The following is a 53,267-nucleotide window of genomic DNA, read 5'->3' on the forward strand; positions in this document are numbered from 1 at the left end:
CGCCGTATCTTGCCTAACATTTCCATGGTGATCACCTTTTTGCTCCTGCCTAAAAATAAGGCAGAGCTAGTAAAACACCTGGCTCAGTTTTGAGTCGGCACAACCTCTATAAGTGGCTCAGTTTTCGGTCGGCGCCAACACCCAGGGCCAATGAGACGGTGCATGACTTTGCACGGCACTATGGAACCTCGTTCCTGCCAGCGCGTCCCTACCACCCCCAAGACAAAGGCAAGGTCGAATCAGCCGTACAGGTGGTGGAACGCTGGATATTGATGCGACTGCGCCACCAGCGGTTTGCCACGGTCGATGATGTCAACCAGGCCATTGCACCGCTGCTGGAGCAACTCAATGCCCGTGCGTTTCAGAAGCTGCCGGGAAGTCGCGCCAGTGCATTTGCACAGCTCGATGCCCCAGCACTGCAGCCCTTGCCGGCACAAACCTGGGAGCTTGCCGTTTACAAGACCGTGCGGGTTCACATTGACCAGCACATCGAGTTTGAGGGCCACCGTTACAGCGTCCCGCAGTCGTTGGTTGGGCAAGTGCTGGAGGCGCGCGTGACGGCACGCACGGTGGAGTTGCTGCACCGGGGGCAGCGTGTGGCGTCCCACCTGCGCTGTGCGCACAAGGGAGGATTCACCACCGTCCCCGAACACCTGTCTGCAGCCCATCGCGCCCACATGGAGTGGACACCAGAGCGGCTGATTCATTGGGGCAACAGCATTGGCGTGGCCACCGGCGCGTTGGTGACACGCCTGCTGGAAACACGCAAACACCCCGAGCACGGGTACCGGGCCTGTCTGGGCTTGCTGGCATTGGCCAAACGCTTTACCAGGCCACGGCTGGAAGCGGCTTGTGCGGTGGCGCTGGAATTGGGCACCACCAACAGCTCGCATGTGCGCGACATCCTGGTCAATGGGCGTGATCAGGTGCAGCCCATCACCACGCCCGAGTGGACCAGTCCGCAGCATGCGCATGTGCGTGGCCCTGGCTACTACCAATGACAACAGCAACAAACAACGCAACAACGGGAACACCCATGATGATGAACACGACGATTGAACAACTGCGCGGTCTGCGCCTGGCCGGGATGGCCTCGGGATTGGAAGAGCAACTCACCCAGGCTGGCTTGACGGCCATCAGCTTTGAGGAGCGCATTGCGCTGCTGGTGGACCGTGAAGTTCACTGGCGCAATGACAAGCGCCAAACCCGACTACTCAAGGATGCCCGGCTGAAGTACAGCCAGGCCAGCATTGAGGATTTGGACACCCGCGCCGGGCGCGGTGTAGATCGCAAGGCGGTGATGAGTCTGGCTTTGGGTGACTGGATTGATAGTGGTCACAGTGTGTTGATCACTGGCCCCACCGGGGCGGGCAAGTCCTGGCTGGGGTGTGCACTGGCACAGTACGCCTGTCGCCGGGGGCACTCTGCGTATTACCAACGGGTCCCCCGACTGGCTGAGGAGTTACGCATTCGCCACGGCAACGGGACGTTTGGCAAGTGGCTGATTCAGTTGGCCAGGACCGATGTGTTGCTGCTTGACGATTGGGGCATGGCCGGCATTGATGCCCAGACCCGAGCTGACTTGCTGGAAATCATTGATGACCGCGCCGCCAACAAGGCCACCATCATCACCAGCCAGCTGCCGATTGAGCATTGGCATGCCTGGGTGGGCGACGCCACGATCTCGGACGCCATTCTGGACCGGGTGATGCAAAAGAATCACCGTTTCACCCTGACGGGCGAGTCTCTGCGTCAGAAGCCCAAATCAAGCAAGAAGGAGGTCAATCCAGACCCATCGTGACCGACACCCCTACAATTTAGATGCGCAATACCGCACGCTGCGCCACCGGTCACGATCGACCGGAATCAGCGGTCACGATCGCCGGAATACGCACTCGGACGTCAGATATTTGGCCATAGAGTCGGCGACATGAGCACTCGGATAGCTGGCACAAAAGTGACGCCGATCAACTCTTTGTATTGAGTCATATCAGAAAATGTACTTTAGATAATTTCATTACGCGCGCACCACGATTGGTTGATCGCCAAATGCAGCAAAACGGGAGTCCTTATACAGAGGGTGAAAGCCATTCTTGATCATATAGGCAAGGCCATCCCCGCGCTTTGTGCCATCTTGATTCTGATCAGTTAAGTGACCGTGCGAACGGTACACCACGGTGTGAATGTGAGCCCTCGATGGACTTTGAAGAAAGTCTGAGGTCATGATCTGCAAGCCGGTCGCGTTACCTCTCCACGAGCTATCTGATTGCGCGAGATCGCCCAGTTGATCTGCCGTGAGATCGTGCAGTTGCACAGCAAGAAACGCGGGACGGGTCTTGCTGAACTGCCCCTTCGCTGCTTCACGCAACTGATGGCGCATGCCCTTGAGCACATCATCGGGTTTCTCGCTTTCGAGCAGCAGAACTACCGCACGCCGCTTGGGCGAGAACATGCTAATTAAGGTGGAGTTTGAACGGCCCGTACGCTCCCAAACGAACTGGTCAATCTCTTTACGAGAAAGCTGCTCAGGAGCTTTGTTGAATGGGCTACTATCGATGGGAAAATCCGAAACCTGAACGTCGCAGTACTCGGTCTGAGTGAAGACGTTGCCACTCAACAAACCCGTCCTGACCGCTTCTTCGATCCCCCTGTGCTGTCCGGGAGATGGCGTCAGACGATCCGGTAGCGAGACTGTCACGATCAACCCGACTGAGGCAGTGTTGTAAGTCTGTGTTAGCGCACCTTCCAGTGCCTTGCATAGTGTCGCACTCCGACGTCGATGGATTTTACGACCAAGATCAGCCGAGAACATCTTGCATTCGACTTCAATCTCAACATCACCCTTCCGGGCGATATAGTCAAATCCTCCACCGCACTCCATATCACGGAACTCCACGTCAAAGCCACGACTCATGAGGTGAATGGCAGTCGTAATTTCATGCTGGATCGACAACAGCCCTTTATCCTCCTTCAAGCCATCCAGCAAGGCGCCGCGAAGTCTTCGCTTACCGTCTTCGCTTAAGCGTTCATGGCTGCGCACCGTACCTGCTGCAAACCCGACCAATTCGTATTGAGCAATATTCTCGATCCGGAATGGTCGTTGCAGCATCAATGACGGGTCACGAAGAATGTCGTTCATCGTCCACTCGATCAAGCACCGCTCGCGCAGCCAATCCTCCATAAAGTGGTTCTCGTTGAGCTCCCGATGAAGCCATTCGAATCGACGCTTCCAGGGTTCGATGCCTGTGATTTTCACCAAACCGCTCAAGAGTCCGGCAACTTCCGTATCGTGAACATCGATCGAGAATCTCATAGCCACCCCACTTAACGGTTGCTTAAAAAAGCCAGGAAAAAGGCAAGCCCATTGCTCGCCTGCACGATGTACAACGACACGAATCCGTTAGCAGGATACGAGCAGCATTGTGTGCAGTAACCGTCAGCGGTGCATCGCAGTGACCGCAACTGAGATGCGATTGAAGGAGACCTGTCAGAAGCTCTTGTATGCCCCGTACCTCGTCGACATCACCAATCAGACTAAGGCCATGGATCGTGCGAAACTGAAAAGCGGACTTCGCTCCTTCGTCCATTGGTTTGATGCGCTGGAATAGACCCAATACGACGTGCGCGAGGTACAAGAGCAATGGCGGCAAGAGCTCGTAGACACCGTCGTACACGTCATTGTCAGCATGGCTCTTAAAGACGAAGTTGAAATTTTGAGGAGCAGTGCGAACTTCGATCCGTTGTGCTGTGACCAGATGAACGGCATGCTGCATTACCCCGTACAGTCCTTGCGCGTTTTTGGCTTCAAAGATCGAATCAACAATGAAATTTGCATCGAAAATCGAAGACAGCGCAGTCTGGCGAAGCGCATCAGCAATGATCGCTACCCGTCGATTGCCAAGTTGCTTCTGGGTGAGAAGTGCAGGATCTCCTTCCATAAAGTTGTTGAAAAACGAATCCTCGTCTCCAAGCATCCACGAAAGATAGAGAAGATTGTCCATCAGCGGTTTTCGGAGCAAATTGAAGGCGACAATGGATTTGCGCTTCTCCATGCACTGTAGAGCCTCGTAGACGTGATGCATGCAATCTGAAACTAACGCCATCGTGATGGTATTCAGGATGACTCGACGAGCTTCATCATGGCGACCGATCGCTCGCAGCGCTTCAATGGAATCTATCTTCGCGACTTTTTTGAAGAGCTTTGCTTCTTCCTTGCTTGCAAAGTTCAAAGAGACAACATGTGCCTCGGCTTTTTCGTACTCTACAAGCAGCCGTACTGACTCGTCATGCAAAAAATAGCAGTATTCATGAGCCAGTCTGTGCTCCGTAGGTATCCATTTCAAGCGGTGTCTGGGAATCAAGCCGCATGAACTCATCTAACATCCTCGCCTGATGTGCAGTTTTCATGCTCAGTGTCGGTCCGCTGGAGAAGTATTGAGCATAGGCCGCATTCTGATAGCGTGTGCCGACGCTGCCGAACTGGTGTGCCGCTGTGGGCGGCGCAATGTGCGGCACGACGGCGCGTTCCGGTGAAGCCGGAAGAAGCAGAAATCGGGCGTGACTTTACCTCCACCTGCCTGGCGCCCAGAAAACTCAATGCAGATGATCGTCGCCAGCACATATTTTCCCTTTTATAACAACATGTTACCTAAAATTCGCAACACAGGTAAAATATGGCAATTCCGCCCCAAAAAATGCCATGAACATCGTTGACCGCATCAAACGCTCCATCGCCAACCGCGACGATGGTGTGTTCCTGCGCGTTGAATTCGAGCGCTTCGGCAGTCCGGCTCAAGTAGGCCGCGCGCTGACCCAACTCACGAGTGAAGGCGCCTTGATCCGACTCGGCGTGGGTGTTTACGCCAAAGCCAAACCCAGCGTGCTCACAGGCAAGCCCATTCCCGCCCGCCCGCTGGAAGTTCTGGCTCCCGAAGTTCTGAAGAAGCTCGGTATCGCAGTGATGCCAAGCCGCTTGACCCAAGACTACAACGCGGGCCGCAGCACCCAGCTGCCCTCTGGCATCGTGCTGAATACCGGCAAGCGCCGTATCGCCCGCAAACTGAGCTTCAACGGTAAAGCGGTCCAGTACGAACACGCATGAAGGTACTGAGTTCCGAGCGACAAGAACTGATCGACGCGCTCGTTGCGGAAACCGCCATGGGCGGCATCACTGCAGGTTTGCTGGAAAAAGACGAACACCTGACTGATGCACTGCGTGCCCTGTTCGCGCTGCAGTTGGATGGCATGAGCCTGGTGTTCTGCGGTGGTACCAGCCTCTCGAAAGCTCACGGCCTGATCGAGCGCATGTCCGAAGATGCCGATCTCAAGATCGTTCTCTTATTGAGTTCAGAACCGCTCTCCAGGACCCAGATCAGAAAACGGCTGTCAACCCTTAAAACCACCGTATCCGAAACTCTGACCAGCATCGGCCTGGTCGAGGACAAGAGCATGGCACGAGCGCTCAACGAGAACCGCTACTTCTGTAGCGAATGGTCCTACGCCCGGCAGTACGATTCCATCGCCAGCCTGCGCCCCCACCTGCAGATCGAGCTAACCGCACGCAGTCCGGTTCTGGACACCGTAACCTGCCAGATCGGAAGCCTTGCTGACCACTTGGCCGAACGCAAAGACAAAACCTTCGCGGTGCCCACCGTTGCCGTCGCTGAAACCATCGCGGAAAAAGTCTTATCTTTCCTGCGCCGGTACGCCCAGCACCGGGCCGGTCTCCTGCAACAGGATTGGGACTCAGCTTTGGTACGGCACATCTATGACGTCCATTGTGTCTACCGCCACCAGGCGGACATCGTCGCAATTGCCGCCGAAGCGTTCCCTAAACTGGTCGCCGGCGACCAGAATGAATTTGGTAGCCAGTTCCCTGATTTCGCGGCAGCCGCGCTTCCGGTGCTGTCAGGCGCACTCAGGCAGGCCAGTGCCGACACGACTATCCAGGTCGAGTACACCAGGAACCTGATTCCCCTCATTTACGGCAATGAGGCACCAGAATTTACAGAAGCCTTTGATAGTTTTAATGCTGTGGCAATGTCGCTACTTGCGACGCTTCAAAACCAACATGCGGATGGGCGATAGCCGCCCAACCCTCACCGCCGTGAAAGCCGCACAGAAGGCGCCGGATTTCACGTTTGATCTGCAACCGCCTTGGTAAGGCCTGCCGGGCGGGCTAATGAAAGACGCGCTCAGGGCCTTTGTCCGCAGCCAATGTCTGCTTTCAGGCGGATCTCTCGCTGAACCGCTACGCAGCAGGGGACTAAACCGCAAGCGCGGTAGTCCCCAGGCTTGAAACTGTCTAGAAGTCGTGTCTATTCGCACCTGTCTGCGTGTCGAATTTTGTGACGCCCTGATGATTTTTCTCTATGCGGCCAGTGCTTTGTCAGGCTCCCAGGTGATAACTTTCGGGATTGCCAGGGTGTCACCGTTTGCAGTGCGCCCGAGTTCGATGGTGACCAGGCTATCGCCTTCGAACGCAGGGCTCAGCTCTAGGCTCAAGTAATCGAACAGAGGTTTTTCATGAACCGCGATGATGACCTGCCGGTCATGTTGCTTGGCCACCGTGCGCAGCAGCGCTGCGAATTGCGAAATGTGCACCTCGTCCATGCTCTGCACGGGATCGTCGATGATGAGCCAAGGGAGCTGTAACTTCGCAGAGAGGTGAAGAGCCAAGAACAACGTCAGAGCGGCCGTATTCAGATTACCGGCGCTCAGCATCGCCCTTGGATTCCCACCCTTACCACCGTCTCGGTGAAGGGTTTCCAACACCGCCTCGACCGCGCCCTTGGAAGATTCGGGCAACGCAAAGGCCGGGACGAAAGGCTCGTCCGGCGCGAGGCGCACAAACAAGTCCTTCCAAGCGGCATTGAGCGAGTGGTTGAACACCCGCCTCACGATATCGTTGCGTTCGACCTGCGCAATCCTTGTCAGCTCCTTGGCCTGCTCAATGGCGCGGTCACCAGCGACCTTGCGCTGCGTCAGCCCCGTCATCTCGGTGCTCAACTCGGTCCTGCGTTCAGTGATGTCTTCAATTGCGCGCCGCCTCAGTTGATATTCGCGCATCATGGCTTCGGCGTGTTGGCGCGCCGCTTCCTTCGCACCAAGCTCGGATTCCGTTTTAATCACGTGTGCGTGGAGCCGCTCCAAAGCGCCGCTTAGAGACTCGTTAACGCCGATAGGCTCTACAGCGAGCTGCGCGGCGACGCGATCGGCGATGCTGCGCAGAGACACCGCGCGCTGATCGTTGGCTCGCAGCGCTGCCAGGCCTTGTGCGGAGTTGGTCGCGTCTTCGAACAAGGTCTCGCCCCGAACCGCTTCGGAGGCCAGCTTGTCCAAGACACTTAACTGGTCTGTTAGCTTGACCACCCTGGACTCAAGTTCATGCCGCGACTCGGCCGCCAGCAGTCGAGCCAGCGCCGAAGACTGTTCTAGCTCGCGGGCTGCGATCGCTGCAACCGTGTCGGATCGCTCTTTCGACAGAGCTGCCAGCTTACCTGCGGCTTCGGTGAGCGAGGACACATTGGCGGCAAGATGTCCCACGAGAGGCGTGTCGGAAACCTCTGCAAAGTTGCGATTGCAGACCGGACAATCGTTGGAGTGGACGTGCGGCAAGAGAGCCGACAGCGCCTGTGCCAGCTGCCCCGCTTGCAGCGAATGTTGCGCGATCTGTTCATCGAGCCGCTTCAAACGCTCTTGAAGGCCCCTTTGATCCACTTCCGCGTCGGCAGCGCCCTTTCTCACAGCGGCATTCTGTGCCAGGGCTTGTTCGCAGCGACGAACTTCGGCGTCCACCGCGTTCCTTGCCGTGATGCGTGCGTACTCGGGTCGGTTGGCCAGTGGCGAAGGCAAGTCCGAAAAATAGATAGCCAGTACCTCAAACGCGTCGGAGAGCTGTTTTCCTGTTTTATGCAACCATGCTTGCAGCGCCTCGTCTGCGTCTGTGGCGGCCGACTCGGCAGTCTCCCTCAGCTCTTGGGTGGTCGGGGAGCCTTCGGAACTGCGCCATTGCCCGAGCAATGCCACGATTTCGTGCCGAGACTGCGCCCACCGCTGAAGGTCAGCGTCATAGGACAGCTGAGCTAGGAACTGGGGCCAATCGGTGATCGGCAGCGCAGCTTGGTCCGGCCAATGCAGCTTGAAGAGTTCCTCAGCCCTGCTGAGCAGGCCTGTTGCCTGTTCATCTGTGGCGGAGACGTCCCGCGCCAGCTTGTCCAATTCGGCTTGCACGTTCGGAAGGCGTTCACGGACCTCCCAGTACAGGTTTGCGCCGCCCCTGAGCCGACGCACGTCGCCAGCATCATGCAACCCGTCGATGAGCGCGTCGAGCGCGTCGAGTCCGAGCAGCTCCTTAACAAAACGTGTCAGAGGTGAGGTGCCAGCCGCGACGTCCTTAGGCTGGTATATCTCCAGCAAGCGGCTCAGGGTCGACTGGGCCAGGTAGCAACGCTCCGAATAGTGCCGGGCCAACTGCGGGGTCAGTGCAGGATTCCCCTTGGGGCCGACGCCGTTGATCCGAAACTCGCCAGCCGCCGCTGCGCTGCCCATGCCGCGGGTGGACACCGAGACGTATGCCTCGTCGGCTCCTTTGTGCACCAGGTGCCGGCGAAGATTGGCATCCATGCGGTCCAACGACGAGATCTGGCCGGTTAGCGCCAGTTCCATGCTGGACAGCAAGCTGGTCTTGCCTGCACCATTCTTACCGTGGATCAGCACGATCGGTGCATCCATTGGGATCGTGACATTGCCCCGTATGCTGCGGAAATCGCGTACCGTCAGTGAGCTAATTCGAGTGTTCATACGTCTTGATCCTCCAGTCCACGGGATGCTTCGTCGATCAACTGGTGCAGGTTTCGCTGCACAGTCTTCTCGCCTTGCGCTGCCACGTCGACGAGGTGGCGAAGGGGCTCGTCGAGCTTTCCGGCAAGGTTGCGCACCCGCGTCAGCGGATCGATTGCCGCGCCATCGACTTGGGGCAGCGTCAGTGGCAAGAGCACGGCGAGCCAGTTGTGAACAACTATGTCGGCCCCTGTGCCAGTCACACTACCGATCGGTAGGACTCTGCAAACCTTGCCCAGATATTCCAGTGTCGAGGGCTTCGGCCGCGGCCCCGCGAGTACGAGAGTGAGCGAGCGCCTAGACCGGCTGACGTCAAGGGCACGCGCCACACCACTCATCTTGCGGGTGAGGAGCGCTTCGTCCTCGCTGGCAGTGTCAGCCACGAGGATCAGCTCGGTCGAGCTCTTCTGGTGGACAAAGGCCGCCGGAAAGTCGAGCTTCAGGCCGCCGAGGAGTAGTGATTGGGGTAGTCGCAGATACCCGGCGCCCTCCAGTGCGGATGTAACGCGGCCCACGGGTGTCGAGTCGGTCATATAGCCAGCTCCTGTCTGAAATTCGTGTACAGCTGATCAAAGGTAGTGCATCCGTTCAGAAGAGGCCCAATGCTGACCTCGCGTGTCAACGGAGCGCCGGTCCTGCCAAATGAGCCGAGGGGTGACCTTGGCATCGGCAGAGCGAGCTCTTTTGCCTGGATCAAGATCGGTGCCTCGGACTCGTCGAGTTCCCCGCACGCCACCAATAGCGCTGCGTTGAACGCATTCGCAGTGACGTACACCTTGGTTTTGGCCGTTCCCGGCAGGTTACTTATGACAGCAAGTACGCCGGAGCCAGTTGTGACTGGCTCGGCCTCCACCGTCCAATCACCACGCGCAACGCCCGCGCCAAGTAACCCCAGCGTGATCGCAGCCTCGCGCAACCCTGAGGTATCCAGGTCGGGGTTTCCCGCCATGCCCGGAATCGCGTCTTGCGAGATGGGCATGTATTTCAAGTTGGGCTGTGTGACCTGGCCTGCTCGTAGTAACTGGGAAGATCTCGCACACGTTTGGAGCAGCCCACCGACAAAGGCAACAGACGTCTGCGCCGCAGTGCCCAGGTCGTTGCGCAACCTGGTGACGCCGTCGACCAGCGGTTGGCGCTCTGCCGCAGGAAAAGGCCCCGGCATCATGCTGATTAATGCGGCCAGCTTTCTTGCGAGGACATCCAGCAGTAAGGCCGTGAGCAGCGGTTTGGCATAGGCCTGGATCCGTGCGGCTTCGCAGACCGCTTGGAAGTTCGCGGGGTTGACCTGGGCGCCATACACATTCTCCAAAAGGGACTGCTGGTCCAGCCCGAGTTCGTCCTCGGAAAACACGAATCCGGGCGGTGCGGCTGCGAGGTTCCATGGACTTTGTTCGGCGGCCGTTTGGAAGACGTGCTGAATGTTCCCATCTTGGGCCGACAAGCCGAGCATGAACGTGGGTTTCTGAGTAATCAACGCGAGTAACGCGGTTACCAACGGCTGGTTGCCGGCTTTGCCGCACCAGCCATTCACCTGAGCATGACGGGCGACCAGCCATTCGCGATATTCCGCTTCGTTGGCCGCGGCCTTCACGGCGCAACCATGGAATTTGATGAGACGGGTACGGCCTCGCGGTAGCTGTACGTCATTCGGCCTGGCTACGACTGTCGGGGCGAGTGCGGCGTTGCCGTCGGTCAAACTGGCGACGGCACGCTCCACCAGAGGATCCCAGTTCGCTGACACCATTTCCGTAGCTACGCCTTCCAGGCTGAGGGCGGCGAGGCACAGATGTTCGACATCCGGCCGTAGGGCACCGCCGCCATATGTTTCGCACACATTGACAGCGTCCCAGAGCAGGTAGTCGAACGGTTCGGTCCCCACACGGATCGCTAGGAGTCGCGCATAGTTGGTGACCAGCGTGCCGACGATCGCATCACGCTTTTCCTGAGGCCACATATCAAAAGCGACGTTCAAGTCTAGCGCCGCACACTGCGCGGCGTTGAGGCCGGCAAGCCTGAGCACTTCGTTCATCGCGCGATTGAACTTGCAGGCTGGATCGGCCGGATCAATGTGCACACGAATGAACTCGATGACCTTGGCAATGACGCCCCAGAGGCCGGGAACTACGCCCAGCGAAATGCCTGAACCCAGCCAGAAGGCGTACCGGCCCTCCGCCATGCCCTGGGCAAAGGCCTGGAATGAGTTGTCGAGCAAGTCCAGCGTAGTGCGGACCGAAATTGCCGCCGCAGGTGGTGGTGACATGTCCTCTCCCTGTTCTAGTTTTTCGCCCCCAATGATAGTGGGCCTGGGCGTGTGCGCTTAATTCAAGTCTGCACAACGTGAAGTGGGATGCCATGCAGGCCGGTTGGACCGACGTATTACCGATTACTCCACTTATCTGCTGGCCTACTTCATTTCCGGGGCATGCTCAACTTCGGCGCATCTAAGCAGGTCTTTCGACGCTTGACTTTCTGACAGACCTAACATCCCATTGGCGTATGGCCGTCTACGCCGACTTCCCCGCAGCACTTAACGGTCTGTTTGCTGCCAAAGAGGTTTTTGCAGCCAGAGCCATTGCGCACGCTGCTTGATGGATTGTTACGAGATTGCCGCCTAGAAACCATAGCCCAGATATGTGTTGAGATTCCAGAGAAGCTGTAGTGCCCCAGCCCAGTACGCACTCGCGTCCTGGGCTGGCTTACGCTACAACTTCATCATGCTCAACCAATAACTCGGCGGTTGCCATCCCTTCCGGCATGGAGCACACACACGCCAGCAGATGCCGCTCCAAATTGGTCAACGCCTCCAACAACTGATCCTGAGTCGGTGGCGCATAGGAAAGCGTCATGGAACTGTTCATTGAATGCTTCATGAGATGCGAAATCGTGAAGGCATGCACATTCAACAACGTCATTGCAGTGGTGAACGTGCGCCGCAGATCATGCATGGCCCAATGCTCACCGCACTCTGCTCTAACCAGCTTGATGTGGTACTGCGGCGGGCACACCACGTGCCCCTTAGCCGAGTCTGCGTAGCCGAACACGAAGTCGTTAATTTTCTCCTTGAGCCGACGCTGCAGAATAACGCGAGCCAGTGGAGCTATCGGAAAGGTGTAGTCCTGCCCATTCTTGGTGTTGCGAAACACCATGCTGTCCTTCTTCAGGTCCACGTCCGACCAGCGTAGCGTCGCCGACTCGATAGAACGGCTACCCGTGATGAGTGAAAACAGGATGTAGTCACCCACCACCGACGGCTCCAGCGCTTCGCAGGCCTGCCACCACGTCACGAAGTACGGCTTGTTCGTGTCGAGGAAGCCGCTGCGGCGATTGATCCGGCTCCAACGCCGGGCAGTCTTGAGAATGCCAACAGGGTTGACGAATCCGGATCGCGACAGTTGGTACTTGCTGATGGCATAGTTGTAAGCTGCCTGCAGGTACTTGAAGTGCTGGTTGGAAGTGCGCGTGATCGGTTGAGGATTTTTCGAAAGCCTGCGCTTGGGCACCATGCGAGAAACGATATCGAAACGAGCAAGCACATCGTCCTGGGTGATTTCCCGATAAGGTCGGTTGAGCCAGCTTGGAAGCTTCACCTTGAGCAGTTCAATCTTTTCAGCCGAGCGGCCATTCGGCTTGGTCTTGAATGCCTCCCCCTCCAGTGTCCCGAAATACCGCTTGGCCGATTCAATGCTCTTGGTGGTATTGGGACGGTGCTCGACTTCCTTGGTGTATTCATCGAACAGTTCTTCCAGGCTAGCGTTGCTGGCGCCTCGGTTCCGTTCCGTGTAGGGGTCCTTGCCGTCGAGAAGTTGAGCCTTCACCCGCAAGGCGCCCTTGCGAGCCTGATCCACGGTCATCGGCCCATACTCACCGATCTTGCGTTTCAGCACTTTCCGGCCAACACGCATCTGCAAGTAGAAGACCTTCTTGGACAAAGAGACGCGCAGACCAAACCCGGTCAACTCATCATCCATGTAGAAGGTCTGGGACTCGCCCGGCATCGGTGCGATGGATTTGACGAAGGACTGCGTCAGCTTAGGCATCTTGGGTTCTCCTAGGCTACACATAGCCAACTCTAGGCTACACATAGGCTACAAACGAGTGACAAAGGGATCGCAGCCCTTCCAAGTCCAGCACACCACAGCGTACTGAAAAGTCTTTTAAAATCAAAGACTTACGCCAATAATAGAGAAATTCATGAGCACTCGCAAGGGCTTGCGAAATGTCACTTTAAGATTTTATGAGTCCTCTGCTCTAACCAACTGAGCTAACGGCCCAACCGAACTACGGATTGTAAAGGCCTACTTGTGGTGGCTCAGGGCGTTGCTGACCAATTTCGACGTAATGTCCACAATCTGGATCATCCGGTCGTAGGGCATGCGCGTCGGGCCGATAACGCCCAGGGTACCGACCACCTGGCCATCCACCTCGTAAGGGGCGCTGACGATGGACAGGTCTTCGAATGGCACTACCTGGCTTTCACCGCCGATGAAAATACGCACACCCTCGGCCTGGCCTGCCACATCAAGCAAACGCATGAGTTGCGCCTTTTGCTCAAACAGCTCAAAAGCACGCCGCAGGTGACCCATGTCATTGGAAAAGTCGGTGACCGCCAGCAGGTTTCGCTCGCCTGAAATCACCACTTCGTCCTGGGTCTCCGAGATGGCGTCGGAGCTGACGGCCACTGCCGCTTGCATCAGGCTGGCGATTTCCGAACGGAGCGATTCAACTTCGTTTTTCAGCCGTTCACGAACCTGCTCAATAGCGAGCCCGACGTAGTTGCTGTTCAGATAATTGGCTGCCTCAACCAACTGCGCCTGGGAGTAGTCAACCTCTGTGAAAATCACGCGGTTTTGCACGTCACCTTCGGGCGTGACAATGATGACCAGCAGGCGCCGCTCGGACAGTCGCAAGAACTCAATATGGCGAAAAACGGAGGAGCGACGCGGCGCAATCACGACGCCCACAAACTGGGACAGACTGGACAGCAGGTTGGCCGCGTTGGAGATTACTTTTTGCGGTTGATCCGGCGCCAGGCTGTGCGCCGCAAACTGCCCTTGCCGCACCGTCAGCATGGTGTCGACAAACAGACGGTAGCCGCGCGCGGTCGGGATCCGTCCGGCCGAGGTGTGCGGGCTGGCAATCAGGCCGAGCTCTTCCAGATCGGACATGACGTTGCGGATGGTGGCGGGAGACAAATCCAGTCCTGACGCTTTAGAGAGCGTGCGCGAACCCACCGGCTGCCCATCGGCGATATAGCGCTCAACCAGCGCTTTCAATAACAACTTGGCACGGTCATCCAGCATGAAGGCATTTTAGTGATGTAATTTGCGAATGAAATCAATATTCCGGCATGTTGCACTGATAGGCAAATACCAGACGGTGGCGTCGGGTGCCTCGGGGGCCTTCTCCCGCAACGCGCTGGAAGACATCGCCCATTTTTTGCATGCCCAGGGTTGCGAGGTGGTCTTTGAGCACGACACGGCACACAACATGGGGATTTCCGGCTATCCGGTGCTTAATGTTCCGGCGATTGGAGCGCAATGCGACCTTTGCCTGGTGGTCGGTGGCGATGGCACCATGCTGGGCATTGGCCGCCAGCTGGCGCATTTTGGGGTGCCGCTGATTGGCATCAACCAGGGACGGCTGGGTTTCATTACTGACATCCCGTTTGACAGTTTCACATCCACCCTGGCCCCCATGCTGCGGGGTGACTATGAAGAGGACCATCGCAGCCTGATGCATGCCCGTGTCATGCGGGATGGTCACTGTGTATTTGACGCGCTGGCCATGAACGATGTGGTGGTCAATCGCGGCGCCACCTCGGGCATGGTCGAGTTGCGGGTCGAGGTGGATGGGCATTTTGTGGCGAACCAGCGTGCCGATGGCCTGATCATTGCCACGCCCACCGGCTCTACCGCTTATGCGCTGTCAGCCGGGGGGCCCTTGTTGCACCCGTCCATCCCGGGCTGGGTCCTCGTTCCTATTGCGCCGCATACCTTGTCAAATAGGCCGATTGTCCTCTCCAATGCTGCAGAGATTGCTATTGAAATAGTAGCAGGCCGGGACGCCAGCGCGAATTTCGACATGCAATCGCTGGCTTCGCTGCTGCACGGTGACCGCATAGTGGTAACGCGCTCGAAACACCATGTGCGCTTTTTGCATCCCAAAGGCTGGTCTTACTTTGACACACTGCGCCAGAAACTGCACTGGAATGAAGGAGTGGCCTGACCGTGAGCTTGAAACGTATTGTCCTGCGCGATTTCGTCATCGTGAGCGAGCTTGATCTCGATCTGGCCGGTGGATTCACTGTTCTCACCGGTGAGACGGGGGCCGGCAAGTCGATTCTGATCGATGCGCTGCAACTGGTCACTGGGGGTCGGGCTGATGTCGGTGTGATCCGTGAAGGCACCCAGCGAGCCGAAGTCGGCGCCGAGTTCGACACTACGACTGCTTTGGCAGCATGGCTTGAAACTGCCGGATTTGACCCCGGCGACAGCCTTCTGCTGCGACGCACAGTCGACACCCTGGGCAAGAGTCGCGCCTGGATCAACGGCAGCCCCGCCACGGCCACCCAATTGCGCGAGATTGGCGAGCAACTGCTGGATATACACGGCCAGCACGCCTGGCAAAGTCTGACGCGACCGGACGCTGTCCGGGGCCTGCTGGACGCCTACGGCCACGTCTCGTCCGCGGCACTGGTGATGTTGTGGCAGCGCTGGCGCCAGGCTCAAAACGACCTGAGCCAAGCCCATGCGGCGCAAGAGTCACTGCAACGTGAGCGTGAACGCCTGGCATGGCAGATTGGTGAAGTTGAAAAGCTGGCGCCACTGGCCAACGAGTGGACCGAACTCAACACGGAGCATGGCCGTCTGTCCAACGCGCAAGCCCTTATGGATGCCGCGCAGGGCGCCGCGCAGGCTTTGGATGACGATGATGGCGGCGCGCTGCGTGCGCTTCACAGCGCCTGCCAGACGCTACAACAACAGGAGCACCTTGAGCCCTATTTCAGAGAGCTGACCGAGGTTTTGTCTTCAAGTCTGGCGCAGGTGGAAGACACCGTTCATTCTCTTCGCGCCTACCTGCGCAAGACCGAGCTTGACCCGCAACGCCTGGGTGAACTCGACGAGCGCATGGCCTTGTGGCTGTCACTGGCCAGACGCTACAAACGAGCCCCGGCAGAGTTACCCGATTTGCTGGCCTCCTGGAAACAGGAACTCGACAAACTGAACGCTGCCGCTGATTTGGCAGGGCTGGAAGCGGCCCAGACGGCCGCGTTCGACGCTTACATGCGTGAGGCCAAGCTGTTGTCAAAGGCCCGCGTCAAAGCCGCCCCGCAACTGGCGAAAGCCATTACACAAGCCATGCAGGGTCTGGGCATGCAAGGCGGCCAGTTCGAAGTAACGCTGCAGAAGTCTGCCCAACCCATGCAGAGCGGCCTGGAAGAGGTCGCCTTTCTGGTGGCGGGGCATGCCGGCAGCTCACCCAGACCGGTCAACAAGGTGGCATCCGGCGGAGAACTGTCTCGCATCGCGCTGGCCATCGCGGTGACAACCAGCCAGCTCGGCACCGCGCAGACGCTGATTTTTGACGAGGTCGACGCTGGCGTGGGGGGTGCGGTGGCCGAGACCGTAGGTCGCCTCATGAAGCAGTTGGGTGTTGACCGGCAGGTTCTCGCCGTCACGCACCTGCCGCAAGTAGCCGCCTGTGCCGACCATCATTTGGTGGTGGCGAAGCAATTGAAGGGGAGTTCGACCGTGAGCTCAGTCGTTGCAGTTCAGGGTGAGCAACGGGTGGCAGAAGTGGCACGCATGCTCGGTGGTGAGCGCCTCTCCGGCACCACGCTGGCCCACGCCAAGGAAATGCTGCAAGCGCGGGAATGAATTGATGAAAACGAAAACCCTCGATCTGCAGATCGTTCTGATTACAGGCATGTCGGGCTCCGGCAAGTCGGTGGTTCTGCGTGCACTGGAAGACGCCGGCTTCTTCTGTGTGGACAACCTGCCCCCCGAACTGCTTCAGCCCTTTGTGGCGCTGGAGAAAGCGCACAAGGCCAGCCGGGTGGCCATCGCGATGGATGTTCGCACCGCGACATCGCTCCCCCTGTTGCCGGAGCAGCTCTCGGCCTTGCGAAAGCAGGGCGTCATGATCAGGTCCCTGTTCCTTGATGCCTCGACCGAGACGCTGGTGCGACGGTATTCCGAGACGCGGCGCAAGCACCCACTGTCGCAATCCGACGCCGACCACTCGGTACAGGACCTGCGGCGTGCGCTGGTGGATGCCATCGAACTGGAACGCGTGTTGCTGGCGGACCTGCGCGAACAGGCCCATGTCATCGACACCAGCATCATGCGACCTTCGCAGTTGCAGAGCTACGTCAAATCACTGATTTCAACGCCCGGCGAGCAGATGACGCTGGTATTCGAATCGTTTGCCTTCAAACGCGGCGTTCCGGGCGACGCCGACTATGTGTTCGATGTGCGCATGCTGCCCAACCCGCACTATGAGCCGGAGCTGCGCAATCTGACGGGTCAGGACGAACCCGTCGCGGCCTTCCTTAACCAGCAGCCGGATGTTGCTCAGATGCTGGGGCACATCGAGGAGTTTCTGAATCGCTGGCTGGATGCGCTGGCGCGGGATCACAGAAGCTACGTGACGGTCGCCATTGGCTGCACCGGCGGACAACACCGCTCGGTCTACCTGGTGGAAGAGCTCGCCAAGCTTTTTGGAAACAAGTGGGTCACATTGAAGCGGCACCGGGAACTGGAGACCATTTGACCGGCATCATGATGACGATGGCGCCGCACCCGCCAACCCTGTCAGCCCTGGACCAACAACTTCCTGATAGGTGCCGGCAAGCCCAGGCGGGGCCATTCATCCGCAGCAATCCACATCCCCGCTGACGGAGTCATCGCAGAGGTCGGCAATTGCACCTGGACCGGATGCAAAAACAGGTCTTTGTGGGTCAAGACGTGTTTAAAAGTGGGCATTTCACGGAGCATGGGACGATAGCGAGCAGGAACCGCCGCTTCCAGTGTTTCGCGACTATCGAAAAGCGGGAAGCAGTGGAGCCCTGCCCAGACACCTGGAGTTGGCCGCTTGCTCAGCCAGACGGATGCGTCCCGGGCCTGCGCCCACATCAACCAGATCGACTGTGAACTGCGTTTTAGTTTTCGGGTCTTCACGGGATAGCGTTCGGGATCACCAAGACCCCGCGCCACACATGACTTCGCAACCGGGCAGACCCCACAGACCGGCTTTTTGGCAACGCAAACGGTGGCACCCAAATCCATCATGCCCTGGGTGTAGCGCGGCATCGCCTCGTGCAAATTGCGCACGGGTAGCAGGTGTGACGCCTCATCCCAGAGCCGTTGCTCGTTGGCCGCCATGGCCAGGTCGGCATCAAAGCCCAGCACGCGGGTCAGCACCCGCTTGACATTGCCATCCAGAATGGCAACGCGCTCACCGAAACACAAGGATGCAATCGCGCCGGCGGTAGAACGACCGATACCCGGCAGGGTTTGAAGCAGTTGCGCAGTCTTTGGGAAAACGCCGCCGTGCAAGCTGACGACCCCGATGGCGCACAAATGCAGGTTGCGCGCGCGACTGTAGTACCCCAGACCGCTCCACAAGCCCAAGACGTCATCAAGAGGTGCGGCGGCCAGTGAGCCTACATCTGGAAAGCGCTCTAGGAAGCGGGGGAAATAGTCCAGAACAGTCGCCACCTGCGTCTGCTGCAGCATGATTTCGGACAACCAGACGCGGTAGGGATTCCGTGTGTTCTGCCAGGGCAACTCGTTTCGCCCATGGGTCTTTTGCCACTGCACCACCTGGGTGGAGAAATCCATCACCAGCCCATCAACGCTGTTCGTCAAACCAGTTCAGATGCAGGGACCGCCCGGGGACGCACCGGCTCGGCCGCCGTCACCAAATAGTCCGTCAACTCCAGCAGTTTGGAATCCACCTGATGCAGGGCATTCGCCTGGGCCTGTATCTCGCCGATTCGGTCCTCAAGCCCTCCAGCGGCCTGCTGGATGCGGTCAATGGCTTCCAGGCGTCGGCCGAAGTTACGGCGCCGCTCCCGCAACTGGGCATCCAGTTGGGCCGCGGCCGATTTGCTCCACAACTCGATATCACCCAGCGCCGTTTCGTGGATGACACGAAGACGCGTAGACAGTGCACGCACCAGACGATCCGAAAACTCGGGTTGCGCCAACCTGAAAGCGTTACCAATGCCCAGATACTGGAGATGGCTGCGCTCCACCAGATCAAGATCATGCAGATAGCCGGTCATGGAAGGCTCGGTCGGTGCCTGCAACGAGAATCCATGCTCGGCATTCAATTGCCGGAAAGTCGCCGCCAGCATCGACTGAATTTCTCCGCTGATGGACTGGACCTGCCGCAGGCTCTCGCGCAACCGGTCAAAGGTTTGACCGTAGGCACGTTTGACACCCAGCTTGAGACCTTTTTGATGCAGGACCTTGGTGAGCTCGGCCATTTCCTTCTTGAGTGCCGTTGGCCCCAAAAGACTGAACACTTCACGAAGCAGCTTCAAGTGGACCGAGCGCACCGCATGGATTTTCGCCCCGCCAAGATCAAACTCGGCCTGCTCCTGGGAAATCCGGGACCGCATGTTCTTGATCACGGCGATATTCTTGCCCTGAAGCCCCTTGAGCTCCATCATCTGCTCGGTCAGATCACGTCTGCGAATATTGATGACACGGCCAGTCTCGGCACGCAAGTCCGAAATGCCGCTGGCGACGGCAGCAGCCAGCAATTTCTGCCGCTCACCCATGATGCCCTGGCTGAGGGCGTCTTCAAGGGCCGGCAGGCAGCTGAGTTCCAGCAATTCCGGATCGTCCGTCACTTTGGCAACCAGCCCTTTTTGCGCAGATACCGGAATGACCTGATGCTTGGGGATGCCCAGAATCTCGGCTGTGGACGCCCGCTGGCGCTCAATCTGTTGCTGAATCTGGGCCGGCGAACTGAGGGCGTCCCACAAAGTGTCAATCTTGTTGAGAACCACCAGCCTTGAATTCGTGTCGTCTGCGTCATTGATCAGATGTTCACGCCAGATGGAGAGGTCCGACTTGGTCACGCCGGTGTCAGCGCCCAGAATGAAGACGACCGCATGCGCCTGGGGAATCAGACTGACGGTGAGCTCCGGCTCGGCACCGATGGCGTTGAGCCCTGGCGTATCCAGAATCACCAAGCCCTGCTTCAAGAGTGGATGGGCGATATTGATCAATGCATGCCGCCATTTGGGCACTTCCACCAGACCTTGCGCATCAACCATCGGGTTGTCTTCAGGCGCTTCGCGCTGCCAGAATCCAAGCGCCCTGGCTTCGTCCTGCGTCACGCGACGGGTTTCCGCCACCTTCTCAAGCGCTACCGACAGTTGCTTTGGGTCATTCACATCCAGATCAATGCGTGTCCACTTCTCCGGCACCATGCGCCACTCCATCAGCGACTGCGGCTGCATGCGTGTTTCAATGGGCAAGAGCCGCAGGCAAGGCGGCACGTCTGCGTCGTACCCCATCTCGGTCGGGCACATCGTCGTGCGGCCGGCACTTGCAGGCATGATGCGTCGACCATAGCCCGCAAAGAAGATGGCATTGATCAGCTCGGATTTCCCGCGGGAAAACTCTGCCACAAAAGCAACCATGACTTTGTCGGTACGGACCCGGGTTTCCAGTCGGCGCAAACGCTCTTCCACGGCGGAATCCAGCAGTTCGTGGTCTTTCATCCACTCGGCCAGCAACTTCAGACGAAGGGCAAACTCACGCCGCCATGTGCCATGTTGATCGAATTTTTCGTTGAATGAAGTGCCCAAAATTCCTCCGCGCAATCTTTCAATATAGCACCGCACCCTCCCGGCGCACTCACACTTTCTGGCAATTTGGGCAATAAAACGTCGACCGCTGACCTTGTCGCAAAGATTTGATGGGGGTCCCGCATACCCGGCAGGCCTGCCCTTCCCGGCCGTAAACCATGGCCTCAAGCTGAAAGTAACCTCGTTCGCCATCGGCGCTGCTGAAGTCCCTCAGGGTGCTGCCACCCTTGGCCACCGCGCGTGCCAGCACGTCCCGGATCGCAGCGTGAAGCCTGGCGCATCGCGGTCGGCTCAGACGCGCCGCGCTCAGTGTTGGCCGGATGCCAGCAAGGAACAACGCCTCCGAAACGTAAATATTGCCTACACCCACCACAACGTCGCCCGCCAGCAACACTTGCTTGATCGCCGCCTTGCGGCGCTTCAATCCGGCATGGAATTGGCTGAGATCAAAACTGTCCGATAAGGGCTCCATGCCGAGCTTCCCCAAAAGCTTGCGGGCCTCGGGAGCGTCTTCACTGTCCGCATAGACCACTGCGCCAAACCGGCGTGGATCGTTGAGTCTGAGCGTTCCATGGGTGGTCAGCATCTCGAAATGATCATGGCTGCCGGCAGGTGGCAAGTGCACTGCAAAACGCAAGCTCCCGGACATGCCCAAATGCACCAGCAGCAAGCCCTGATCAAGGTCAATCAGCAGATATTTGCCGCGCCGGCGCACTCCAAGAACCGTTCGCCCCGTCAGTTGGCTCACAGGACACCCCAGCGGCCATCGCAGGGCCTTTCCCAAATGCACGGACACCACTCTGGCGCTGGCGATCGCGTCGGCAAAACTCAGTCGCGTGACTTCGACTTCAGGTAATTCAGGCATGGGAAAGTAAATTGGCTGGCATGGATTATTATGGTGCGATGTCGCGTTTCAACCGTCTTTCCCTCCTTGCCCTCCTTGTTTTCGCGCTGAGCGCAAACGCACAAGCGCCGAATGGCCAAACGACGGCGCCAATCAGTTCGGCGCTGGACAGCGAACTCTTTTATCAGCTGTTGTTGGGCGAACTCAATGTCCGGGAAGGGGAGCCCGGCGCAGCTTACTCGCTGATTCTTGACGCAGCACGAAAAACGAATGATCCCAGGCTGTACCAACGCGCGGTCGACATTGCTCTGCAGGCGCGATCGGGCGACTCCGCACTGCTGGCCGCCCGCGCCTGGAAACAGGCACGGCCAGCGTCCAGAGAAGCCAATCGATACGTCTTGCAGATACTGATTGGCCTCAATCGCATCGGCGAGACCCTGGACCCCCTCAAACGCGAGATAGCGGCGGCAGACGCCAAAGACCGCGTTGCCGTCGTCTCGTCCCTTCCGCGCTACTTTGCACGGGCCACCGACAAAAAGCTTGCCGCCTCCATTGTGGAACAGGCTCTGACGGGTTATCTGACTGCACCAGGCGTCGGCGTTTCCGCCTGGACCGTCGTCGGGCGCATGCGTCTTGATGCTGGCGACATCAGCGGTGCCATGGATGCTGCCGCCAGGGCGCAGGCATTGGATGCCGAATCGGAAGGGCCCGCCGTACTGGCCTTGTCCATGATGAGCCCGAAGACGCCACAAGCCGAGGCCATTGTCAAAAAGTATCTCGAAGGAAAGCCATTGCCCGAGGTGCGAATGGAGTACGTGCGCGCTTTGCTGGATGCTCAGCGCTACGCCGAAGCAGCGGCCCAGTTACAGGTCATTACCTCCGAAAAGCCCGACTATGCGCAAGGCTGGCTGATCCGTGGCGCACTGGAATTGCAGGATGGCAAACCATCTGTCGCCGAACGCTCCCTCAAGCGCTATGTGGAACTGGCGTTGGCCAAGCGCACGGGCGCACCTCGCGCTGAAGCGGACCGTGGCCTGGTGCAGGCCTACCTCTCCCTGGCCCAGATTGCAGAGCAAAGAAAGGACTTCGTTCAAGCCGACTCCTGGCTCAAGCGCATTGACAGCCCTGCCGACTTGCTCAACGCCCAGCTTCGGCGAGCCGCGATCCTGGCCCGGCAAGGCAAGCTCGAAGAGGCGCGCAAACTCATTCGCAGTCAGCCTGAGAAGTCCCCAGCTGACGCTCGCCTGAAGCTCACCGCAGAAGTCCAGTTGCTGCGTGAAAGCAAACAATACAGGGCGGCGCACGAGCTTCTGACAGAGGAAATCACCCGCAATCCCAGCGATTTTGATCTTGTCTACGACATGGCCATGGTGGCCGAAAAACTGGGTAATCTGGAAGAAATGGAGCGCCTGCTGCGAAGTGTGATCGCTGGCAAACCCGAGTATCACCATGCCTATAACGCGCTGGGCTATTCACTGGCCGAACGCAACACACGCTTGCCGGAAGCCAGGCAGCTTGTTCAGAAGGCATTGGAATACGCGCCAGGCGACCCGTTCATTTCGGACAGTCTGGGCTGGGTTGAGTACCGGAGCGGCAATCTGGCGGAGGCCTTGCGCATTCTTCAGGCTGCATTCAAAGCCAAACCGGATGCAGAGATTGCCGCCCATCTGGGCGAAGTTTTGTGGACCTTGGGTCGGCGCGATCAGGCTGTGAGCATCTGGAAAGAGGGTGCGCAAATCAATCCTGAGAACGAGACCTTGCTCGAAACACTCAAACGCCTGCGTGTCAGGTTGTGATGCGCCCGATGAAAGTGCTCTGCGCGGCAGTTCTTGCCGCTTCTCTTTTTATAGCAGGTTGCGCAGTTCCGACAAGGGTCCCGACCGCAAATCAGTCTGAAATCTCGCTTTGGCGCGGGCGACTGGCCGTCCGGGTGGAATCTGATCAACCGCAATCCCTTGCCGCCGGATTTGAGCTCACCGGCAACGCCCTGGCCGGCGATCTGATTTTGTACACACCATTGGGAACCACGGCCGCCGCGCTGTCATGGTCTGCCCACACAGCGCTCATGCGCGCCAATGGCGATGTGCGCCATTTTGACTCGCTTGACGCCTTGATCAAACAGGCTCTGGGCACCGAGATACCGGTGGCGGCGCTCTTTGCATGGCTGGCCGGAGACCACATGGCCGCGGAGGGATGGACCGCCGACCTGTCACAGCACGCCAACGGCCGGATCACGGCCCGGCGGACGACGCCCGCCCCACTGGCGGAACTTCGTCTGGTCCTGGAACCATGAGACGCACCGACCTCTGCAATCCATGAAGTCGCTCTACGACATTTCAGCCCCGGCCAAGCTCAACCTGTTTCTGCACATCACGGGCAGAAGAAGCGATGGCTACCACCTGCTGCAATCGGTCTTCATGCTGATCGATTGGTGCGACACGCTGCATTTCGAACTTCGTGCCGACGGGGAAATCAGTCGCGAAGATCTCGGCACCCCCTTGCCGGTTGACGACCTGGTTGTGCGTGCGGCACGCGCACTGAAAGAGGTCAACAGTAGTCCACTCGGTGTTCACATCGGCATTGAAAAGCGCATTCCCGCGCAGGCCGGCATGGGCGGCGGCTCATCCGACGCCGCCTCCACTCTGCTCGCGCTGAATCGTCTTTGGAAACTCAACTACCCACTGGAGAAACTCGCCGAGATCGGGCTTCAACTGGGTGCGGATGTGCCATTCTTTCTGGGTGGGCGCAATGCCTGGGTCGAAGGTATCGGTGAAAAAATAGTCCCGGTCGCCTTGCCGGCAGGCCGTTTTTTGGTGGTAAAGCCTGCCGAGGGACTGGATACCGGATTGATTTTCTCGGACCCGGCGCTAAAAAGGGACAGCGAAACTGCTATAATTTCAGGCTTCGCTGTAGATGCTTTCGGTTTTGGCCGTAACGATTTGCAGAGTGTTGCCCAAAGACTTTGTCCCGGCGTGACCCAGGCTATTGAATGGCTTGCATCGCGTGGGCTCAATGGTCGGATGACAGGCTCTGGAAGCGCGGTATTTGCACAAGTGTTGCGTGACATTGACTTGACGGGCGCTCCAGGCGCGTTTCAGATCAGGTTGTGCAACAGTCTGGATGTTCATCCCCTGTTGGGTTGGGCAACCAGCGACAAGTTATCGGTTGACGGCGTTTAGCCGCCGACCCGTGTAGGGGAGTCGCCAAGCTGGTTAAGGCACTGGATTTTGATTCCAGCATGCGAAGGTTCGAATCCTTCCTCCCCTGCCAAATATTAAGTTGTACGTAACGGGCACCGAACGTACAGACGCAAACGCCACTCAATCGCTGGGATACTCATGCAGGCTCCTCAACCCCCTGACTTCATGGTTTTTACCGGCAATGCCAATCCTGGCATGGCGGCGGAAATTGCCAGCCACCTGGGTATCCGACTGGGTGCCGCAACGGTGGGACGCTTCTCTGATGGTGAAGTGACCGTCGAAATCAATCAAAACGTGCGGGCCCGGGACGTCTTCGTGGTGCAGTCCACTTGCGCCCCGACCAACGAAAACCTGATGGAATTGCTCATCATGGTCGACGCGCTCAAGCGCGCGTCAGCCGAGCGCATCAGTGCCGTGATCCCCTATTTTGGCTATGCACGGCAAGACCGTCGCCCCCGCTCAAGCCGTGTGCCCATTACCGCCAAGGTCGTGGCGAACATGCTGCAGGCCGTTGGCGTGGCTCGTGTGTTGACCATGGATTTGCACGCTGACCAGATCCAGGGGTTTTTTGATATCCCGGTTGACAACATTTATGCATCCCCCGTCTTGCTGGGCGATTTGCGCCAGAAGAACTATGAAGACCTGATTGTGGTGTCCCCCGATGTGGGTGGCGTGGTGCGCGCCCGTGCCCTGGCCAAACAGCTCAACTGCGACCTGGCCATCATCGACAAGCGTCGCCCCAAAGCCAATGTGAGCGAGGTGATGCACGTCATCGGTGAAATCGACGGACGCAACTGCGTCATCATGGATGACATGATCGACACCGCCGGCACCTTGGTCAAGGCCGCGGAAGTGTTGAAAGAACGCGGCGCGAAAAAGGTTTACGCCTATTGCACGCACCCCATCTTTTCGGGCCCCGCGATTGAACGGATCACCAATGGCGATGCGCTCGATGAAGTCGTGGTTACGAACACCATTCCCTTGAGCCAGGCGGCGTCCGCCTGCCGGAAAATTCGGCAACTGACCGTGGCGCCGCTGATTGCCGAGACGATTCAGCGCATCGCCAAGGGAGAGTCGGTCATGAGTTTGTTCTCGGATCAGGAAAATCTTTTCTGATTCGGGCAAAAGTGGGCTCGCGCACGAAGAAAAACGTGCTGTGAGCCTTTTTTAAATCGGAGTCACACTGGTCGCGGTGGACTCCTCCAGGAGTGAATATTATGAAATTCGTCGCTTTTGAGCGCGCAAAGCAGGGCACGGGTGCGAGCCGCCGTCTCCGCATCACCGGCCGCACGCCCGGTATCGTTTATGGTGGCGGTGTTGAGCCACTGCAAATCGAAATTGACCACAATGCACTGTGGCATGCCCTGAAGAAGGAAGCATTCCACGCTACCGTGCTGGACATGGAACTTGACGGCAAAGACAGCAAGGTATTGCTGCGTGACGTTCAAATGCACCCCTTCAAGCAGCTCATTCTGCACATCGACTTCCAACGCGTTGATGCAAACACCAAACTGCACATGAAGGTGCCATTGCACTACAGCGGTGATGAGAACTCGCCTGCCATCAAGACAGAAGGCTGCATCGCCAACCATGTGATCACTGAAATTGAAGTGCTGTGCCTGCCTTCCGATCTGCCCGAGTTCATTGCTGTTGACTTGAGTGGTCTGAAGAAAGGTGCCTCGCTGCACCTGGCCGACATCACTCTGCCCAAGGGTGTGACAGCGGTGTCCCGTGGTGGAAACAAGAACCCGGTTCTCGTGTCCGTGGTGGCCGTTGCTGGTGCAGAAGTGCCAGCCGCCGAAGCAGGCGCCGCAGCTGCTGCGCCCGCAGCCGCCGGCAAGGCAGCAGCTGGCAAGGCTGCACCTGCAGCCAAAGCTCCTGCTGCCGCAAAAGCGCCTGCAGCCAAGAAGAAGTAATCCAGAAATTGCCCGCTAACGGCATGCAGATGGCCCACCTCGGTGGGCCATTTTTTTTGTTCTCTTGCCCTGATAATTTGCGCATGATCAAATTGTTTGTCGGCCTTGGCAATCCTGGCCCCGAGTACGAGTCCACCCGTCATAACGCCGGCTTCTGGTGGCTGGACGAGGTTGCCCGTGAGTTGAAAACGCCGCTGGTGATGGACAAGACCTATCATGGCCTGGTGGGACGAACATCCGTGAACGGACAAACAGTGTGGCTGCTCAAACCCCAGACCTTCATGAATCTGTGCGGCAAGTCAGTCAGCGCCCTGGCTCGTTTTTTCAAGATACAGCCGCAGGAAATACTGGTCGCCCACGACGAGTTGGATATCGTTCCTGGCGAGGCCAAGCTGAAGCTTGGCGGTAGTCACGCCGGACACAACGGTTTGCGCGACATTCACGCCCAGCTTGGAACGGACGACTACTGGCGTTTGCGATTGGGAGTTGGCCATCCAGGCGTCAAATCCGAAGTCGTCAACTGGGTACTGAAGAAGCCCTCGCTGGACCACCGGGTGGCCATCGATCAAAGCATTGCCCGTGCGCTCAAGGCCCTGCCGCACTTGCTGGCGGGAGAAATGGAAAAGGCCACCATGCTGGTGCATACCAGCAAGCCGCCAAGGCCGAAACCGCCCAGACCAGAAATTCCATCCCCGTAAATCCGGGCTCAACAAACAACATCGACCAGGAAGCACACCATGCAGATTCGCACACCAATTGCTACTGTTTTAATAGCTATCATCGCTTTATCGACGGGGGCTATGGCTCAAAATGTCTACAAGTGTGGAGACGCATACAGCCAGACACCTTGCCCCGGTGGTGCAATCGTCGACGCCGCAGACCAGCGAACCCCTGGGCAAAAAACGCAAGCCGATCTGGCGACCCGTCGTGATGCCCGAGCCGCCGATGCCCTGGAGAAGGCTCGGCTGCAACAGGAAAAAACAGCTATTGCCGCCAACACGCCGACGGTGAAGCCAGAAGTCGCCAGCACGGCAACGGACACCAGCACGGCGTACGCCAAGAAGAAAAAAAAGAAAACACCAGAACACTTCACCGCACAGATTCCAGGCGAGAAGAAGCAAAAACAGAGTGCGAAAAAACGCCCGGGGAAAAAGGATGAACTCAAATCCTGACGAGGCCCTGCCTATTCAAGGACTGACGGCTTTCTTCATTTCGTGCTGCAGCCGCCGGTATTTTTGCCACAGCGTTTCCCGGTCTTCCACGAACTGCGGGTTGACGGGTATGCAAGCCACCGGGCACACCTGAACGCACTGGGGCTCGTCAAAATGGCCCACGCATTCAGTGCATTTTTGCGGGTCAATCTCGTAAATTTCGAGACCCAGGAAAATGGCCTCGTTGGGGCACTCAGGCTCACACACATCGCAGTTGATGCACTCGTCAGTGATGATCAAAGCCATGGATTACCATCCGCTACAGTGTCAAAAGTATTCAGGCAAAACAACATGAATCGAATTATCGGCGTTCCCGCGCATCGCGGGCCGAACACCCTACTGGCGTCATGCCAACACGACCGAAACTTCGTATCGCCATGAGCGGGCACCACGCAACGGTCTGACCAGTTTTCATGGGTTTATTTCTCTTCAAACGACTCTTGACCTTGCTGGCCACGCTGGTGGCGGCCTCGATCGTGGTGTTTCTGGTGCTGGAAATCCTGCCCGGCAATGCGGCTCAGGTTTTGATGGGGCCCGACGCGGCGCCTGAGGCTGTCCAGGCACTGTCCACCAAGCTGGGACTGGACCACCCGCCCCTGGCGCGCTACGGGCTGTGGATCAGCGGACTGCTGGTCGGTGATCTGGGGGAGAGTTACACCTACAGTACGCCCGTGCTTGAACTGGTGCTCGAGCGTTTGGCCGTCACCGTTCCGCTGGCCGTGATCGCCATGCTGCTGACTACCGTGCTGGCACTGGCTGTGGGTATTTATGCCGCCTCGCGGCATAACCGTCTGGGTGATGTCGGATTGATGGGCCTCACCCAAATTGGCATCGCAGTACCGAATTTCTGGTTTGCCATTCTGCTCATTCTGCTGTTCTCGGTTCACCTCCAATGGTTTTCGGCGGGCGGCTTTCCGGGATGGAGCGACGGTGTGGCCGAAGCCCTCAAATCATTGCTGTTGCCTGCGGTCTCGCTGGCCGTGGTTCAGGCCGCCATTCTGGCGCGCATCACCCGTTCGGCGGTGCTCGAAGTACTGCGTGAAGACTTCGTGCGTACCGCAAGGGCCAAGGGCTTGTCGCAGCGTGCCATCCTGTGGGGCCATGTGCTGCGCAACGCCATGATTCCGGTGGTCACGGTCATGGGGCTGCAATTCGCCAATCTGCTCGCGGGCACGATTGTGGTGGAAAACGTTTTCTATCTGCCGGGCCTGGGTCGACTGGTATTCCAGTCCATCTCCAACCGGGACCTCATCGTGGTGCGCAATTGCGTCATGTTGCTGGCCGCCATGGTGATTGTGGTGAACTTCGTCGTGGACGTCTTGTATGCCGTGATCGATCCGCGCGTGAAGGCAAGCGACGTATGAGCCAGGTCCAGGCGGCCACCGCACACCGGCCAGCCACCTTTATGTCCCGCGCGCTGGCCCATCGTAGTTTTGCCATCGGCGCGGTGCTGAGCCTGCTGCTGCTCCTGGCAGCGGCTCTCTCACTGGTCTGGACGCCATGGTCGCCGTATGAAATCGACATGGCCGCGAAACTGCAGTCCCCCAACGCCCAGCACTGGCTCGGTACGGATCCTTTTGGCCGTGACGTCACGTCCTTGCTGCTGGTTGGTGCGCGCAATTCCATCCTGGTCGGGGTGATTGCCGTCAGCATTGGATTGCTGGCTGGCACCGCGCTGGGCCTGCTGGCGGCCGCCCGGCGCGGCTGGCTGGAAGAGCTGATCATGCGACTGTCGGACTTCACGTTCGCATTTCCCGCCATCCTGTCAGCGATCATGCTGACTGCCGTGTTCGGCGCCGGCATTGTGAACTCCATCATTGCAATCGGCATCTTCAATATCCCGACCTTTGCCCGCATCACCCGGGCCAGCGCCAACGCGGTCTGGTCGCGTGAGTTCGTGCTGGCCGCGCGCGCCTGCGGCAAGGGACCGTGGCGGATCACATTCGATCATGTCCTGCCCAATATTTCGTCCGTCCTGATCGTGCAGGCCACCATCCAGTTTGCGCTGGCCATCCTGGCGGAGGCAGCCTTGTCCTATCTGGGTCTGGGCACCCAGCCGCCGCAGCCCTCCTGGGGTCGCATGCTGGCCGAGGCACAGACCTTGATGTTTCAGGCACCGCTGCTGGCCGTGTTTCCTGGCGTCGCCATCGCGATGGCCGTGCTGGGCCTTAACTTGCTCGGCGACGGACTGCGCGATCTGATGGACCCGCGCCTGGCCCGAAAGCGATAAATGGCACTGCTTGAAGTTCAAAATTTGGGTGTCCGACTGCAAACCCAGCGAGGCCCGGCGGATGCAGTTCGCGGCGTGAATTTTCGTCTGGAGCGTGGTGAGACGCTCGGCCTGATCGGGGAATCCGGCTGTGGCAAATCGATCACGGCGATGTCGCTCATGGGTTTGCTGCCGGAAAGCGCCGTCGTGTCCGGCAGCATCCGCTTTGACCAGCAGGAACTCGTCGGCATGAACGAGGCAACACTGCGGCACCTCCGGGGCAACCGCATCGGCATGATTTTTCAGGAGCCGATGACAGCGCTGAATCCGGTCCACACCATCGGGCACCAGGTCGCAGAACCACTGCGACTGCACCGCGGGGCCTCCGTCAAAGCCGCGCGACAGCAAGCCATTGCCTTGCTGGACCGTGTCGGCATTCCGCAAGCCGCTCGCCGTATCGATGCCTATCCCCATCAATTCTCGGGCGGCCAGCGCCAGCGCATCACCATTGCCATGGCGCTGGCCTGTGGGCCCGACCTGCTGATCGCCGATGAGCCCACCACCGCGCTCGATGTGACCATTCAGGGGCAAATTCTGGACCTCATCAGCGACCTGGTGCAGGAGCGCGACATGGCTCTCCTGCTGATTTCCCACGACCTGGGCGTCATTGCCCAGAATGTCTCCCGCATGATGGTGATGTATGGCGGCACAGTGGTGGAGAGTGGCCCGACCGCCACGGTTTTCGCCCACATGGCACACCCCTACACACGTGGCCTGTTTGGTGCACGACCTCGTCTGGGCGCGGCTCGTGGCGCCCGCCTGACCACCATCGCCGGTACCGTGCCGGAGCTGATCGACTTGCCCGCCGGCTGCCCTTTTCTTGACCGCTGCCCTTTGGCCATTGCCGAGTGCGCCACCATCCGGCCCCTGCCGAGCGACCTGGGCCAGTCACACCAGGCGAGCTGCCTGCGACTTGACCTTACTTCCACCCGGCAGGCAAGCGTCGGGGAGTCGCCATGACCGAACCGCTGCTGCAGCTTGACCAGGTCACCCGCGCCTATGCCTTGCCGCGGGAACGTCTGTGGGGCCCGCGTCCGGTCGTGCACGCCCTGCAGGGTGTGAGCCTGCGCATGACCAGCGGCAAAAGCCTGGGCGTGGTCGGTGAATCCGGCTCGGGCAAGTCCACCCTGGCACGCTTGGTCATGGCGCTGGAGCCGCCGACGACCGGCTCAGTTCGTCTTCTCGGGCAAGCGCTGAATGAGCTCAGTCCCGTTGCCCTGCGGGCTGCGCGGCGCAACTTCCAGATGGTGTTCCAGGATCCCTATGCTTCGCTCGACCCACGCCAGACCGTGGAACGCATTGTCACGGAACCTCTGGCCGCCCTCGACGACACCCCTGCCGCAGACATGCGCACCATGGCCAGGGAGGTGATTGAGTCGGTAGGGCTGCGTAGCAACGATTTGGGCAAGTACCCGCATGAGTTTTCCGGTGGCCAACGCCAGCGTGTGGCGATCGCCCGTGCCCTGATCACGCGCCCCCGGCTGATCGTGGCGGACGAGCCGGTCAGCGCGCTGGATGTCTCGGTGCAGGCCCAGGTACTCAACCTCATGCAGGATCTGTCGCAACAGTTTGGCGTGACCTATCTGCTCATCAGTCACGATCTGGCGGTGGTCGATCACCTGTGCGAGGAAATCGCCGTCATCTACCAGGGGCGAATTGTGGAGCAGGGGTCGCCGATGACGCTATTCCGTGAAGCCGCCCATCCCTACACCCGTGCACTGCTCGATGCCGTGCCTCGTTTGATCCCCAATGCGACACCGGGGCAGAGGAAACGCACCATCGTTGTCGCGCCGCGCCAGCATCCAGCCACGGCATGCCCCTATGCGCCACGATGCCCCCAGGCACAGGCACTGTGCGACGCACAGCGACCCGAACTCAGGGTCGCGGGCGAGGGTCATCTGGTGGCCTGCCATTTTGGTCCCGACGATGCCTCGCCCTGCTGAGTCCGGCAATGGTATTGTTCGTCCTGCAGTAACGCAAAGTCTTGGTTCAGAACTCATTTGTTGACAGGGAAAATCATCATGATCAATCGTCGTCACATACTCACCTCGGCGGCCACCAGCGCCGCGCTGGCATCGCTGCCAATGGCTGCCCTGGCGCAGGGCAGAAAGGATGGCGTGGTTCTGGCCATGACACTGGAGCCACCAGGACTCGACCCAACCGCGGGCGCGGCGTCTGCCATTGCCGAGATCGTGCACTACAACGTCTTTGAGACGCTGACAAAAATCAACCCTGATGGCACCGTGTCGCCCCTGTTGGCCGAGAGCTGGGAAGTGTCGCCCGATCTAAAAACCTACACCTTCAAACTCCGCAAAGGTGTGAAGTTCCAGAACGGGGAACCCTTCAACGCCAAGTCGGTGAAGTTCTCCTTTGAGCGCGCCGGCGCTGACAAAAGCACCAACAAGGACAAACGCACGTTCTCCGGCATGGAGAGCGTGGCCGCCATTGATGACTACACCGTCGTCATTCTCAACAAATCGCTGGACCCCGACTTCCTGTTTTTGATGGGCCAGGCCACCGCCATCATCGTGGAGCCGAAGAGCGCAGACACCAACGCAACCAAGCCCGTAGGCACGGGCCCCTATCAACTCGCCAGCTGGAACAAGGGCTCGTCAGTCACGTTGGCCAAGTGGGATCGCTACCGGAGCGCCGCCAGCGTCAGGATGAAGAAGGTCACATTCCGCTTCATCAGCGATCCAGCGGCCCAGGTAGCCGCCCTGCTGGCAGGCGATGTGGATGCCTTCCCTCGCGTCACACCGCGCAGCGTGGCGCAATTCAAAGCCAACCCCAAGTTCCAGGTGGTGGTGAGCGGCTCACGCGCCAAGACTATTCTGGCCATCAACAACAAGAAGAAACCGCTGGACGATGTGCGCGTGCGCCGCGCCATTGCCGCGGCGATTGACCGAAAAGCCGTCATTGAAGGCGGTGCCGACGGTTACGGCGTGCCCATTGGCAGCCACTATGCGCCAGGCGCTTTGGGCTATGTCGACACCACCGGCATCAATCCATTCAACATTGAAAAGGCCAAAGCCCTGCTCGCCGAAGCAGGCGTCAAGACTCCGCTGGAACTGAGCCTGAAACTGCCACCCCCACCCTATGCGCGGCAGGGCGGTGAAGTGATTGCGGCCCAACTGGCCAAGATCGGCATCGTGGCCAAAATCGAGAATGTGGAGTGGGCCCAGTGGCTCAGTGGCACCTATGCCAACAAGAACTACGACCTCACCATCATCTCGCACGTGGAACCGTTTGACCTCGGTAACTTCGCCAAGCCCGGCTACTACTGGGGCTACGAATCACCCCAGTTCACTGCCCTGTTCGAGAAGATCCAGAACGCGCCGCGTGCTGCCGATCGCGCCAAGCTGCTCGGTGACGCCCAGCGCATGCTGGCGAATGACGCCGTCCACGGCTTCTTGTACCAGCCGCAATGGATCACCGTGGCCAACAAGAACCTCAAGGGCCTCTGGAAGGACATGCCGGTGTTTGTGAACGACGTGTCGGCACTGTCGTGGTCCTGATTTCCCGGACCTGACGCAGCATGTCCACACCCGGCGTTGCACTGCACGATCTCGGCGCACATGAGCTGATTGCCGCCTACCAGCGGCGCGACCTCTCGCCGGTGGAGGTGACCCAATCGGTGCTGGCGCACATGGAACGGTGGGAGCCGCATATCCATGCCACCTATCTGCTACGGCCTGAGCTTGCGCTTGAGCAAGCACGGGCTTGCGAGGCCCGCTGGCAGCGCAACGATCCTTGTGGGGCGCTGGACGGGGTGCCTGTCACCATCAAGGAAAACCTGGCCACCCGGGGCGACCCCATGCCGCTCGGCACCCGGGCGACCGACCTGACGCCGGCCAGCGCTGACGCGCCGCCCGCCGCCCGCCTGTTCGAGGCCGGCGCCGTGATGGTCTGCAAGACCACCATGCCCGACTACGGCATGCTCTCAAGTGGTTTGTCCAGCTTTCACCCGCTGGCGCGCAATCCGTGGGATCTCAGCAAGACACCGGGAGGCTCCAGCGCTGGGGGCGGCGCTGCCGCGGCAGCGGGTTATGGCCCGCTGCACATGGGTACCGACATTGGCGGCTCGCTGCGTCTGCCGGCGGGATGGTGTGGCATCTTCAGCCTGAAACCCAGCCTGGGTCGCATTCCGATCGATCCGCCTTACACCGGCCGTGCGGCAGGCCCCATGACGCGGACCGTCGCCGACTCGGCGCTGATGATGCAGGCACTGACACTGCCGGATGCACGCGACAGCATGAGTCTGCCGTACCAGCCAATCGCCTGGGATCAATTTGATCGGGGCGTGGGCATCCTGCGCGGGCTCAAGGTCGGGCTGCTGATGGAGGCTGGCTGCGGACTGCCCGTGGAGCCTGAAGTTCGCGCCGCCATTGAACGCGCTGCCCGCATTTTTGAGCGCGCTGGCGCCATCGTCGAGCCCATGTCACCGTTCATGACGCAGGCCATGCTCGATGGCATGGACCACGCCTGGCGCATGCGCTCCCATATGGACTTGTCTGCGCTCCCTGCTGACAAAAAGGCCAGCGTGCTGCCCTATATCCAGCAATGGGCTGACAGTGCGGCGGGCATGTCCGGGCCACAGGTGTTCGCCGCCTTCAGCCAGTTTCATGCCACGCGCGTGGCCACGGTGCGTGCGTGCCAACCTTATGATTACGTCATCTCGCCCACGTCCCCGATGCCGGCATTTGCGGCCGAGCTGCCCTCCCCCACCAACGACCCGCTTCGCCCGCTGGAACACATCGGCTTCACGGTGCCCTACAACATGTCAGAGCAGCCGGCGGCCTCCATCAACTGCGGCTATACGCGCAGTGGCTTGCCCATAGGACTGCAGATTGCCGGCCAGCGGTTCGATGATCTGGGCGTGTTGCAGGTGTCCCGTGCCTTTGAGTTGCTGCGCGATCCGCAGCAGCCCTGGCCGCAACCGCCAGCGGCCTGAACCCAAAGCCCTCCCAACGAGTCGATCAGGCCAAGGACTGGCGCTTGCGCCGCAGCCAGAGCTTCTCGATCTCGACCGCGATGAACACCACGGCGGCCGCCCCAAGACATATCGACAATTCCGCCAGACTGAGAGGCTCGGTCTTGAAAATCGGATTCAAAACCGGCACATAGATCGTGCCCAGTTGCAGCACAAAGGTCAGCAGCACGGCGCCCAGCAGCGGCCGGTTTGAGCCCAGACCCAAACGCCACAGTGACTCGGTTTCCGAGCGAATCGCCAGCACATGCGCCATCTGCCCCAGCGTCAGCACGGTGAAAACCATGGTCTGCCAGTGCGCATGGCCGGTGGACAAGGCCCAGGCCTGCACCAGCAGGCACAGCCCGCCGATCAGCAAACCCACCCACAGAATGTGCTGCCACATGCCGTTCGCAAACAGGCTTTCCTGCGGCGGGCGCGGTGGCCGCTGCATGATGCCGCGCTCGGCCGGCTCCGCCGCCAGCGCCAGGCCCGGCAAGCCATCGGTCACCAGGTTGACCCACAGGATATGGATCGGCAGCAGCGGAATCGGCAGACCCATCAGCGGAGCCAGAAAGATGGTCCAGATCTCACCGGAATTTCCCGTCATCGCGTAACGGACGAATTTGCGGATGTTGTCGTAAATGCGCCGGCCTTCCCGCACTGCGGCAACGATGGTGGCGAAGTTGTCGTCCAGCAAGACCAGGCTTGCCGCCTCGCGCGCCACGTCGGTGCCGCCACGGCCCATCGCCACGCCAATATCGGCGCGCTTGAGTGCCGGCGCATCGTTCACGCCGTCCCCGGTCATCGCGACAAATTCACCGCGCGCCTGCAGAGCCTCAACGATGCGAATCTTTTGTGCCGGATCAACACGCGCATAGACCCGCACGGTGGCGACGCGTTCGTACAAAACCGACTCGTCCATCGCTGCCAACTCAGCGCCTGTCAGCACCTGGGTGTAGCCATCCGTCGCGATGCCCAGACGCCGCGCAATAGCCAGTGCCGTCGCCGGATGGTCGCCCGTGATCATGACCGGCCTGATGCCCGCTGTGACACAGTCACGTACGGCCGCAGCGGCCTCCAGTCGCGGCGGATCGATCAGACCGACGAGGCCGATCAGGCTCATGCCGGACTCCACCGACCCGACCTCGCCGGGAACGGGGAGTGTTGCATGTGGTCGGCTGGCTATCGCCAGCACGCGCAGGCCCTGCGCCGCCAGGGCATCGGCGGCGGCCAGCACGGCCTCGTGCTGTATCGGGACCAGACCATCGACGCGCCATTGCGAACTGCATAAAGGAATCACCGATTCAGGTGCGCCCTTGGTGTAAGCGATGAAGCCGTCGTCGACCCGATGCAAGGTGGTCATGCGCTTGCGTTCGGAGTCGAACGGGAGTTCCTGTACGCGTTCGAAGTGCCGATCAAGGTCCGCCTTGTCAAGCCCATGCTCCAAGGCCACTTGCGTGAGCGCCGTCTCCGTCGGGTCGCCCTGCCACACCCCTTCGCGGTTGCGGTTGGCGTCATTGCACAACACCGCCGCACGCAACAGCTCCAGATGCAACGCCCCGGGAGCCTCGCTGCCCGGTGCCCACTCCTGCCCATCTGCCAGCAGCAGCTCGGCATGCATGCGGTTCTGCGTCAGGGTGCCGGTCTTGTCGGAGCAGATGAACGTGACCGAGCCCAGTGTCTCGACCGACGGCAGACGACGGATCAGCGCGTTGAGCGACACCATGCGACGCGCACCCAGCGCTAGCAGCACTGTCACCACGGCAGGCAAGGCCTCGGGGATCGCGGCCACCGCCAGACTGACCGCAGTCAGGATCATCAGCACCGAATCTTCACCGCGCAGCACACCGACCAGAAAAATGACGATGCAGATGGCGATGACCGCCAGCGCCAGCCGCTTGCCAAAACTGGCCAGGCGCAGCTGCAGTGGCGTGCTGCGATCAATGTCCCGATCCAGAAGTCCGGCCACCTTGCCCAGTTCGGTCGCCATGCCGGTAGCGACCACCAGACCGCGGCCGCGCCCGTGTGTCGCTGTCGTACCCTTGAAGGCCATGTTCAGGCGGTCACCCAGCGCGTGGACCATGCCGGTCAGCGTCGCAGCATGTTTTTCGACCGTCACGGACTCACCGGTCAGGGCCGATTCGTCCACCTTGAGCTGCGCAATCTCGATCAGCCGCAGGTCTGCCGGTATCTGGTTGCCGGCTTCCAGCAACACAATGTCCCCCGGCACCAGTTGGGCCGCCGCAATGACCTGCGCCTGCCCGTCGCGCAGCACCGTGGCGTGTGTAGCGGCCAATTGCTGAAGCGCCGCCATGGCCCGGTCCGCCCGCCATGCCTGGACAAAACCAATCACTGCATTGAGCAGCACGATCACCAGGATGGCCAGCGTGTCCACCAGATCCCCGATCACGCCCGACACGACGGCGGCGGCGATCAGCACCACAATCATGAAATCCTTGAACTGGTCAAGCAACAGCCCCATCGGTCCGCGGCCCGGTCGCCCCTGGATTTCATTGGGACCATGGTGCTCGGCACGTCGGCTGGCCTCTTCCTCCCGCAGGCCATGCGCCGGATCTACGCCGTGCTGACGCGCCAGTTCGTGCGCATCCTGCAGATGCCAATGACCGGTCGGACGCTCGGGGAACTCCTGCGCCATGTCAATCTGGACGCCGGGTCAAACCGTCATTCAGACGCATCAAGCACAAGTGTTTCATCCAGCTTGACAATCATCACCGGCACGCTCGCTGAATGCAGAACCTCATTGGATACCGAACCCAGCAATGCGCTGCGCAGAGTGCTGGTTCCGCTGGCACCCATGACCACGAGGTCGCATCCAAAGCGCTCCAGGATATCGATGAGGGTGTGCGCCGGGTCGCCCGACGCCACTTCACATTCATAGGAAATGCCCGCCTCCTTCAGCAGGGCCTCCGCCGGTTCCAGCGTGTGGGTGCCGGCGGCCGCGCTCACCTGTTCGATCACTTGAGGATCGTGCGCAACCACCAACTCATACAAAGTGGCGGTTTCCTGAACATTCGCCAGCACCACGCTGGTCTCAAGACCATCTTTCGCCATGCGTATGGCAAAGCGAACAGCCTCCAGCGAGACGGCAGAACCATCCACAGGCAGTAGTATCTTCATTTTTTTCTCCGGCTTGACTATGAGGTTGAACGTCTCAAGCGTAGGGCATGCCCTTGGGCGCCATCTTGAGATAGGTCAATATACGCCAGTCTTTGACAGAAACCTATTGCATGACCCAACTCGTATTTCTTCCCGGCCTGGCCGCCGATGCCGTCATGTGGCGCCATCAACTGATCGCCATGCCATCTCACCTCGACCCGGTGGTGACCGATGTGCACGCCCGCCACGCCACCCTGGCGGACATGGCCAGCGCCCTGCTTCGGGCGCATCCGGGCGACCTCATCCTGTGTGGCGCTTCCATGGGCGGCATGCTTGCCATGGAAGTCGTCCGCCAGGCGCCGCAGCGCATCAAGGCACTGGCGCTGCTGGGCACCAATGCCCGACCGGAAACCGATGCCATGCGGTCGCTGCGCGAAGCGGCTATCGCAATGTTCGAGCAGGGTCGGGCCAAGGCGGTACTGACCGCCAACCTGCCAATGGCTTTTCATCCAAGCCGGGCCAACGACACGGCACTGCTGCAGACTTATCTTGACTTGGTGCTGAACGCCGGCGTGACGCAACTGATACAGCAAAACCGGGCCCTTATGGCGCGCCCCGATGCACGGCTTCATCTGGGCGCGGTCAACTGTCCGACGCTGGTCCTGTGCGGGGACGGCGACCGGCTCACGCCGCCCGAATGCTCGCGCGAAATTATGGCGCTGATCAAGGGGGCTGAATTCACCCTGGTGCCACAGTGCGGCCATATGTTGACCATGGAGCGCCCGGTGGAGGTGAATGCGACGCTCTTGGCGTGGCTGGCCACCGTGGCGCCCCCAGCTTAGGGCGCGGCCCCGGCGAGCCTACGTACGTGCCAGGTGCTGCACTTTTTCCATCAGGCGTTCGTTCACTTCTGGCGACACAAACTTGTTCACCTCGCCTCCCAACGTGGCTATTTCGCGGACAAAGGTACTGGAAATGAACTGGTACTTGTCGCTGGGCGTCAGAAAAACCGTTTCCACGTCGGGCATGAGACTGCGGTTCATGCCGGCGAGCTGGAATTCGTAGTCAAAGTCCGTCACGGCGCGCAGACCGCGCACCATCGCCTTGGCGCCGCGCGCCACCACAAAGTCACGCAACAGGCCGGAAAAGCTTTCAACTTCCACTTGTGGATAGTCCTTGACCGCCTCACGTGCCATATCAATGCGCTCTTGCAGGGAGAAAAGCGCCTTCTTGTGATGTCCCGCGGCGACGGCCACGATGACGCGGTCAAACAACTGCGTCGCCCGTCGCACCACATCTTCGTGGCCAAGGGTCATCGGGTCAAAAGTGCCGGGATAAACGGCGATCACGTTGTGGGCCATAGTGCGCCTGTAGGTCGGTTGAGGGAAGAACTGGCATGCTCTTTTTGTCGCGGGGCTCTCCTGCGCCGCATTATGCAGCGCGCCGTGACGGGCTAGCCCAGACGCGTGAGCAAATGGGCGTGAACTGCGCCGGCCTTGAGGTGCCGGTGCAGCTTCAGCCCGGCGCTCTCCAACTGCGCATCGGTCCACAGGGTCGGCGCCTCCAGGTACACAAAGCCGTCCTGTGCCACAGCGCGACCCGCCGCTTGCACTGCCGCTTCAAACAACACGGAGTCGAAAGGCGGATCCACAAACACCACGTCCATACTGGCCGGGTCAAGCTGCTTGAGGGCCGCAATGCCGTCGCCCCGCACAATCTGCGTGGCGCTTGCCTGCAATTGCGTCTGGACGCGCTTGAGCTGCGCCACCAGGGCGCTGTCCTGTTCGACCAGTGTCACCTCTTTGGCGCCACGCGACGCCGCTTCAAAGCCGAGCGCACCGGTGCCGGCAAAGGCGTCAATGCAGCGCCAGCCGCTCAGGTCCTGGCCCAGCCAGTTGAACAGGGTCTCGCGCACACGGTCCGGGGTCGGGCGCAGCCCGGGTCTGTCGGCCACGGCGAGTTTGGTGCGCTTCCACTGGCCGCCAATAATGCGAACCTCATGGCTCTGCGGGGAGGCGTGCCGGGGGACGCGAGGCTTTCGGGGAAGTTCAGATTTCTTTTGTTTCATGACCAGAGCTTAACCAAGCCAGGGCGGGGAGTTCCATTGCCAGGAAAAACCGAGCCCCCGCCTCGGGCGGACGGTGCGCGATGTGAAGCAGTATTTTCAACTTCAGTTGGCAGACTCTGTCGCGCCCAGCACCACCGTCACCATCGTCTCGGGCTGCAACACCCGTGCAAAGGCCGCCCGAATGTCTTTGACGCTGACCTTCTGCACCTGTTGCGTCCAGGTGTCCAGATAGTCCAGCGGCAAATCGTTCCAGGCCATGTTGGCGACGTTGTCCAGCAGCTTGCGGTTGCTGTCGAGCCGCAGGGCAAAACCACCGATCAGGTTGTCCTTGGCAGCTTGCAGTTCGGTTTCGGTGGGGCCCTTCGCCACGAAGCTGGCTACCACCTCGCGCGAGACCTGCACCGCCTGACTGGCCTGATCCGGCCGGGTCTGCAGGCCCAGGGTAAATGCCCCCGCATGCAATCCGGGCGAGAAGTAGCTGTAGACGCTGTAACTCAGGCCCCGTTTTTGGCGCACTTCATTCGACAGCCGCGACACAAAACCGCCGCCACCCAGGATGTAGTTGCCGACCGTCAGGGCAAAGAAATCGGGGTCGCTGCGCTTCACGCCGGGCTGTCCGATCAGTACATGGGCCTGCGCCGAGTCGAACGCGATGCGCTTCTCCACCGGCTTGTCCAGTGGTATCACTTCGGCCACGGCGGGCAGCGGCGGGCACGCCGTGGGCACGCCGGCACTGGCGTTGGCGGGGAGGCGCGAAAACAATTGGGTCACCAACCCGTCGGCCTGTTCCCGGGTGACAGCCCCCACTATCGTCACCTTGGCACGGCACGGCAATATCAGGCTGCTGTACAGCGCCTTCATGTCGGCCACGCTGATGCGTGCCAGTGTCGCCTCGGTCATCTCGAACCCGTAAGGGTGCTGGCCGTAGACCGCTGCGGCAAATGCGCGCCCCGCCAACGTGGCCGGACGGGTGTTGGCCTCCCGGATGGCGGCGTTCAGGCGTTCGCGCTCACGCTGCCAGATGGCGTCGGGAAATGCAGGCTCGCCGAGTTGCCTGGCCGCCAGCTGCGTGGCTTTGCCCAACAGATCCGGGTAGGTCAGCGAGCGCAGTGAAAAACTCAGGCGGTCACTGCTGGCACCCGCGCCGAACGAGGCACCCAGATCGGCCCAGGCTTCACTCAAGCCGTTTTCATCCAGCGCAGGCTCGGCAGTACCCGATACTGGCCGCGCGCTGGCCAGAACACCTTTGGAAGTCATGCTGGCCGTCACGCTGGCCAGCCCGGCCTGCTCCGGCGGATCACGGCGACTGCCGGCGTCAAAGTCGATCTGTACGTCCACCATCGGAATCGCCGGGCTTTGCACCAGGTACACCTGAACCCCCGAGGCCTGCGTCCAATGCTCGATGGGAATGCCAGCCAGCGCCATTTTTGAACAAAAAAGTCCTGCAGCCCCCGTCAATATTGCGTAGATAGCTATCTTTTTTATAGTAATCATGGACCGTGCTTTCAGTGCCTGGCGCCCGCCGGTGGCGGACGCGGCTTGCGGGTCTTGTCCGGTGGCTGCGGCAACAGCACCGCTACGGTGAGCTGATCGTCACCAAAGTAGCGCTGCGCCACCGCCTTGACCTGCGCGGCCGTGACGGCGCGCAGGCGGGCAATCAGCTGCTCGCCCGCATCCAGCGGCAGCCCCTGCACCCAGTTGCTGCCGAGTTCACGGGCCTGGTTGAAGACGGAATCGAGCTTGTACACCTCGCTGGCCACCCACTGGGTCTTGACGCGGTTGAGCTCAGCCTCGGACACCCCCTCGCTGGCAATGCGGGCCACCTGCTCACGCAGGGCCAGTTCCACCTCGGCAGCCGTCCTGCCCTGCGCGGGCACGCCGTCCAGCACGAACAGCTGCGGCCCGCGACCCCACAAACCGTTGTAGGCGCCGACACCGTCAGCCACCCGCTTGTCACCCTGTGTCAGCGCGCGGTCCAGCCGGGCGCCACTGTAGCCGTCCAGCACAGCGGCCAGCACTGTCAGCGCCAGAGCGTCTGCGTTGCCTTGTGAGTTGCCAACCTGGCTGGCTGGCGTGCCCGCTGGTTCGTTCGCCGGTGTGTCGGCCTGCCGGTTCGCATCCGTCCCGTCCAGCGACTTCAAGCCGGGCACTTTGAAGGCCAGCGACACATAGGCCTGCTCAGCCGGCGCCTTGAACGCCATGCGCCGTATGCCCGCCTGCACAGGCTCCGCACGCGGTTTGCGCTCGGGCACCGCCCGCGCCGGCAGACCGCCGTAATACTTCTCAGCCAGTCGGCGCACCTGCGCCACATCCACATCACCGGCCACCACCACGGCGGCGTTGGCGGGCACATACCACCGGCGGTAGAAATCGCGCGCATCGGTCGGCGTCATGGCCTGCAGGTCACTCATCCAGCCCACAATCGGGCGCCGATACGACGACGCTGCAAAAACAGTCGCATTCAACGCTTCATGCATGAGAGCCCGGGGGCTGTCTTCGGTGCGAAGGCGGCGCTCTTCCTTGACCACTTCAAGCTCTTTTTTAAACTCTTCATCGGGCCACTGGTTGTTGGCAAACCGGTCCGCCTCCAGCTTCATCACATCTTCGAGACGGCCGGACGGAATCTGCTGGTAATAGCCTGTGTAGTCCTTGGCCGTGAAAGCGTTCTCTCGCCCTCCCAGGGCCGCCACCCGGCGCGAAAACTCGCCCGCCTTCACCTTTGGTGTACCTTTGAACATCATGTGTTCCAGCACATGCGCCACGCCGGAGGTGCCGTCCACTTCGTCCATGGACCCCACCCTGAGCCACAGCATGTGAACCGCCGTGGGGGCACGGCGATCGGGTTTGACGATGACCGTCAAACCGTTGGGCAAGGTGAATTGTTCAACTTTGGCAGGGGTCTGGCCACTGGCTGCGACACCGGACAGCAGACAGCCAGCGAAGAAAAGAAACGGCAACAGACGGAAAAAAATCAGGGGCATGGGTCGTTTCATAGAATGATGTGATTCTAAGAAGCCGCCAAATGTTCAGTTTTTTCAAAAAGAAACCCCCGCCCACACCCACGGCCCCTCCGGCCGTGCCAGCCACCGCAACTGCGCCCGCCCCGGCAGGGGTGCAACCGGCGCCGGCAGCGCCGGGCACTGGTGGCTCCCTGATCGGTCGGGCGCTGGTCACGCCGATTGAGATTCCCGTGCCCGCCGCCGTGCCGCCGGAACGACAGAAGTGGCTGGAAAAACTCAAAGCGGGCCTGGGCAAGACGGCGTCCAGCATTTCGGCGGTGTTTGGCGGCACCCAGATCGATGAAGCCCTGTACGAGGACCTGGAGAGCGCCCTGCTGATGGCCGACGCAGGCGTCGCGGCCACGCAGTACCTGCTGAATGAATTGCGGCGCAAGGTGCGCGAGAGCGGCGTCACCCACCCGGTGGCGCTGAAGAACATCCTGATTGCAACACTCACCGAATTGCTGCAGCCGCTGGAAAAAGCGCTGGTTATTGGCCAGCAACAACCGACCGTGATCATGGTGGCAGGCGTCAACGGCGCGGGCAAGACCACCACGATTGGCAAACTCACACGTCATCTGGCCAATGAGGGCGCCACCGTGCTGCTGGCAGCCGCTGACACCTTCCGCGCCGCGGCCCGCGAGCAGCTCAGTGTCTGGGCCGACCGCAATACGGTGGAAATCATCAGCCAGGAGGGCGGCGACCCGGCCGCCGTGAGCTTTGATGCGGTCAGCGCCGGCAAAGCGCGCGGCAAGGATGTGGTGCTGGTGGACACCGCGGGTCGCCTGCCGACGCAGCTGCACCTGATGGAGGAGCTCAAGAAAATCAAACGCGTGGTGCAAAAGGCCGACGCCACGGCACCGCACGAAGTGCTGCTGGTGATTGACGGCAACACCGGGCAAAACGCGCTCACCCAGGTCCGGGCCTTCGACGACGCCCTGCAACTCACCGGACTGATCGTCACCAAGCTGGACGGCACAGCCAAAGGTGGTGTGCTGGCGGCAATAGCGCGGGAGCGGCCCATTCCGGTGTATTTCATCGGTGTCGGCGAGAAACTGGAAGACCTTGAAACCTTCAATGCCCGCGAGTTTGCGCAGGCGCTGCTGGCATGAACACGCCACTGTCGCGTCGCCAGGCCGTCTTGCTCATGGGCGCCAGTCTGGGCACGTCCTTGAGCGCGCAGACAGCTGACTCCTGGGCTGCCACCCTGGCCCGGGCCCGCGGGCAAACGGTGTACTTCAATGCCTGGGCCGGGAGCCAGAACATCAACGCCTACCTGCAGTGGGCTGGCGCCGAGGCACAGAAGCGCTTCGGTGTGAAACTGGAACACGTCAAGATCACGGACACCGCGGAAGTCGTCAAACGCGTGCGCCAGGAAAAAGCCGCCGGCAAATTAACGGACGGCACGGTGGACATGGTCTGGATCAATGGCGAAAACTTTCTGACCATGAAACGCGAGGGCCTGCTGTTTGGCCCGTTTGCCGAAAGCCTACCCAACTTTGCCTATGTGGACGTGCAGGGCAAGCCCACCACCCGCATCGACTTCTCGGAACCGGTCGAGGGACTGGAAGCACCCTGGGGCATGGCCCAGCTGACTTTCTTTGCCGACCAGGCACGCGTACCCAGCCCACCGCGCAGCATGGCCGAGCTGCTGGCCTTTGCCAAAGCCAACCCCGGGCGGGTCAGCTACCCGCGCCCTCCCAACTTTCATGGCAGCACGTTTGTCAAGCAGGTGCTGCTGGAAGTGAACGCAGACCGCAGTGCCCTGTACAAACCCGTCACGCCCGAGGCGCTGATCCGGGCCAGCACACCGCTGTGGGCTTTTCTCGACGCGCTGCACCCCCACCTGTGGCGTGCAGGCAGGCAGTTTCCGCAGAATTCAGCGGCCGTGCGCCAGATGATGGCGGACGGTGAGTTGCTGCTGGCCTTCACCTTCAACCCGAACGAAGCGGCCAACGAAATCGCCGCCGGTCGCCTTGCGCCAAGCGTGGTGAGCTATCAGTTCAGCGGCGGCTCGATTGGCAACACCCACTTCCTGGCGATCCCCTTCAATGCCCGGGCCAGGGAAGGCGCCCAGGTCCTGATCAACTTCCTGCTCAGCTCCGAGGCGCAGGCACGCAAAGCCGACATTGCCCAGTGGGGTGACCCCACCGTGCTGGCCATGGAAAAACTGCCCCCGGCGGAGCGTGCCCGCTTCAATGCAAGCCCGCGGCCGGGTCAAGTGGACAGGGTCACGGCAACTTTGCCCGAGCCGCATGGCAGCTGGGTGGAGCCACTGGAGCGGGAGTGGCTCAAACGCTACGGTCAGCAGTGACGGCCATGGGCCATCAAGGTACACTGCGCGCAGCCAAAAATATGCCTATCAAATGCCACAACTCGTCGACAACCTTGCCGATCTGACCGCCCTGCGAGACCGGAATGCACTCGACGTTGCACTGGTCAGTGCCATCAATGACTTGCTGCAACCCAAGTCGACGGCCATCTGCCGGGTGGTTGGCGACGCGGGCAATGAACGCTGGCGGATCTGTGCCCAATGGGACGCCGGGCAGCCGACCCCGACCAGCGACTCGGCGTGGTCCAGACTGGATTCGCTGCCCCCCTTGTCGGGCCATCCCCTGCGCCAGCAAGCGCTCGCAACACGGCAGCTATCGCAAACCAGCGACTGCCCCAGCATCACAGTATTTCCTCTCGCCAGCAACGCCGCAACCGTCGGGGTCCTGGAAATCAGCACCGACGAGCCGCTTTCTGAAGATGCCCAACGTCTGGTCAGCGGCGTGCTTCGCCTGTATCTCAACTTTCAAAGCCTGCTCGACTATGGCGAGCGCGACGCGCTCACGGACCTGCTCAATCGCAAGACATTTGACGGCGCCTTCCTGAAGGCGACCATTGAGCAGGAAATGGCCGTCGAAAACATCGAGGGCGATCGCCGAGACGCGGCAGGCGCGGGCAGCTACTGGCTGGCCATGATCGACATTGACCACTTCAAACGCGTCAATGACAACTATGGACACCTCATCGGCGACGAAGTCCTGCTGCTGCTGGCACGCCTGATGCGCGCACACTTTCGCTTTCACGACCAGCTCTACCGGTTTGGCGGAGAAGAGTTCGTCGTGCTCATGCGCTGCAATGGCGAAGCAGAAGCCGCGGGCGTGCTTGAGCGGCTCCGAGCCACCACGGAAAGACACCTCTTCCCGCAGGTTGGCACCATCACCATCAGCGTCGGGTTTACCGAAATCAAGACCGGCGACACACCCAGCGGCGCGTTCGAGCGCGCCGACAAGGCGGTCTACCATGCCAAGGCGCACGGTCGAAATCAGGTTTGCAGCCACGCGGCCCTGATTGCCAGCGGTGAACTGCTTGACGCGGCCGCCAACATGGGCGAAGTCGAACTGTTTTAGGCGCCTGGCGCAGCGAACGGTGGTCCCGCGGGTTGTCCGACCCGTCAGCGATCGCCCTTTATACAATTTCACCCTATGAACACCTTGCTACCCCGCGTTGAAATTGACAGCGCTCCGCACCCGACTGCCGCCGTCATCTGGCTGCACGGCCTCGGGGCCGACGGGAACGACTTCGCGGCACTGGTGCCCGAACTGGACCTGCGCCACTGTCCTCCCATTCGCTTCGTATTTCCGCACGCGCCCAGCCTGCCGGTCACCCTCAACGGCGGCTACATCATGCCGGCGTGGTACGACATCCTGGGCGTCGATCTGATCAGCCGCCAGGACGCTGCCGGCATCCAGCGCTCCGCCCACGCCATTACCGCGCTGATTGAGCACGAAGTGGCGCGCGGCATTGCGCACCAGAACATCGTGCTGGCGGGCTTCTCGCAAGGCTGCGCCATGGCCCTGCACACCGGCTTGCGGCTGCCTCAGAGGCTGGCGGGCATCATGGCCCTGTCGGGCTACCTGCCGCTGGCCAATACCCTGGTCGCCGAGCGCCATCCGGCCAACGCCCACACGCCCATCTTCATGGCCCACGGCAGCATGGACCCGGTGGTGCCGCCCGCACGTGGCGAGGCCTCGCGCGACCTGCTCACCGGTCTGGGCTACCCGGTGCAATGGCACAGCTACCCCATGGCGCATAGCGTCCATCCCCGCGAAGTGGCTGACCTGTCGGCCTTCCTGGCCCGCACACTGGGCCAGGGCAGCATGGCGGCCTGACCGCTTGACGGGGCGGCCACACGGCATGGTTCTGGGTATTGACTTTGGCACGTCCAATTCGGCGGCGGCGCTGGTGGGCGCCGACGGCCAGTTGTGCGTGATCCCGCTGGATGGCGCCAGCGCGGCCATGCCCACAGCACTGTTCTTCTGCAACGAGACCCACACCACTCTTTTCGGTACACAGGCCATGCAAGCCTACCTCGGTGGCACCGAAGGGCGGCTGATGCGCTCCATCAAAAGCCTGCTGGGCAGCAGGTTGATGGACGAGTACACGGTGGTCAACGGCCAGTCCATCCGCTTTTTTGACATCGTCGTGCTGTTTTTCAAGGAACTCAAGGCACGCTGCGAAGCTCATGTGGGCCACCCGATCGAGCGCGCCATGCTGGGTCGCCCGGTGCATTTTGTGGATGATGATGCCGAGCGCGATGCACTGGCTCAGGCCACGCTGGGACGTGCCGCCAGAGAAGCGGGCTTCGCCCATATCGACTTCCAGCTCGAACCCATCGCCGCGGCATTCGACTTCGAGCAGCGCATTGCCCGCGAGACCACGGCGCTGGTGGTGGACATTGGCGGCGGCACCTCCGACTTCACCGTGATCCGCCTGGGCCCCGATCTGCGCCAGAAGAGCGACCGCAGCAGCGACATCCTGGCCACCACCGGTGTGCATCTGGGCGGCACTGACTTTGACCGCCTGCTCGACCTGGGCTACGTCATGCCGCTGCTGGGTTACCGCCACATTGGCCCGGGCGAGCGCCCGATACCCAACAGTGTGTTTTTCGACCTGTCCACCTGGCACCTGATCCACCACGCCTATTCCCGCAAGAGCATGCACTTTGCCCGCGAACTGTGGACCTCCTATGCCGACCTGGCGCTGCATGCCCGTCTGATGCAAGTGCTGGAGGAGCACCATGGGCACCGCATCCTGGCGGGCGTCGAAGCCGCCAAGATCGCCTGCTCGATCTCACAAGACAACGCGGCGGTGGACCTGGCCTTCTTGCACACGCCCAACAATGCCCTGCCGGCTCCTCCTGTCGTCATCACCCCGCACGGCATGGGCGAGGCGCTCGCCGGGTCGCTGACCCAGGTGGTGCAATGCGCCCTGCAGTGCGTGCAGGCCTCGGGCCTCGCCGCAGTGGACGTCGTGTACCTCACCGGCGGGTCGTCCGCGCTCCAGCCGCTGGTGGACGCCCTTAAAGCCGCCCTGCCGGGTGCGACCATGGTGCAGGGCGACCGCTTTGGCGGCGTCGCCGCGGGGCTGGCGTGGGCCGGCTCTGTTGCGGACAAAGGATGAAGCTCATGGGTCGTGCTGACCGCATGGTGTCGGCGCTGCTCATCATGACTTTGGGCCTGCCTCTGCTGTGGGCCGCTTCGGCTGCAGCGATGGCGGCGCTGGACGCCTCGGCCTGGCAGGGGCTTCTGGCGGATTCGCAAACCCTCCAGGCGCTGGGCCTCACGCTGTGGACCGGTCTGCTCGCCAGCGGTCTGTCAGTAGCGCTTGCCGCCTGGCTGATTTCACACAATTTCCCCGGGCCGGCCTGGGCCCGGCTGATGCAGGCCTTGGGTCCGATGCTGGCCGTGCCGCATGCGGCATTTGCCATTGGGCTGGCTTTTTTGCTGGCCCCCAGCGGCTGGCTGCTGCGGGCCCTGTCACCCTGGGCCACGGGGCTGGACGCACCGCCGCCCTGGGCGACCACGCAAGACCCCTGGGGACTCGGCCTGGTTCTGGTGCTGGTCGCCAAGGAAGTACCGTTTCTGCTGTGGGCGGCGGCCACCCAGCTGCAGCGCGCCGACGTCGCACAAGTCTGGACCCGTGAACTGCTGGTGGCGCGCAGCATGGGCTATGGGCCACGCGCTGCCTGGTGGCGCGTGTTGTGGCCGCAGTTGTGGCCACGGCTGCGCTGGCCTATGCTGGCCGTGCTGGCCTACAGCCTGACGGTGGTGGACGTGGCGCTGGTAATTGGCCCCACGACGCCGCCAACGCTGGCGGTGCTGGCATGGCAATGGCTGCTGGATGCCGATGTGACCGTCAACGCGCGCGGGGCTGCCGCTGCATGGTTGCTGGCCCTGCTCGTGGGAGCCATGGCGGGCCTGCTGTGGCAAGTGCCCCGGCAGCCGGCGTGGCGCACGCGCTGGACCACGGGCACCCGGCGCGCGCCAGCGCAGCGGAGCATGCTGGCGCGCGCCGGGGCCGTGGGCCTGGCCGCCCTGCTGTGCCTGTACCTGGCTGTGATGCTTTCGCTGGCCCTGGGTAGTGTGGCTGGCATCTGGCCGTTCCCTGCGTTATGGCCGCAGACACTCACCACACGCGCCTGGGCATCGGTTTGGGGCAGCCTCGCCACCATGGGGACCACACTGACGCTGGCGCTGGCCAGCGCCCTGGTCGCGCTGCTATGGTCGGTCGCCTGGCTTGAATGCGCGCCAGCGCTGCTGATTGACCGGTTGCGTCGTCTCATCTATCTGCCTCTGGTGCTACCCCCGGTGCTGTGGGTGGTGGGCGTACACAGCCTGACCTTGAACTGGGGCATTGATGCCACCTGGGCCGGCCTGTGGCTGGCCCACACGCTGGCCGCCGTGCCCTACGTGCTGATTGCGCTGAGCCCCGCCTACACCGGTTTCGACCCACGCTTTCGGCACATTGCCGCGTCCCTCGGCCACGGACGGGCGGTGTTTCTTTGGCGCGTGAAATGGCCGCTCTTGCGCGCCGCGCTGGCATCGGCCTTTGCCGTTGGCTTTGCAGTCAGCGTGGCGCAGTATCTGCCAACCCTCTTTGTCGGCGCCGGGCGCTTTGCCACGGTGACCACCGAAGCCGTCACACTGGCCTCAGGCGCGCAACGGTCCCTGACCGCTGCCTACGCGTGGCTGCAGTGGCTGCTGCCGGCGCTGGTGTTTGGCCTGGCGGCCTGGCTGGGGAAACCCCGACGCTACTGAAACACCGGTCCGTTTGCAGGACAATGCAGGCTACTTCGTCACAACACAGGCCCCATGCCCGCAAGCAACACTGATCCCGACCTGCATGCAGGGCACCCCGACGCATTGGAGCTGTTGCAGCTTGCGCTGCGCGAGCAGCAGGTCATTCTGGACAATGCAGGCGTCGGCATCGTGTTCATCAAGCGGCGCATCCTGATTCGCTGCAACCAGCGCTTTGCACAGGTCTTTGGCCATGCCAGCACGGCCGATGCATTGCGCAGCTCCAACATGTCGCTGTACCCCGACGAAGCGTCATTTCATGCACTGGCCGAAGCGGCCTACCCCGTCATGGCCCAGGGCCTGGCGTACGAATCAGAGGTCCTGATGAAACGCCGGGATGGCCAGTTGTTCTGGACCCATCTGACCGGCAAACTGGTCAATCCGGCGGCCACTGACGAGGGCTCGATCTGGATTGTTGACGACATCAGTGAGCGCAAGGCAGCGCAGGCGCAACTCGAGTCGGTCCTGACTGAACAAAGCCTGATTCTGGACAACGCCATGGTGGGCATCGTGTTTCTGCGGGACCGCAGAGTCACCCGCTGCAACCAGAGTTTTGAGACCATGCTGGGTTATGCGCCGGGTGAACTGCACGGCGTCTCCTCACGGCAGTGGTACCTGACTGAGCAGGAATGGATTGACGCTGCCGAGCGATGGCGCGCGCCCTTCGCCGCCGGGCAAGCCTTTGAAGGCGAAATCACACTGTGCAAGAAGAACGGCACTCCCATTTTTTGCGAGGTTCGTGCCAAAGCCATTGACCCCAACGATCCGGGCCATGGGGCGATCTGGATCACCATGGACATCACGGCGCGAAAAAGCGTCGAGAATGAATTGCTGCAAGCGCGCGCGAACCTCGAAGGATTAGTCGAATTGCGTACCCAGGAGCTCAGGCGCACCGTGCTTGAGCTGGAGAAAAAAGCAGCCGAACAAGAAGTTGCCGAAGCCCATATCCAGCGCCTGGCCCATTTTGATGCCCTCACCGGGCTGCCCAACCGCCTGCTGTTGAGCGACCGGTGCCAGCATGCGCTCAGCGCAGCCCAACGGGCCCAGCAGTGCGTCGCCCTGATGTTTCTCGATCTGGACCATTTCAAAAACGTCAACGATTCCCTGGGGCACCGCGTCGGCGACGAGGTGCTGGTTGAACTGGCGGCACGCCTGAAGGCCGCCGTGCGGGAGCAGGATACGGTCTCGCGCCTGGGAGGTGACGAATTCATTCTGCTGCTGCCCGACACCAATGCAGAGGGTGCGGCCCGTGTGGCCGACAAGCTGCTGCAGACGGCACTGATGCCCTTTCAGATTGAACAGCACGAACTCACGGTCACACCGTCGGTTGGCATCGCGCTTTACCCGAAAGACGGCGCTGATCTCGACGCGCTGTCCAAGTGCGCCGATGCCGCCATGTACCGCGCCAAGGAAGACGGGCGCAACAGCTACCGATTTTTCACCGCCGAGATACAGGCCCATTCTGACCGCACCCTGCTCTTGCACAACGCCTTGCGCCGGGCACTGGCGCGCGACCAGCTGGAACTGCATTACCAGCCACAAATCTCGATGGAGACCGGCCGGACCGTCGGCGCCGAGGCTCTGCTGCGCTGGCATCACCCCGAGCTGGGTGCGGTGTCGCCCGCCGAATTCATCCCGATTGCGGAGAGCAGTGGCCTGATTCTGCCCATTGGGGAGTGGGTTATACGCACGGCCACCACACAGCTCATGGCCTGGATCAGTCAGGGCATGACACCCATCACCATGGCCGTCAATCTGTCATCCGCCCAGTTTCGGCATGCCGACCTGCCCCAACTCGTCACCAGCATCCTGGAAGACGTGGGCCTGGACCCCGGACTGCTGGAGCTTGAGCTGACGGAAAGCGTGGCCATGACCCACCCGCTGGGGGCCATCGCGGTGATGGACGACCTGCGCCAGCGCGGCGTGCGCATGGCCATCGATGATTTTGGTACCGGCTACTCGTCTTTGAGCTACCTGAAGCGGTTTCAGGTCTACAAACTCAAGATCGACCAGTCATTCGTGCGCGACATCACCGAAGACCCCGACGACAAGGCCATCGTCGGCGCCATCATCAGCATGGCCAGCAGCCTGGGGATGCAAACCATTGCCGAAGGCGTGGAAACGGAAGGACAGCTTGAATTTCTGCGGGCGCGGGGCTGCACCGAGGCACAGGGTTACTATTTCAGCCGCCCTTTGTCGGCGGTGGCGTTCGGCAACTACATGCGCGAAGCGGTCTGACGCGTCAAGCGATTATGCTACCAAAAACGTAGCGTCATGCGCTTGCATCACGTGGGCTGCAGCCCGATCGGACTGCCACGCACTGGGGTTTTTAGAAGCTGGTCCAATCATCATCGCCACCGGCGGGCGACGCCTTGGGCGCTGCGGGTCTGGCTGCAGGCAGTGCTGGCGGCGCAGACGAGGCCCTACCTGGCTTGGCGGCAGGCGATCTGGCAGCAGCTCCCTTGGGGACGCCCCCGCCACGCCGGTCAATGCCCTTGAAAGGCGGCTTGCCCGACGTGTGCGAGCGCACGGCGGCCGGGGCAGTACCGCGATGGCTGTCATTCGCCCCCAGTTTGAACACCGCCACCACCTGCACCAGTTCCTGCGCCTGTGATTTGAGGCTGCTGGCAGCCGCCGCCATTTGTTCAACCAGCGCCGCGTTCTGCTGGGTGGCCTGGTCCATCTGGGAGACCGCTTCGCCCACTTGCGCCACGCCGGAAGCCTGTTCGCTGCTGGCCGCACTGATCTCGCCCATGATGTCGGTGACGCGGCGAATGCTGCTGACCACCTCGGTCATGGTGGTGCCGGCCTGGTCCACCAGGGTGGTGCCGTGTTCGACGCGCTCCACACTGGCGTTGATGAGTGATTTGATTTCCTTG

The 53,267-nt window shown here is 60.8% G+C and carries 45 protein-coding genes, 1 tRNA gene and 2 pseudogenes; 30 read left to right on the forward strand and 18 right to left on the reverse strand.

The features are described from left to right. Positions 1-140 precede the first annotated feature (140 nt). Together Q7T10_RS04585 and istB are read left to right on the forward strand one after the other, a co-directional pair. Positions 141-1,001 (forward strand): annotated as a pseudogene (locus Q7T10_RS04585) (IS21 family transposase); the annotation flags it as partial. A gap of 35 nt (positions 1,002-1,036) precedes the next feature. Continuing rightward, entirely contained in the window at positions 1,037-1,801 is a 765-nt protein-coding gene (gene istB, locus Q7T10_RS04590) for an IS21-like element helper ATPase IstB (RefSeq protein WP_304746428.1), read from the forward strand. Positions 1,802-2,017: 216 nt separating this feature from the next. Here istB and Q7T10_RS04595 read toward each other — a convergent pair whose 3' ends face one another. After that, positions 2,018-3,313, reverse strand: a complete 1,296-nt coding sequence (locus Q7T10_RS04595; protein ID WP_304746430.1) for a hypothetical protein — start codon at positions 3,311-3,313, stop codon at positions 2,018-2,020. A 22-nt stretch (positions 3,314-3,335) separates the two neighbouring features. After that, on the reverse strand, positions 3,336-4,292 hold the full coding sequence (locus Q7T10_RS04600) for a hypothetical protein (protein ID WP_304746432.1): 957 nt from the start codon (positions 4,290-4,292) through the stop codon (positions 3,336-3,338). Positions 4,293-4,699: 407 nt separating this feature from the next. Between Q7T10_RS04600 and Q7T10_RS04605 the strand changes: the two genes are divergently transcribed. After that, the gene (locus Q7T10_RS04605; RefSeq protein ID WP_304746434.1) at positions 4,700-5,101 is read left to right on the forward strand and encodes a DUF6088 family protein; all 402 of its coding nucleotides are present in this window, start codon (positions 4,700-4,702) and stop codon (positions 5,099-5,101) included. Next, the gene (locus tag Q7T10_RS04610; protein ID WP_304746436.1) at positions 5,098-6,087 is read left to right on the forward strand and encodes a nucleotidyl transferase AbiEii/AbiGii toxin family protein; all 990 of its coding nucleotides are present in this window, start codon (positions 5,098-5,100) and stop codon (positions 6,085-6,087) included. Before Q7T10_RS04605 ends, Q7T10_RS04610 begins: the two co-directional genes overlap by 4 nt. Positions 6,088-6,369: 282 nt before the next feature. Here the strand turns inward: Q7T10_RS04610 and Q7T10_RS04615 are convergent, their stop codons facing one another. From Q7T10_RS04615 to Q7T10_RS04625, 3 genes are read right to left on the reverse strand one after another with little or no spacing between them, the layout of a single operon-like run. After that, entirely contained in the window at positions 6,370-8,802 is a 2,433-nt protein-coding gene (locus Q7T10_RS04615; RefSeq protein ID WP_304746438.1) for an AAA family ATPase, read from the reverse strand. Then, positions 8,799-9,374: a hypothetical protein gene (locus tag Q7T10_RS04620; protein WP_304746440.1), complete on the reverse strand. Its 576-nt coding sequence runs from the start codon at positions 9,372-9,374 to the stop codon at positions 8,799-8,801. Before Q7T10_RS04620 ends, Q7T10_RS04615 begins: the two co-directional genes overlap by 4 nt. Further along, the gene (locus Q7T10_RS04625; protein ID WP_304746442.1) at positions 9,371-11,101 is read right to left on the reverse strand and encodes an SIR2 family protein; all 1,731 of its coding nucleotides are present in this window, start codon (positions 11,099-11,101) and stop codon (positions 9,371-9,373) included. Before Q7T10_RS04625 ends, Q7T10_RS04620 begins: the two co-directional genes overlap by 4 nt. A gap of 233 nt (positions 11,102-11,334) precedes the next feature. On the opposite strand from Q7T10_RS04625, the pseudogene Q7T10_RS20785 reads away from it, so the two are divergent. Beyond that, a pseudogene (locus Q7T10_RS20785) lies at positions 11,335-11,430 on the forward strand (carboxymuconolactone decarboxylase family protein); the annotation flags it as partial. 107 nt (positions 11,431-11,537) lie between these two features. Here Q7T10_RS20785 and Q7T10_RS04630 read toward each other — a convergent pair. Continuing rightward, positions 11,538-12,878: an integrase arm-type DNA-binding domain-containing protein gene (locus tag Q7T10_RS04630; RefSeq protein WP_304746444.1), complete on the reverse strand. Its 1,341-nt coding sequence runs from the start codon at positions 12,876-12,878 to the stop codon at positions 11,538-11,540. Positions 12,879-13,136: 258 nt separating this feature from the next. Then, positions 13,137-14,141 (reverse strand): heat-inducible transcriptional repressor HrcA, encoded by a 1,005-nt coding sequence (gene hrcA, locus Q7T10_RS04635; RefSeq protein ID WP_304746446.1) that lies wholly within the window; start codon positions 14,139-14,141, stop codon positions 13,137-13,139. Positions 14,142-14,169: 28 nt separating this feature from the next. Here hrcA and Q7T10_RS04640 point away from each other — a divergent pair, with 28 nt between their 5' ends. From Q7T10_RS04640 to rapZ, 3 genes are read left to right on the forward strand one after another with little or no spacing between them, the layout of a single operon-like run. Beyond that, a complete protein-coding gene (locus Q7T10_RS04640) occupies positions 14,170-15,066 on the forward strand; it encodes an NAD kinase (RefSeq protein ID WP_304746448.1) in 897 nt (298 codons plus the stop codon). Between the two features lie 2 nt (positions 15,067-15,068). Beyond that, positions 15,069-16,718: a DNA repair protein RecN gene (gene recN, locus Q7T10_RS04645; protein WP_304746450.1), complete on the forward strand. Its 1,650-nt coding sequence runs from the start codon at positions 15,069-15,071 to the stop codon at positions 16,716-16,718. A 4-nt stretch (positions 16,719-16,722) separates the two neighbouring features. Continuing rightward, a complete protein-coding gene (gene rapZ, locus Q7T10_RS04650; protein ID WP_304746452.1) occupies positions 16,723-17,613 on the forward strand; it encodes an RNase adapter RapZ in 891 nt (296 codons plus the stop codon). A 41-nt stretch (positions 17,614-17,654) separates the two neighbouring features. On the opposite strand, the gene mutY is transcribed toward rapZ, so the two are convergent. The 3 genes from mutY to mutM are packed head-to-tail and all read right to left on the reverse strand — an operon-like array spanning position 17,655 to position 21,533. Beyond that, positions 17,655-18,683 carry an A/G-specific adenine glycosylase gene (gene mutY, locus Q7T10_RS04655; RefSeq protein WP_304746517.1) on the reverse strand — a complete coding sequence of 343 codons (1,029 nt, stop codon included), beginning with the start codon at positions 18,681-18,683 and terminating at the stop codon, positions 17,655-17,657. A gap of 23 nt (positions 18,684-18,706) precedes the next feature. Further along, positions 18,707-20,668 carry a dynamin family protein gene (locus Q7T10_RS04660; protein WP_304746454.1) on the reverse strand — a complete coding sequence of 654 codons (1,962 nt, stop codon included), beginning with the start codon at positions 20,666-20,668 and terminating at the stop codon, positions 18,707-18,709. A 49-nt stretch (positions 20,669-20,717) separates the two neighbouring features. After that, complete coding sequence (gene mutM / locus Q7T10_RS04665) at positions 20,718-21,533, reverse strand: bifunctional DNA-formamidopyrimidine glycosylase/DNA-(apurinic or apyrimidinic site) lyase (protein WP_304746456.1); 816 nt, start codon at positions 21,531-21,533, stop codon at positions 20,718-20,720. A 20-nt stretch (positions 21,534-21,553) separates the two neighbouring features. Here mutM and Q7T10_RS04670 point away from each other — a divergent pair, with 20 nt between their 5' ends. The 8 genes from Q7T10_RS04670 (at position 21,554) to Q7T10_RS04705 (ending at position 27,800) form a co-directional block, all read left to right on the forward strand. Next, positions 21,554-23,308, forward strand: a complete 1,755-nt coding sequence (locus tag Q7T10_RS04670; protein WP_304746458.1) for a tetratricopeptide repeat protein — start codon at positions 21,554-21,556, stop codon at positions 23,306-23,308. Between the two features lie 8 nt (positions 23,309-23,316). After that, positions 23,317-23,805 carry a lipoprotein insertase outer membrane protein LolB gene (locus Q7T10_RS04675; protein ID WP_304746460.1) on the forward strand — a complete coding sequence of 163 codons (489 nt, stop codon included), beginning with the start codon at positions 23,317-23,319 and terminating at the stop codon, positions 23,803-23,805. A gap of 22 nt (positions 23,806-23,827) precedes the next feature. Continuing rightward, positions 23,828-24,691 (forward strand): 4-(cytidine 5'-diphospho)-2-C-methyl-D-erythritol kinase, encoded by an 864-nt coding sequence (ispE, locus tag Q7T10_RS04680; RefSeq protein ID WP_304746462.1) that lies wholly within the window; start codon positions 23,828-23,830, stop codon positions 24,689-24,691. A gap of 14 nt (positions 24,692-24,705) precedes the next feature. Next, a tRNA-Gln gene (locus Q7T10_RS04685) sits at positions 24,706-24,782 on the forward strand. Positions 24,783-24,850: 68 nt separating this feature from the next. Then, positions 24,851-25,828, forward strand: coding sequence for a ribose-phosphate pyrophosphokinase (locus Q7T10_RS04690; RefSeq protein ID WP_304746465.1), 978 nt, complete (start codon positions 24,851-24,853; stop codon positions 25,826-25,828). Positions 25,829-25,929: 101 nt separating this feature from the next. Continuing rightward, on the forward strand, positions 25,930-26,628 hold the full coding sequence (locus Q7T10_RS04695) for a 50S ribosomal protein L25/general stress protein Ctc (RefSeq protein WP_304746467.1): 699 nt from the start codon (positions 25,930-25,932) through the stop codon (positions 26,626-26,628). An 83-nt stretch (positions 26,629-26,711) separates the two neighbouring features. Then, positions 26,712-27,326 carry an aminoacyl-tRNA hydrolase gene (pth, locus tag Q7T10_RS04700; protein WP_304746469.1) on the forward strand — a complete coding sequence of 205 codons (615 nt, stop codon included), beginning with the start codon at positions 26,712-26,714 and terminating at the stop codon, positions 27,324-27,326. A 39-nt stretch (positions 27,327-27,365) separates the two neighbouring features. Then, entirely contained in the window at positions 27,366-27,800 is a 435-nt protein-coding gene (locus Q7T10_RS04705) for a hypothetical protein (protein WP_304746471.1), read from the forward strand. Between the two features lie 15 nt (positions 27,801-27,815). Here the strand turns inward: Q7T10_RS04705 and Q7T10_RS04710 are convergent, their stop codons facing one another. Next, positions 27,816-28,085 carry a YfhL family 4Fe-4S dicluster ferredoxin gene (locus tag Q7T10_RS04710; protein ID WP_304746473.1) on the reverse strand — a complete coding sequence of 90 codons (270 nt, stop codon included), beginning with the start codon at positions 28,083-28,085 and terminating at the stop codon, positions 27,816-27,818. A 167-nt stretch (positions 28,086-28,252) separates the two neighbouring features. On the opposite strand from Q7T10_RS04710, the gene Q7T10_RS04715 reads away from it, so the two are divergent. The 6 genes from Q7T10_RS04715 (at position 28,253) to Q7T10_RS04740 (ending at position 35,059) form a co-directional block, all read left to right on the forward strand. Then, positions 28,253-29,203 (forward strand): ABC transporter permease, encoded by a 951-nt coding sequence (locus Q7T10_RS04715; protein ID WP_304746475.1) that lies wholly within the window; start codon positions 28,253-28,255, stop codon positions 29,201-29,203. Further along, positions 29,200-30,069 (forward strand): ABC transporter permease, encoded by an 870-nt coding sequence (locus Q7T10_RS04720; protein WP_304746477.1) that lies wholly within the window; start codon positions 29,200-29,202, stop codon positions 30,067-30,069. The genes Q7T10_RS04715 and Q7T10_RS04720 overlap by 4 nt, the downstream gene beginning before the upstream one ends. Further along, a complete protein-coding gene (locus Q7T10_RS04725; RefSeq protein WP_304746479.1) occupies positions 30,070-31,068 on the forward strand; it encodes an ABC transporter ATP-binding protein in 999 nt (332 codons plus the stop codon). It abuts the gene before it with no gap. Then, positions 31,065-32,051, forward strand: a complete 987-nt coding sequence (locus tag Q7T10_RS04730; RefSeq protein WP_304746481.1) for an ABC transporter ATP-binding protein — start codon at positions 31,065-31,067, stop codon at positions 32,049-32,051. Before Q7T10_RS04725 ends, Q7T10_RS04730 begins: the two co-directional genes overlap by 4 nt. Before the next feature lie 78 nt (positions 32,052-32,129). Then, the gene (locus tag Q7T10_RS04735; protein WP_304746483.1) at positions 32,130-33,623 is read left to right on the forward strand and encodes an ABC transporter substrate-binding protein; all 1,494 of its coding nucleotides are present in this window, start codon (positions 32,130-32,132) and stop codon (positions 33,621-33,623) included. A 20-nt stretch (positions 33,624-33,643) separates the two neighbouring features. Further along, the gene (locus Q7T10_RS04740) at positions 33,644-35,059 is read left to right on the forward strand and encodes an amidase (protein ID WP_304746485.1); all 1,416 of its coding nucleotides are present in this window, start codon (positions 33,644-33,646) and stop codon (positions 35,057-35,059) included. A gap of 25 nt (positions 35,060-35,084) precedes the next feature. On the opposite strand, the gene Q7T10_RS04745 is transcribed toward Q7T10_RS04740, so the two are convergent. Continuing rightward, positions 35,085-37,733 carry a cation-translocating P-type ATPase gene (locus Q7T10_RS04745; protein WP_304746487.1) on the reverse strand — a complete coding sequence of 883 codons (2,649 nt, stop codon included), beginning with the start codon at positions 37,731-37,733 and terminating at the stop codon, positions 35,085-35,087. A 26-nt stretch (positions 37,734-37,759) separates the two neighbouring features. Next, complete coding sequence (locus tag Q7T10_RS04750; protein ID WP_304746490.1) at positions 37,760-38,215, reverse strand: universal stress protein; 456 nt, start codon at positions 38,213-38,215, stop codon at positions 37,760-37,762. Between the two features lie 110 nt (positions 38,216-38,325). Here Q7T10_RS04750 and Q7T10_RS04755 point away from each other — a divergent pair, with 110 nt between their 5' ends. Next, positions 38,326-39,036 carry an alpha/beta fold hydrolase gene (locus tag Q7T10_RS04755; RefSeq protein WP_304746491.1) on the forward strand — a complete coding sequence of 237 codons (711 nt, stop codon included), beginning with the start codon at positions 38,326-38,328 and terminating at the stop codon, positions 39,034-39,036. 18 nt (positions 39,037-39,054) lie between these two features. Here the strand turns inward: Q7T10_RS04755 and coaD are convergent, their stop codons facing one another. The 4 genes from coaD to Q7T10_RS04775 all read right to left on the reverse strand — a co-directional run bounded on the left by coaD (position 39,055) and on the right by Q7T10_RS04775 (position 43,243). Beyond that, positions 39,055-39,555: a pantetheine-phosphate adenylyltransferase gene (gene coaD, locus Q7T10_RS04760; protein WP_304746493.1), complete on the reverse strand. Its 501-nt coding sequence runs from the start codon at positions 39,553-39,555 to the stop codon at positions 39,055-39,057. Between the two features lie 92 nt (positions 39,556-39,647). Then, on the reverse strand, positions 39,648-40,262 hold the full coding sequence (gene rsmD, locus Q7T10_RS04765; RefSeq protein ID WP_304746495.1) for a 16S rRNA (guanine(966)-N(2))-methyltransferase RsmD: 615 nt from the start codon (positions 40,260-40,262) through the stop codon (positions 39,648-39,650). Positions 40,263-40,364: 102 nt separating this feature from the next. Beyond that, entirely contained in the window at positions 40,365-41,756 is a 1,392-nt protein-coding gene (locus Q7T10_RS04770) for a pitrilysin family protein (RefSeq protein ID WP_304746497.1), read from the reverse strand. 11 nt (positions 41,757-41,767) lie between these two features. Continuing rightward, positions 41,768-43,243, reverse strand: coding sequence for a pitrilysin family protein (locus Q7T10_RS04775; RefSeq protein WP_304746499.1), 1,476 nt, complete (start codon positions 43,241-43,243; stop codon positions 41,768-41,770). Positions 43,244-43,284: 41 nt separating this feature from the next. Here Q7T10_RS04775 and ftsY point away from each other — a divergent pair, with 41 nt between their 5' ends. From ftsY to Q7T10_RS04810, 7 genes are all read left to right on the forward strand, one after another. Further along, complete coding sequence (gene ftsY / locus Q7T10_RS04780) at positions 43,285-44,373, forward strand: signal recognition particle-docking protein FtsY (RefSeq protein WP_304746501.1); 1,089 nt, start codon at positions 43,285-43,287, stop codon at positions 44,371-44,373. Continuing rightward, complete coding sequence (locus tag Q7T10_RS04785; protein ID WP_304746503.1) at positions 44,370-45,575, forward strand: ABC transporter substrate-binding protein; 1,206 nt, start codon at positions 44,370-44,372, stop codon at positions 45,573-45,575. Before ftsY ends, Q7T10_RS04785 begins: the two co-directional genes overlap by 4 nt. Before the next feature lie 52 nt (positions 45,576-45,627). Next, positions 45,628-46,659 carry a GGDEF domain-containing protein gene (locus Q7T10_RS04790; protein ID WP_304746505.1) on the forward strand — a complete coding sequence of 344 codons (1,032 nt, stop codon included), beginning with the start codon at positions 45,628-45,630 and terminating at the stop codon, positions 46,657-46,659. Between the two features lie 75 nt (positions 46,660-46,734). After that, the gene (locus Q7T10_RS04795) at positions 46,735-47,421 is read left to right on the forward strand and encodes an alpha/beta hydrolase (RefSeq protein ID WP_304746507.1); all 687 of its coding nucleotides are present in this window, start codon (positions 46,735-46,737) and stop codon (positions 47,419-47,421) included. A 25-nt stretch (positions 47,422-47,446) separates the two neighbouring features. After that, positions 47,447-48,712, forward strand: coding sequence for an Hsp70 family protein (locus tag Q7T10_RS04800; RefSeq protein ID WP_304746509.1), 1,266 nt, complete (start codon positions 47,447-47,449; stop codon positions 48,710-48,712). A 5-nt stretch (positions 48,713-48,717) separates the two neighbouring features. Further along, the gene (locus Q7T10_RS04805) at positions 48,718-50,349 is read left to right on the forward strand and encodes an ABC transporter permease (RefSeq protein WP_304746511.1); all 1,632 of its coding nucleotides are present in this window, start codon (positions 48,718-48,720) and stop codon (positions 50,347-50,349) included. A gap of 54 nt (positions 50,350-50,403) precedes the next feature. Beyond that, complete coding sequence (locus tag Q7T10_RS04810) at positions 50,404-52,626, forward strand: bifunctional diguanylate cyclase/phosphodiesterase (RefSeq protein WP_304746513.1); 2,223 nt, start codon at positions 50,404-50,406, stop codon at positions 52,624-52,626. Positions 52,627-52,717: 91 nt separating this feature from the next. Here the strand turns inward: Q7T10_RS04810 and Q7T10_RS04815 are convergent. Further along, a partial coding sequence (locus Q7T10_RS04815) for a methyl-accepting chemotaxis protein (RefSeq protein ID WP_304746515.1) occupies positions 52,718-53,267 on the reverse strand: 550 nt, incomplete at its 5' end.

This window comes from Rhodoferax sp., assembly GCF_030646845.1.
Taxonomy (GTDB): Bacteria; Pseudomonadota; Gammaproteobacteria; order Burkholderiales; family Burkholderiaceae_C; genus Rhodoferax.

Bases quoted from the DNA above. Each gene is read 5' to 3' on its own strand.
- Q7T10_RS04730 (WP_304746481.1), top strand. From the start codon at position 31,065: ATGACCGAACCGCTGCTGCAGCTTGACCAGGTCACCCGCGCCTATGCC.
- rsmD (WP_304746495.1), bottom strand. From the start codon at position 40,262: ATGAAACAAAAGAAATCTGAACTTCCCCGAAAGCCTCGCGTCCCCCGG.
- Q7T10_RS04615 (WP_304746438.1), bottom strand. From the start codon at position 8,802: ATGAACACTCGAATTAGCTCACTGACGGTACGCGATTTCCGCAGCATA.
- Q7T10_RS04790 (WP_304746505.1), top strand. From the start codon at position 45,628: ATGCCACAACTCGTCGACAACCTTGCCGATCTGACCGCCCTGCGAGAC.
- pth (WP_304746469.1), top strand. From the start codon at position 26,712: ATGATCAAATTGTTTGTCGGCCTTGGCAATCCTGGCCCCGAGTACGAG.
- Q7T10_RS04695 (WP_304746467.1), top strand. From the start codon at position 25,930: ATGAAATTCGTCGCTTTTGAGCGCGCAAAGCAGGGCACGGGTGCGAGC.
- istB (WP_304746428.1), top strand. From the start codon at position 1,037: ATGATGATGAACACGACGATTGAACAACTGCGCGGTCTGCGCCTGGCC.
- hrcA (WP_304746446.1), bottom strand. From the start codon at position 14,141: ATGCTGGATGACCGTGCCAAGTTGTTATTGAAAGCGCTGGTTGAGCGC.
- Q7T10_RS04735 (WP_304746483.1), top strand. From the start codon at position 32,130: ATGATCAATCGTCGTCACATACTCACCTCGGCGGCCACCAGCGCCGCG.
- Q7T10_RS04750 (WP_304746490.1), bottom strand. From the start codon at position 38,215: ATGAAGATACTACTGCCTGTGGATGGTTCTGCCGTCTCGCTGGAGGCT.
- Q7T10_RS04745 (WP_304746487.1), bottom strand. From the start codon at position 37,733: ATGGCGCAGGAGTTCCCCGAGCGTCCGACCGGTCATTGGCATCTGCAG.
- Q7T10_RS04755 (WP_304746491.1), top strand. From the start codon at position 38,326: ATGACCCAACTCGTATTTCTTCCCGGCCTGGCCGCCGATGCCGTCATG.
- coaD (WP_304746493.1), bottom strand. From the start codon at position 39,555: ATGGCCCACAACGTGATCGCCGTTTATCCCGGCACTTTTGACCCGATG.
- Q7T10_RS04670 (WP_304746458.1), top strand. From the start codon at position 21,554: ATGGATTATTATGGTGCGATGTCGCGTTTCAACCGTCTTTCCCTCCTT.
- mutY (WP_304746517.1), bottom strand. From the start codon at position 18,683: ATGGATTTCTCCACCCAGGTGGTGCAGTGGCAAAAGACCCATGGGCGA.
- Q7T10_RS04810 (WP_304746513.1), top strand. From the start codon at position 50,404: ATGCCCGCAAGCAACACTGATCCCGACCTGCATGCAGGGCACCCCGAC.
- Q7T10_RS04715 (WP_304746475.1), top strand. From the start codon at position 28,253: ATGGGTTTATTTCTCTTCAAACGACTCTTGACCTTGCTGGCCACGCTG.
- Q7T10_RS04725 (WP_304746479.1), top strand. From the start codon at position 30,070: ATGGCACTGCTTGAAGTTCAAAATTTGGGTGTCCGACTGCAAACCCAG.
- Q7T10_RS04630 (WP_304746444.1), bottom strand. From the start codon at position 12,878: ATGCCTAAGCTGACGCAGTCCTTCGTCAAATCCATCGCACCGATGCCG.
- Q7T10_RS04785 (WP_304746503.1), top strand. From the start codon at position 44,370: ATGAACACGCCACTGTCGCGTCGCCAGGCCGTCTTGCTCATGGGCGCC.
- Q7T10_RS04805 (WP_304746511.1), top strand. From the start codon at position 48,718: ATGGGTCGTGCTGACCGCATGGTGTCGGCGCTGCTCATCATGACTTTG.
- Q7T10_RS04620 (WP_304746440.1), bottom strand. From the start codon at position 9,374: ATGACCGACTCGACACCCGTGGGCCGCGTTACATCCGCACTGGAGGGC.
- Q7T10_RS04640 (WP_304746448.1), top strand. From the start codon at position 14,170: ATGAAATCAATATTCCGGCATGTTGCACTGATAGGCAAATACCAGACG.
- Q7T10_RS04690 (WP_304746465.1), top strand. From the start codon at position 24,851: ATGCAGGCTCCTCAACCCCCTGACTTCATGGTTTTTACCGGCAATGCC.
- Q7T10_RS04675 (WP_304746460.1), top strand. From the start codon at position 23,317: ATGAAAGTGCTCTGCGCGGCAGTTCTTGCCGCTTCTCTTTTTATAGCA.
- Q7T10_RS04595 (WP_304746430.1), bottom strand. From the start codon at position 3,313: ATGAGATTCTCGATCGATGTTCACGATACGGAAGTTGCCGGACTCTTG.
- Q7T10_RS04710 (WP_304746473.1), bottom strand. From the start codon at position 28,085: ATGGCTTTGATCATCACTGACGAGTGCATCAACTGCGATGTGTGTGAG.
- mutM (WP_304746456.1), bottom strand. From the start codon at position 21,533: ATGCCTGAATTACCTGAAGTCGAAGTCACGCGACTGAGTTTTGCCGAC.
- Q7T10_RS04610 (WP_304746436.1), top strand. From the start codon at position 5,098: ATGAAGGTACTGAGTTCCGAGCGACAAGAACTGATCGACGCGCTCGTT.
- Q7T10_RS04740 (WP_304746485.1), top strand. From the start codon at position 33,644: ATGTCCACACCCGGCGTTGCACTGCACGATCTCGGCGCACATGAGCTG.
- Q7T10_RS04720 (WP_304746477.1), top strand. From the start codon at position 29,200: ATGAGCCAGGTCCAGGCGGCCACCGCACACCGGCCAGCCACCTTTATG.
- ispE (WP_304746462.1), top strand. From the start codon at position 23,828: ATGAAGTCGCTCTACGACATTTCAGCCCCGGCCAAGCTCAACCTGTTT.
- Q7T10_RS04775 (WP_304746499.1), bottom strand. From the start codon at position 43,243: ATGCCCCTGATTTTTTTCCGTCTGTTGCCGTTTCTTTTCTTCGCTGGC.
- Q7T10_RS04625 (WP_304746442.1), bottom strand. From the start codon at position 11,101: ATGTCACCACCACCTGCGGCGGCAATTTCGGTCCGCACTACGCTGGAC.
- Q7T10_RS04705 (WP_304746471.1), top strand. From the start codon at position 27,366: ATGCAGATTCGCACACCAATTGCTACTGTTTTAATAGCTATCATCGCT.
- Q7T10_RS04795 (WP_304746507.1), top strand. From the start codon at position 46,735: ATGAACACCTTGCTACCCCGCGTTGAAATTGACAGCGCTCCGCACCCG.
- Q7T10_RS04800 (WP_304746509.1), top strand. From the start codon at position 47,447: ATGGTTCTGGGTATTGACTTTGGCACGTCCAATTCGGCGGCGGCGCTG.
- Q7T10_RS04770 (WP_304746497.1), bottom strand. From the start codon at position 41,756: ATGATTACTATAAAAAAGATAGCTATCTACGCAATATTGACGGGGGCT.
- rapZ (WP_304746452.1), top strand. From the start codon at position 16,723: ATGAAAACGAAAACCCTCGATCTGCAGATCGTTCTGATTACAGGCATG.
- ftsY (WP_304746501.1), top strand. From the start codon at position 43,285: ATGTTCAGTTTTTTCAAAAAGAAACCCCCGCCCACACCCACGGCCCCT.
- Q7T10_RS04605 (WP_304746434.1), top strand. From the start codon at position 4,700: ATGAACATCGTTGACCGCATCAAACGCTCCATCGCCAACCGCGACGAT.